At 61.6% G+C, this 57,279-nt stretch carries 56 protein-coding genes (2 of these 56 running past the window's edge); 41 read left to right on the forward strand and 15 right to left on the reverse strand.

Annotated features, from left to right (window positions below; all coding sequences use genetic code 11):
- The 11 genes from secY to truA all read left to right on the forward strand — a co-directional run.
- Positions 1-367 carry the end of a preprotein translocase subunit SecY gene (gene secY, locus MTX36_RS16750; RefSeq protein ID WP_243620850.1) on the forward strand. 953 nt of this gene lie to the left of the window's left edge, so the window shows 367 of its 1,320 coding nt (coding positions 954-1,320); its start codon lies off the left edge, out of view; it ends in the stop codon at positions 365-367.
- The gene (locus MTX36_RS16755) at positions 364-909 is read left to right on the forward strand and encodes an adenylate kinase (protein ID WP_094271921.1); all 546 of its coding nucleotides are present in this window, start codon (positions 364-366) and stop codon (positions 907-909) included. The genes secY and MTX36_RS16755 overlap by 4 nt, the downstream gene beginning before the upstream one ends.
- Positions 909-1,706: a type I methionyl aminopeptidase gene (map, locus tag MTX36_RS16760; RefSeq protein WP_243620851.1), complete on the forward strand. Its 798-nt coding sequence runs from the start codon at positions 909-911 to the stop codon at positions 1,704-1,706. The genes MTX36_RS16755 and map overlap by 1 nt, the downstream gene beginning before the upstream one ends.
- A gap of 341 nt (positions 1,707-2,047) precedes the next feature.
- Positions 2,048-2,269: a translation initiation factor IF-1 gene (infA, locus tag MTX36_RS16765; RefSeq protein WP_003418601.1), complete on the forward strand. Its 222-nt coding sequence runs from the start codon at positions 2,048-2,050 to the stop codon at positions 2,267-2,269.
- 90 nt (positions 2,270-2,359) lie between these two features.
- Entirely contained in the window at positions 2,360-2,473 is a 114-nt protein-coding gene (rpmJ, locus tag MTX36_RS16770) for a 50S ribosomal protein L36 (RefSeq protein WP_094271923.1), read from the forward strand.
- A gap of 249 nt (positions 2,474-2,722) precedes the next feature.
- Positions 2,723-3,097 (forward strand): 30S ribosomal protein S13, encoded by a 375-nt coding sequence (gene rpsM / locus MTX36_RS16775; RefSeq protein WP_033231363.1) that lies wholly within the window; start codon positions 2,723-2,725, stop codon positions 3,095-3,097.
- Positions 3,097-3,510, forward strand: a complete 414-nt coding sequence (rpsK, locus tag MTX36_RS16780) for a 30S ribosomal protein S11 (protein WP_094271924.1) — start codon at positions 3,097-3,099, stop codon at positions 3,508-3,510. Before rpsM ends, rpsK begins: the two co-directional genes overlap by 1 nt.
- Before the next feature lie 24 nt (positions 3,511-3,534).
- Positions 3,535-4,140 (forward strand): 30S ribosomal protein S4, encoded by a 606-nt coding sequence (gene rpsD / locus MTX36_RS16785; protein WP_094271925.1) that lies wholly within the window; start codon positions 3,535-3,537, stop codon positions 4,138-4,140.
- Positions 4,141-4,263: 123 nt separating this feature from the next.
- Positions 4,264-5,325 (forward strand): DNA-directed RNA polymerase subunit alpha, encoded by a 1,062-nt coding sequence (locus MTX36_RS16790; RefSeq protein WP_094271926.1) that lies wholly within the window; start codon positions 4,264-4,266, stop codon positions 5,323-5,325.
- A gap of 29 nt (positions 5,326-5,354) precedes the next feature.
- On the forward strand, positions 5,355-5,873 hold the full coding sequence (gene rplQ / locus MTX36_RS16795) for a 50S ribosomal protein L17 (RefSeq protein ID WP_094271927.1): 519 nt from the start codon (positions 5,355-5,357) through the stop codon (positions 5,871-5,873).
- 5 nt (positions 5,874-5,878) lie between these two features.
- Entirely contained in the window at positions 5,879-6,763 is an 885-nt protein-coding gene (gene truA, locus MTX36_RS16800; RefSeq protein ID WP_243620852.1) for a tRNA pseudouridine(38-40) synthase TruA, read from the forward strand.
- A gap of 91 nt (positions 6,764-6,854) precedes the next feature.
- On the opposite strand, the gene MTX36_RS16805 is transcribed toward truA, so the two are convergent.
- The gene (locus MTX36_RS16805; RefSeq protein ID WP_243620853.1) at positions 6,855-7,997 is read right to left on the reverse strand and encodes an acyl-CoA dehydrogenase family protein; all 1,143 of its coding nucleotides are present in this window, start codon (positions 7,995-7,997) and stop codon (positions 6,855-6,857) included.
- A 57-nt stretch (positions 7,998-8,054) separates the two neighbouring features.
- Between MTX36_RS16805 and MTX36_RS16810 the strand changes: the two genes are divergently transcribed.
- Together MTX36_RS16810 and MTX36_RS16815 are read left to right on the forward strand one after the other, a co-directional pair.
- Positions 8,055-8,633 carry a TetR/AcrR family transcriptional regulator gene (locus MTX36_RS16810; protein WP_243620854.1) on the forward strand — a complete coding sequence of 193 codons (579 nt, stop codon included), beginning with the start codon at positions 8,055-8,057 and terminating at the stop codon, positions 8,631-8,633.
- 10 nt (positions 8,634-8,643) lie between these two features.
- Complete coding sequence (locus MTX36_RS16815; RefSeq protein WP_243620855.1) at positions 8,644-9,201, forward strand: NADPH-dependent FMN reductase; 558 nt, start codon at positions 8,644-8,646, stop codon at positions 9,199-9,201.
- On the opposite strand, the gene eccE is transcribed toward MTX36_RS16815, so the two are convergent.
- Entirely contained in the window at positions 9,189-10,868 is a 1,680-nt protein-coding gene (gene eccE / locus MTX36_RS16820; protein WP_308198231.1) for a type VII secretion protein EccE, read from the reverse strand. The genes MTX36_RS16815 and eccE overlap by 13 nt on opposite strands.
- Positions 10,869-10,980: 112 nt before the next feature.
- Here eccE and eccB point away from each other — a divergent pair, with 112 nt between their 5' ends.
- On the forward strand, positions 10,981-12,444 hold the full coding sequence (eccB, locus tag MTX36_RS16825; RefSeq protein WP_243620857.1) for a type VII secretion protein EccB: 1,464 nt from the start codon (positions 10,981-10,983) through the stop codon (positions 12,442-12,444).
- A 29-nt stretch (positions 12,445-12,473) separates the two neighbouring features.
- Here the strand turns inward: eccB and mycP are convergent, their stop codons facing one another.
- Together mycP and eccD are read right to left on the reverse strand one after the other, a co-directional pair.
- Complete coding sequence (mycP, locus tag MTX36_RS16830; protein WP_374230496.1) at positions 12,474-13,865, reverse strand: type VII secretion-associated serine protease mycosin; 1,392 nt, start codon at positions 13,863-13,865, stop codon at positions 12,474-12,476.
- 17 nt (positions 13,866-13,882) lie between these two features.
- On the reverse strand, positions 13,883-15,340 hold the full coding sequence (gene eccD, locus MTX36_RS16835; protein ID WP_243620909.1) for a type VII secretion integral membrane protein EccD: 1,458 nt from the start codon (positions 15,338-15,340) through the stop codon (positions 13,883-13,885).
- Between the two features lie 260 nt (positions 15,341-15,600).
- On the opposite strand from eccD, the gene eccCa reads away from it, so the two are divergent.
- The 9 genes from eccCa to MTX36_RS16880 all read left to right on the forward strand — a co-directional run bounded on the left by eccCa (position 15,601) and on the right by MTX36_RS16880 (position 26,684).
- Positions 15,601-19,611, forward strand: coding sequence for a type VII secretion protein EccCa (gene eccCa, locus MTX36_RS16840; protein WP_243620859.1), 4,011 nt, complete (start codon positions 15,601-15,603; stop codon positions 19,609-19,611).
- A gap of 23 nt (positions 19,612-19,634) precedes the next feature.
- Positions 19,635-21,095: a type VII secretion-associated protein gene (locus tag MTX36_RS16845; protein ID WP_243620860.1), complete on the forward strand. Its 1,461-nt coding sequence runs from the start codon at positions 19,635-19,637 to the stop codon at positions 21,093-21,095.
- 240 nt (positions 21,096-21,335) lie between these two features.
- Positions 21,336-21,641 carry a WXG100 family type VII secretion target gene (locus MTX36_RS16850; RefSeq protein ID WP_243620861.1) on the forward strand — a complete coding sequence of 102 codons (306 nt, stop codon included), beginning with the start codon at positions 21,336-21,338 and terminating at the stop codon, positions 21,639-21,641.
- Positions 21,642-21,778: 137 nt separating this feature from the next.
- Positions 21,779-22,075 carry a WXG100 family type VII secretion target gene (locus tag MTX36_RS16855; RefSeq protein ID WP_243620862.1) on the forward strand — a complete coding sequence of 99 codons (297 nt, stop codon included), beginning with the start codon at positions 21,779-21,781 and terminating at the stop codon, positions 22,073-22,075.
- Positions 22,076-22,420: 345 nt separating this feature from the next.
- Positions 22,421-22,864: a 50S ribosomal protein L13 gene (rplM, locus tag MTX36_RS16860; RefSeq protein WP_243620863.1), complete on the forward strand. Its 444-nt coding sequence runs from the start codon at positions 22,421-22,423 to the stop codon at positions 22,862-22,864.
- Positions 22,861-23,373: a 30S ribosomal protein S9 gene (rpsI, locus tag MTX36_RS16865; RefSeq protein ID WP_243620864.1), complete on the forward strand. Its 513-nt coding sequence runs from the start codon at positions 22,861-22,863 to the stop codon at positions 23,371-23,373. Before rplM ends, rpsI begins: the two co-directional genes overlap by 4 nt.
- A 142-nt stretch (positions 23,374-23,515) precedes the next feature.
- Complete coding sequence (gene glmM / locus MTX36_RS16870; RefSeq protein ID WP_243620865.1) at positions 23,516-24,880, forward strand: phosphoglucosamine mutase; 1,365 nt, start codon at positions 23,516-23,518, stop codon at positions 24,878-24,880.
- A gap of 134 nt (positions 24,881-25,014) precedes the next feature.
- A complete protein-coding gene (locus MTX36_RS16875) occupies positions 25,015-25,332 on the forward strand; it encodes a hypothetical protein (RefSeq protein ID WP_243620866.1) in 318 nt (105 codons plus the stop codon).
- Positions 25,333-25,355: 23 nt separating this feature from the next.
- On the forward strand, positions 25,356-26,684 hold the full coding sequence (locus MTX36_RS16880; protein WP_243620867.1) for a hypothetical protein: 1,329 nt from the start codon (positions 25,356-25,358) through the stop codon (positions 26,682-26,684).
- A 265-nt stretch (positions 26,685-26,949) separates the two neighbouring features.
- On the opposite strand, the gene MTX36_RS16885 is transcribed toward MTX36_RS16880, so the two are convergent.
- Complete coding sequence (locus MTX36_RS16885; RefSeq protein WP_243620868.1) at positions 26,950-27,789, reverse strand: dienelactone hydrolase family protein; 840 nt, start codon at positions 27,787-27,789, stop codon at positions 26,950-26,952.
- Positions 27,790-27,922: 133 nt separating this feature from the next.
- Between MTX36_RS16885 and glmS the strand changes: the two genes are divergently transcribed.
- Entirely contained in the window at positions 27,923-29,785 is a 1,863-nt protein-coding gene (glmS, locus tag MTX36_RS16890) for a glutamine--fructose-6-phosphate transaminase (isomerizing) (RefSeq protein ID WP_243620869.1), read from the forward strand.
- A 59-nt stretch (positions 29,786-29,844) separates the two neighbouring features.
- Here glmS and MTX36_RS16895 read toward each other — a convergent pair whose 3' ends face one another.
- Positions 29,845-30,213, reverse strand: a complete 369-nt coding sequence (locus MTX36_RS16895) for a plastocyanin/azurin family copper-binding protein (protein ID WP_243620870.1) — start codon at positions 30,211-30,213, stop codon at positions 29,845-29,847.
- Positions 30,214-30,252: 39 nt separating this feature from the next.
- Here MTX36_RS16895 and MTX36_RS16900 point away from each other — a divergent pair, with 39 nt between their 5' ends.
- Genes MTX36_RS16900 through tsaD form a run of 7 tightly spaced genes read left to right on the forward strand, consistent with a single transcriptional unit; the run spans position 30,253 to position 36,723 of the window.
- Positions 30,253-31,692, forward strand: a complete 1,440-nt coding sequence (locus MTX36_RS16900) for an NAD(P)H-hydrate dehydratase (protein ID WP_243620871.1) — start codon at positions 30,253-30,255, stop codon at positions 31,690-31,692.
- Positions 31,693-31,747: 55 nt separating this feature from the next.
- Entirely contained in the window at positions 31,748-32,953 is a 1,206-nt protein-coding gene (alr, locus tag MTX36_RS16905; protein ID WP_243620872.1) for an alanine racemase, read from the forward strand.
- On the forward strand, positions 32,950-34,005 hold the full coding sequence (locus tag MTX36_RS16910; RefSeq protein ID WP_243620873.1) for an alpha/beta fold hydrolase: 1,056 nt from the start codon (positions 32,950-32,952) through the stop codon (positions 34,003-34,005). Before alr ends, MTX36_RS16910 begins: the two co-directional genes overlap by 4 nt.
- Entirely contained in the window at positions 33,995-34,477 is a 483-nt protein-coding gene (gene tsaE, locus MTX36_RS16915) for a tRNA (adenosine(37)-N6)-threonylcarbamoyltransferase complex ATPase subunit type 1 TsaE (protein WP_243620874.1), read from the forward strand. The genes MTX36_RS16910 and tsaE overlap by 11 nt, the downstream gene beginning before the upstream one ends.
- A 52-nt stretch (positions 34,478-34,529) precedes the next feature.
- Positions 34,530-35,201, forward strand: coding sequence for a tRNA (adenosine(37)-N6)-threonylcarbamoyltransferase complex dimerization subunit type 1 TsaB (gene tsaB, locus MTX36_RS16920; protein ID WP_243620875.1), 672 nt, complete (start codon positions 34,530-34,532; stop codon positions 35,199-35,201).
- A complete protein-coding gene (gene rimI, locus MTX36_RS16925; protein WP_243620876.1) occupies positions 35,198-35,689 on the forward strand; it encodes a ribosomal protein S18-alanine N-acetyltransferase in 492 nt (163 codons plus the stop codon). The genes tsaB and rimI overlap by 4 nt, the downstream gene beginning before the upstream one ends.
- Positions 35,686-36,723, forward strand: a complete 1,038-nt coding sequence (gene tsaD, locus MTX36_RS16930; RefSeq protein WP_243620877.1) for a tRNA (adenosine(37)-N6)-threonylcarbamoyltransferase complex transferase subunit TsaD — start codon at positions 35,686-35,688, stop codon at positions 36,721-36,723. Before rimI ends, tsaD begins: the two co-directional genes overlap by 4 nt.
- A gap of 2 nt (positions 36,724-36,725) precedes the next feature.
- Here tsaD and MTX36_RS16935 read toward each other — a convergent pair whose 3' ends face one another.
- The gene (locus MTX36_RS16935; protein ID WP_243620878.1) at positions 36,726-38,261 is read right to left on the reverse strand and encodes an Hsp70 family protein; all 1,536 of its coding nucleotides are present in this window, start codon (positions 38,259-38,261) and stop codon (positions 36,726-36,728) included.
- Between the two features lie 159 nt (positions 38,262-38,420).
- On the opposite strand from MTX36_RS16935, the gene MTX36_RS16940 reads away from it, so the two are divergent.
- The gene (locus MTX36_RS16940; RefSeq protein ID WP_243620879.1) at positions 38,421-38,987 is read left to right on the forward strand and encodes a potassium channel family protein; all 567 of its coding nucleotides are present in this window, start codon (positions 38,421-38,423) and stop codon (positions 38,985-38,987) included.
- Here the strand turns inward: MTX36_RS16940 and MTX36_RS16945 are convergent.
- Complete coding sequence (locus MTX36_RS16945; RefSeq protein WP_243620880.1) at positions 38,977-40,692, reverse strand: TIGR03767 family metallophosphoesterase; 1,716 nt, start codon at positions 40,690-40,692, stop codon at positions 38,977-38,979. The genes MTX36_RS16940 and MTX36_RS16945 overlap by 11 nt on opposite strands.
- A gap of 231 nt (positions 40,693-40,923) precedes the next feature.
- Between MTX36_RS16945 and groES the strand changes: the two genes are divergently transcribed.
- Positions 40,924-41,223 carry a co-chaperone GroES gene (gene groES / locus MTX36_RS16950; RefSeq protein WP_003940763.1) on the forward strand — a complete coding sequence of 100 codons (300 nt, stop codon included), beginning with the start codon at positions 40,924-40,926 and terminating at the stop codon, positions 41,221-41,223.
- Between the two features lie 93 nt (positions 41,224-41,316).
- Positions 41,317-42,927, forward strand: coding sequence for a chaperonin GroEL (groL, locus tag MTX36_RS16955; RefSeq protein ID WP_243620881.1), 1,611 nt, complete (start codon positions 41,317-41,319; stop codon positions 42,925-42,927).
- Positions 42,928-42,995: 68 nt separating this feature from the next.
- Here the strand turns inward: groL and MTX36_RS16960 are convergent, their stop codons facing one another.
- The 4 genes from MTX36_RS16960 to MTX36_RS16975 form a co-directional block, all read right to left on the reverse strand.
- A complete protein-coding gene (locus MTX36_RS16960; protein WP_243620882.1) occupies positions 42,996-43,727 on the reverse strand; it encodes an anti-sigma factor in 732 nt (243 codons plus the stop codon).
- Position 43,728: 1 nt separating this feature from the next.
- On the reverse strand, positions 43,729-44,352 hold the full coding sequence (locus MTX36_RS16965; protein ID WP_243620883.1) for a sigma-70 family RNA polymerase sigma factor: 624 nt from the start codon (positions 44,350-44,352) through the stop codon (positions 43,729-43,731).
- Between the two features lie 72 nt (positions 44,353-44,424).
- Complete coding sequence (locus MTX36_RS16970; RefSeq protein ID WP_243620884.1) at positions 44,425-45,087, reverse strand: fasciclin domain-containing protein; 663 nt, start codon at positions 45,085-45,087, stop codon at positions 44,425-44,427.
- Positions 45,088-45,278: 191 nt separating this feature from the next.
- A complete protein-coding gene (locus MTX36_RS16975; RefSeq protein ID WP_094271958.1) occupies positions 45,279-45,575 on the reverse strand; it encodes a WhiB family transcriptional regulator in 297 nt (98 codons plus the stop codon).
- Positions 45,576-46,203: 628 nt separating this feature from the next.
- Between MTX36_RS16975 and MTX36_RS16980 the strand changes: the two genes are divergently transcribed.
- The 3 genes from MTX36_RS16980 to MTX36_RS16990 all read left to right on the forward strand — a co-directional run bounded on the left by MTX36_RS16980 (position 46,204) and on the right by MTX36_RS16990 (position 48,681).
- On the forward strand, positions 46,204-47,016 hold the full coding sequence (locus MTX36_RS16980; protein WP_243620885.1) for a hypothetical protein: 813 nt from the start codon (positions 46,204-46,206) through the stop codon (positions 47,014-47,016).
- A gap of 170 nt (positions 47,017-47,186) precedes the next feature.
- Positions 47,187-47,765 (forward strand): sigma-70 family RNA polymerase sigma factor, encoded by a 579-nt coding sequence (locus MTX36_RS16985; protein WP_094271959.1) that lies wholly within the window; start codon positions 47,187-47,189, stop codon positions 47,763-47,765.
- Positions 47,758-48,681: an anti-sigma-D factor RsdA gene (locus MTX36_RS16990; protein WP_243620886.1), complete on the forward strand. Its 924-nt coding sequence runs from the start codon at positions 47,758-47,760 to the stop codon at positions 48,679-48,681. The genes MTX36_RS16985 and MTX36_RS16990 overlap by 8 nt, the downstream gene beginning before the upstream one ends.
- 98 nt (positions 48,682-48,779) lie before the next feature.
- Here MTX36_RS16990 and MTX36_RS16995 read toward each other — a convergent pair whose 3' ends face one another.
- A complete protein-coding gene (locus tag MTX36_RS16995) occupies positions 48,780-49,184 on the reverse strand; it encodes a DUF5319 domain-containing protein (RefSeq protein WP_243620887.1) in 405 nt (134 codons plus the stop codon).
- Between the two features lie 245 nt (positions 49,185-49,429).
- On the opposite strand from MTX36_RS16995, the gene guaB reads away from it, so the two are divergent.
- The 4 genes from guaB to guaA all read left to right on the forward strand — a co-directional run bounded on the left by guaB (position 49,430) and on the right by guaA (position 55,718).
- Positions 49,430-50,953 carry an IMP dehydrogenase gene (gene guaB / locus MTX36_RS17000; protein WP_243620888.1) on the forward strand — a complete coding sequence of 508 codons (1,524 nt, stop codon included), beginning with the start codon at positions 49,430-49,432 and terminating at the stop codon, positions 50,951-50,953.
- A 56-nt stretch (positions 50,954-51,009) separates the two neighbouring features.
- On the forward strand, positions 51,010-52,149 hold the full coding sequence (locus MTX36_RS17005; RefSeq protein WP_243620889.1) for a GuaB3 family IMP dehydrogenase-related protein: 1,140 nt from the start codon (positions 51,010-51,012) through the stop codon (positions 52,147-52,149).
- Positions 52,150-52,320: 171 nt separating this feature from the next.
- Positions 52,321-54,063, forward strand: a complete 1,743-nt coding sequence (locus tag MTX36_RS17010) for a GMC oxidoreductase (RefSeq protein ID WP_243620890.1) — start codon at positions 52,321-52,323, stop codon at positions 54,061-54,063.
- 83 nt (positions 54,064-54,146) lie between these two features.
- Positions 54,147-55,718 carry a glutamine-hydrolyzing GMP synthase gene (gene guaA, locus MTX36_RS17015; protein ID WP_243620891.1) on the forward strand — a complete coding sequence of 524 codons (1,572 nt, stop codon included), beginning with the start codon at positions 54,147-54,149 and terminating at the stop codon, positions 55,716-55,718.
- A 72-nt stretch (positions 55,719-55,790) separates the two neighbouring features.
- On the opposite strand, the gene MTX36_RS17020 is transcribed toward guaA, so the two are convergent.
- Complete coding sequence (locus tag MTX36_RS17020; RefSeq protein ID WP_243620892.1) at positions 55,791-56,018, reverse strand: hypothetical protein; 228 nt, start codon at positions 56,016-56,018, stop codon at positions 55,791-55,793.
- A protein-coding gene (locus tag MTX36_RS17025; protein WP_243620893.1) for a PspC domain-containing protein crosses the window boundary here: on the reverse strand, positions 56,015-57,279 show its 3' portion. 79 nt of this gene lie beyond the right edge of the window; only the last 1,265 of its 1,344 coding nucleotides appear in the window; the start codon falls outside the window, past its right edge; its stop codon occupies positions 56,015-56,017. The genes MTX36_RS17020 and MTX36_RS17025 overlap by 4 nt, the downstream gene beginning before the upstream one ends.

Raw genomic sequence — 57,279 nt, forward strand, 5'->3', positions numbered from 1 at the left:
CATCCTGATCTACTTCGGTTTGATCGTGTTCTTCACTTACTTCTACGTCGCCATCACCTTCAATCCTGAAGAGCGTGCCGACGAGATGAAGAAGTTCGGCGGATTCATCCCAGGTATTCGTCCGGGTCAGCCGACCGCGGATTATCTCAACTACGTGCTGAGTCGCATCACCCTGCCAGGTGCGATCTACCTTGGCACCATTGCTGTTCTGCCCAACCTGTTCCTCGATATGGGGAGCGGCGGTGGCGCGCAGAACCTACCGTTCGGTGGCACCGCGGTGCTGATTATGGTCAGCGTCGGCCTCGACACGGTCAAGCAGATCGAGAGTCAGCTAATGCAGCGTAACTATGAAGGGTTCCTCAAGTGAGACTTGTCCTCCTTGGTCCTCCCGGTGCCGGCAAGGGCACCCAGGCCGCGATCCTGTCCGAGAAGTTCGGAGTTCCCCACATCTCCACGGGTGATCTGTTCCGCGCGAATATCGGCCAGGCCACCGCTCTCGGCGTGGAAGCAAAAAAGTACATCGATGCCGGCGAACTCGTTCCCAGCTCGATCACGAATGACATGGTGAAGGCTCGTGTGTCCGAACCGGACGCTGCCAACGGTTTCCTGCTCGACGGGTTCCCGCGTTCGGTCGAGCAGGCAGAGGCACTCGAAGGCATCTTGAAGGATCTCGATGCCAAGCTCGACGGTGTTCTTTCCTTTGTGGTCGACGAAGATGTCGTGGTCGAGCGCATGCTCGCCCGCGGTCGTGCCGACGACACCGAAGACGTCATCCGCAATCGACTTCGGGTGTACCGCGACGAGACATCACCGCTGTTCGACTATTACAAAGACAGCGTCGTCTCCGTTGACGCCATCGGCGAGGTCGAAGAAGTCAATGCACGCGCACTGGCAGCGTTGGCCAAGTAATGGTCTTCGGGCGTAAACGCAAGGTTGTTCCGTTCCGCTCCGCGGGCGAACTCGATGCGATGGCTGCGGCCGGCGCGATCGTAGGTTCGGCATTGGTGGCGGTACGCGCTGCGGCAAAGCCCGGTGTCAGCACCCTCGAGCTGGATGCGGTGGCAGAATCTGTGATCCGCGATGCCGGCGCAGTTCCTTCGTTCCTCGGGTACCACGGTTTTACCGGTTCGATTTGTTCCTCGGTCAACGACCGCGTCGTTCATGGAATCCCGACGGCCGCGGACATCCTGGCCGAAGGGGATCTGGTGTCGATCGACTGTGGCGCAATTCTCGACGGCTGGCATGGTGACTCGGCGTGGACCTTCGGCGTCGGCAAGCTGAGCGAAGCCGACGAACAGTTGAGTGAAGCAACACGGTTGTCGATGGATGCCGGTATTGCCGCGATGATCGCCGGCAACCGACTCACGGATGTGTCGCACGCAATCGAACTGGGCACGCGTGCAGCTGAGAAGTTGCACGGCCGAACCTACGGAATTGTCGACGGCTACGGTGGGCACGGTATCGGGCGCGAGATGCATATGGATCCGTTCCTCGCCAACGAAGGGGCCCCGGGAAAGGGTCCTGAGTTGGTCATCGGTTCCTGCCTCGCTATCGAACCGATGCTGACGTTGGGAACCACGGATACGGTGATTCTCGACGACGACTGGACTGTGGTTACGGCTGACGGTTCACGTGCCGCTCATTGGGAGCACACAGTTGCCGTCACCGAGGACGGTCCGAGAATCTTGACACTTCGACCGGAGTAATTCGGATCGGATGCTCGACAAGTGTTGGTGGCGAGAGTAATTCGCTTGCAGAAAGTCCCGGCCCCGCAGGGGGTCGGGACTTTTTTCTTGCTCTCGGCTTCGGTGTGAAGGTCGACACGACGAGGCGAGTGGGGGAGGCGCATTTGGCCTGGTCGTTCTTCTCGCGTAGCATAGCTAGGCGGTGCGCCATGCGTGTCGACAGCTTGTGTGTGTAGGACTGCCGCTACGGGGAATCACCGCACCAGTCGATGTAAAAATCATGTCGATGAAGAAACCATTGCGTGCCAATGTAACGGAAGCCGATGCACGAAGCATGCCAAACCAAACGGATCGCGGAGGATATGGCTAAGAAAGACGGGGCCATCGAGGTCGAAGGACGAGTAGTCGAGCCGCTGCCCAATGCAATGTTCCGCATTGAGCTCGAGAATGGCCACAAGGTCCTCGCCCACATCAGCGGAAAGATGCGTCAGCACTACATTCGCATCCTCCCGGAAGATCGCGTTGTCGTAGAGCTTTCGCCCTACGATTTGTCGCGCGGACGCATCGTTTACCGCTACAAGTAACGAACTTCCCGGACCTGACCTGGGTCAGGGAGAAGTACGTCTGCCGTGGTTCGTCCTGGCAGGCTGCGACAAAACAGGAGATCAGAAGACGTGAAGGTTCATCCGAGCGTCAAGAAGATCTGCGAAAAGTGCAAAGTTATCCGTCGTAACGGTCGGGTCATGGTGATCTGCGAGAACCTGCGTCACAAGCAGCGTCAGGGCTAGATCGAACTTTTCGAAGATCTGCTTGGCAACAAGCAAAGAAGACCTCCCAGTACCAGCCATTGTTGACGAGACCCCACGCGATCGTTCACCGATCGACAAGGTCGGACAATGGTTCACCCCCGGCACGGAGGCCGGGGCCCCACTGAGTTAGTTGATGAGATCACCTACGCCTTACGGCGTCGGTACTCGGCAAGAGGCACAGGGGATGGGCCGGGAGCAGACCTCCGCACACCGATAGGAAATGCCGACATGGCACGTCTCTCTGGTGTTGATCTTCCTCGCGAAAAGCGTATGGAGATCGCACTGACATACATCTACGGCATCGGCCGTACCCGCTCCAAGGAAATCCTTGACGCCACCGGCGTCAACCCGGATCTCCGGAGCAAGGACCTCTCGGACGAGGACCTGGCAAAGCTCCGCGAGTACATCGAGGAGTCGCTCAAGGTTGAGGGTGACCTTCGCCGCGAGGTTCAGGCCGACATCCGTCGCAAGATCGAGATCGGCTGCTACCAGGGCCTGCGCCACCGTCGTGGTCTGCCCGTGCGTGGTCAGCGCACCAAGACCAACGCCCGTACCCGTAAGGGTCCGAAGCGCACCATTGCCGGCAAGAAGAAGGCGAAGTAATGCCCCCGAAGTCACGTAGCACCGGTCCGAAGAAGACCCAGAAGGCGCGTCGCAGGGATAAGAAGAACATCCCGCACGGCGCTGCTCACATCAAGAGCACCTTCAACAACACCATCGTGTCCATCACGGACCCCGCCGGAAATGTCATTTCCTGGGCGTCCTCGGGACACGTCGGCTTCAAGGGTTCGCGTAAGTCGACTCCCTTCGCCGCTCAGCTCGCTGCTGAGAGCGCTGCCCGCAAGGCGCAGGAGCACGGTGTCAAGAAGGTTGACGTCTTCGTCAAGGGACCGGGTTCGGGTCGCGAGACCGCGATTCGTTCACTCCAGGCTGCAGGCCTCGAGGTCGGCACCATTTCCGATGTAACTCCCCAGCCGCACAACGGCTGCCGTCCGCCCAAGCGGCGTCGGGTATAAGCGGGAAGGAATAGGTAGAAAATCATGGCACGTTATACCGGACCCATCACCCGCAAGTCGCGTCGTCTGCGCGTCGACCTCGTTGGAGGCGACCAGGCATTCGAGCGTCGCCCGTACCCGCCCGGACAGCACGGCCGCGCGCGTATCAAGGAGAGCGAATACCTGCTCCAGCTGCAGGAGAAGCAGAAGGCTCGCTTCACCTACGGCGTCATGGAGAAGCAGTTCCGTCTGTACTACAAGGAGGCGAACAACCGCCCCGGTAAGACCGGCGAGAACCTGCTTCGCATCCTTGAGTCGCGTCTCGACAACGTCGTGTACCGCGCAGGCCTCGCTCGCACTCGCCGTCAGGCACGTCAGCTGGTCACGCACGGTCACCTTCTCGTGAACAACAAGAAGGTCGACATTCCCAGCTACCGCGTTTCGCAGTACGACATCATCGATGTCAAGGAAAAGTCGCTCACCACGCTTCCGTTCCAGGTTGCACGTGAGACCGTCGGCGACCGCCCGGTTCCCGCATGGTTGCAGGTTGTCGGCTCGCGTCTGCGGATCCTGGTTCACCAGCTTCCCGAGCGCGCGCAGATCGATATTGCTCTGCAGGAACAGCTCATCGTCGAGTACTACTCGAAGTAAGGCGTTTCGCTCTCTGTGAGTGGTTGCGGAGTCTTCGGACTTCGCAACCGCTCGCAGGGCGCAAGCCCTTTCTGCCCCATCGTGGGCGTCAAATAGTGGACGCCCGTACAGGAGGAAATACCAATGCTCATTTCTCAGCGACCCACGCTGACCGAAGAGGTCATCGCTGATAACCGCTCGAAGTTCGTCATCGAGCCCCTGGAGCCAGGTTTCGGGTACACGCTCGGCAATTCGCTGCGCCGCACGCTGCTCTCGTCGATCCCCGGCGCTGCTGTCACCAGCATCCGTATCGACGGAGTTCTCCACGAGTTCACCACGGTCCCCGGAGTCAAGGAAGATGTCACTGACATCATCCTGAACCTCAAGGGCCTGGTCGTGAGCTCCGAAGAGGACGAGCCGGTCACCATGTACGTCCGTAAGCAGGGCCCCGGCGCTGTTACTGCAGGCGACATCGTGCCCCCGGCTGGCGTCATCGTGAACAACCCTGATCTGCACATCGCCACCCTGAACGACAAGGGAAAGCTGGAGATCGAGCTCGTAGTCGAGCGCGGTCGCGGCTATGTCCCCGCCGTCCAGAACAAGGCGTCCGGCGCAGAGATCGGCCGTATTCCGGTCGACTCGATTTACTCGCCGGTGCTCAAGGTCACCTACAAGGTGGAGGCCACTCGCGTCGAACAGCGCACCGACTTCGATCGGCTCGTTCTCGACGTGGAAACGAAGAATTCCATCACTGCACGGGACGCGCTCGCTTCTGCGGGCAAGACCCTGGTGGAGCTCTTCGGCCTGGCCCGTGAGCTGAACGTCGAAGCAGAAGGCATTGAGATCGGACCCTCGCCTGCCGAGGCCGATCACATCGCTTCCTTCGGACTCCCCATCGAGGATCTGGACCTCACCGTCCGTTCCTACAACTGCCTCAAGCGCGAAGGTGTTCACACCGTCGGTGAGCTTGTCGGCCGTACCGAGTCCGATCTGCTCGACATCCGCAACTTCGGACAGAAGTCCATCGACGAGGTCAAGGTCAAGCTGCATTCGCTCGGCCTGTCCCTCAAGGACAGCCCCGCATCCTTCGATCCCACCACCGTTGCCGGCTACGACGCCGCCACCGGAACGTGGAGTGACACCGATGCCGGTTCCTTCGGCGATGCCGAGGGTACCGAGGACTACGCCGAGACCGAACAGCTGTAGCAGCTCAGGTCCTTTACTAGGAGATCATCATGCCCAAGCCCAAGAAGGGTGCCCGCTTCGGCGGGTCGGCTTCGCACCAGAAGGCGATTTTCGCCAATCTGGCTACCGCGCTCTTCGAGCACGGTCGCATCACCACCACCGAGTCCAAGGCCAAGGCACTGCGCCCCTACGCCGAGAAGCTCGTCACGCACGCTAAGGCCGGCACGCTGGCTCACCGTCGTGAGGTTCTGAAGGTCATCCGTAACAAGGATGTCGTTCACACCCTGTTCGCCGAGATCGGCCCGTTCTACGCGGACCGTCCCGGTGGATACACCCGCATCACCAAGACGGTCCCCCGCAAGGGCGACAACGCTCCGATGGCAATCATCGAGCTCGTCAAGGAAAAGACCGTCACCTCCGAGGCTGACCGCGCACGTCGCGTCCAGGCTTCGCAGGACGCACCGGTAGAAGCAGCTGTTGAAGCTGAGTCTGCTGCTGTCGAGGCTGACGTCACCGAGGTTGTGGAGGCCGACGAGGCCCCCGCAGCCGAAGAGGCCAAGAAGGACTAGTTCCCTTGGTTTCAGCACACGCTGAATCGAATGAGCCCGCCGCCCCCCTCGGGGACGGCGGGCTCGTTCGATTGCGTCTCGACATCTCCTACGACGGAACCGATTTCTCCGGCTGGGCCAGGCAGACCGATCTACGCACAGTGTGCGGCGAGATCGAGGATCGGCTTGGAACTGTGCTGCGGCTTCCGGTTCAGTTGACCGTCGCGGGCCGGACAGACGCCGGAGTACATGCGAGCGGCCAGGTCGCGCACGTCGACGTACCGGCAGACCTGTTGCCCGAGGATCCGTCCCGGTTGGTCCGTCGACTGGCTCGATTCCTTCCGAAGGACGTTCGGGTCCGAGAGATTACTGTTGTGCCCGCCGATTTCGACGCTCGGTTCTCTGCGATGCGACGTTATTACGAGTACCGGGTGTCCAATGCTGCGTTCGGAGTTGAACCGCTCAGATCCCGCGATATCGTTTCCTACCCGAAGCAGTTGGATCTCGCTGCTATGCAGGAAGCGTCGCAGCGACTGCTGGGACTCCACAATTTTGCCGCGTTCTGTAAGCGTCGCGAGGGTGCGACCACGGTACGCGAGCTTCAGCGTTTCGACTGGGCACAGGACGGCACGGTGTTCACGGCATACGTGAACGCAGATGCGTTCTGCTGGTCGATGGTTCGGAGCTTGGTCGGCGCGGTCCTGTCCGTCGGCGAAGGGCGTCGAACCTCCGATTGGTTGGCCGGACTGCTCGACGAAACCTCGCGGTCGAGTTCGATTCTGGTAGCGCCGGCACATGGTTTGTCGTTGGTGCGGGTCGACTATCCCGATTACTCGGAACTGGCTGCTCGCAACGCGATTACGCGCGAGACGCGTGAGCTGCCCTCGGCCGGCGGTTGCTGCGGCGACTGAATCCTGATGTACGACGCCCAAGCTCGGAGCGATATCTCAGTACGATGCCTTCCCACTTCTCTGAAGTGGGAAGGCATCGTCATATCCAGGTCTATCCTGCGAGCTGGCGCGCAATCACCAGTCTCTGAATCTGATTGGTGCCCTCGAAGATCTGCGTGATCTTGGCTTCACGCATGTAGCGTTCGACCGGGAAGTCCTGGGTGTAGCCATACCCGCCGAATACCTGAACCGCGTCGGTCGTGACCTTCATCGCGGCGTCGGTGGCAATGAGCTTGGCAACGCTGGCGTTGCGGGAGTACGGAACTCCGGCGTCTCGGCGGCGTGCGGCATCGAGATAGGTAGCGCGGGCCGAGTCGACGGCAGCAGCCATATCTGCAAGAACAAATCCGAGGCCTTGATGATCGATGATTCGCTTGCCGAAGGCCTTGCGCTCCTTGGCGTAGGCAACGGCATCGTCAAGGGCGCCCTGGGCAATGCCGACAGCGACGGCAGCGATTCCCAAGCGGCCGGAATCGAGGGCACTGAAAGCGATGGGGAGTCCTTGGCCGCGTTGTCCGATGAGGCGCTCGTCCGGGATGAAGGCGTCGTCGTAATTCGCGGAGGCGGTCGGGACGGCGCGCAGCCCCATCTTTTCTTCAGGCTTTCCGAAGCTGAGGCCTTGGGTGTCCTTGTCGACCAGCAGGCAAGAGATGCCGCGGGATCCGTCGTCGCTGGTTCGGGCGAACAAGTTGTAGAAGTCAGCCTTGCCGCCGTTGGTGATCCACGCTTTACTGCCGTTGACGAGGTATCCGCCGTCGACGGGAGCAGCCTTGCAGGACAGTGCTGCGGCGTCGGATCCTGCCTGAGCCTCGGAGAGGCTGTACGCGCCGATAGTGTTGCCGCCCAGCATGTCCGGTAGCCATCGGTTCTTCTGTTCATCGGTCCCGAAGGTGAACAGTGGGAAGCAGGAGAGGCTGTGCACGCTGACAGCGACAGCAACTGCAGCCCAACGCGAGGCGATCTCTTCGAGAACCTGGAGATAGACCTCGTAGGGTTGATCTCCGCCGCCGAATTCTTCGGGGTAGGGCAGACTCAGGAGCCCGGCTTGGCCGAGGGCGGGAAAGACCCCCTCCGGGAACTTTTCGGCTTTCTCGTACTCGCTGACCTTGGGTGCAAGAACCTTGTCGGCTACATCTCGGGTCAGCTCGATGAGATCGCGTGCTTCTTGGCTGGGCATCAGACGTTCGACCGGCACTGTCGACTCCTGTTTCTGTAGTAGTACTGCAGACGATACTGCAGTACTCTTTTGAGTATGGCAAGGGTGACGGCACGCAGGGCACAACTATTCGATCAGTTGGTAGCACTCTTTCTGGACGAAGGATTTGCGCACCTGACGCTCGACGAAATCGCTTCGCGCCTGCACTGCTCCAAGAGCACGCTGTACACGGTTGCGGCTGGCAAAGACGACCTGGTCCGGGCAGTCACGGTTTATTTCTTTCGCGCTGCGACCGACGCGGTCGAAGAGGCAGTCGCGGCCCAGGTGGATCCACTGGCGCAGGTCACCGCGTACCTCGAAGCCGTGGGTGACCAGCTTTCCAAGGCCTCTCATCAGTACATGGAGGACCTTGCCGGGTCCTCGCCCGGGCGTCAGGTGTACGAGAAGAATACGTCGATTGCGGCGGATCGGGTCCGCGAACTAATTGTTCGTGGCGTTGCAGTCGGGGCATTTCGCGAGGTGCATGCATCGTTTGTCGCCGACGCCGCAGCGACGACTATGGTTCGGATTCAGCAGCGTGAGGTGTACCTTGCAACGGGCCTCGACGATGCGCAGGCATATCGGGAACTCGCGGGACTCATCACGACCGGGATCTCCGCAACAGTCCACCGATAGCATCAACGTCATGACCGATCTGAATGTCGAGGTAATTGTCGGTTCTGTACGCGTAGGTCGTATCGCTCCCGCAGTGACCGAATGGTTTGTCGAGCAAGCGCGAGCAGTGCCGGGTTGGAAGGTCTCGGTCATCGATCTCGCAGACTTGTCACTTCCAACTGATTTTTCGCAGTCAACAGCGACGGAGACGTTGCGTCGACGCATCGGCGGCGCGGACGTCGTCGTTGCTGTCACGTCCGAGTACAACCATGGATACCCCGCCGCACTGAAGACGGCACTCGACTCGGTCAAGCATGAGTGGCGTGCGAAACCGATCGGATTTGTTTCTTACGGGGGACAGTCGGGAGGGCTCCGCGCGAGCGAACAATTGCGACAGGTAGTTGCAGAGTTGCACATGGTTTCTGTGCGCCAAAGTGTGAGTATTCATCAGGTGCGCAAGCAGTTTCGTGACGGAGCCCGGAACGTGGACGCTGCCGCCGTCGATGCTGCCGGCCGAATGATCGATCAATTGGATTGGTGGGGAAGGGGTTTGCGCGATCGCCGTGCAGTCGAACCTTATCCCTGCTGATTCGTGGATGGAGACACCCGGAAGTCTTCGCCCGACCGGGGACGGCCGATGAACGCCGTTTCGGCTGCAATCGTGACAAGCGTGAGCGTGACGCGCGTCTTGTTTGTGTGAACGGTAATTCTGTCACCCAACGCATCTGGCTGGATGATCATGAGATCAGGTTCGAGATCCGGCCATTGGCGGGGGTCGCTGTAGACGTAGATCGCCGTGACGCCCGCGCGTGGTGGTAGTGCTTGAACGCCGTCGAAGACAACAGCATTGAAGTTTCCTTCCAAGCCGTGTCTGTGTCCCTGCCCGTGTTCCTGCCCCGACACGCGGAGGCGATCGGGAACTCCCATCGAGTCGACCAGAGATGCCCAAGTCTCGGGGCGGTCGGTGTGGATCAGGACGCGTGTTCCGGTTGCGATGGCGCGAAAGATCAATTGTTGTGCCACATAGAGTTCCCCGGCTACGAACACTCTGGTTACACCGGTGCCTGCCACCAGGGCGGTAACGCCCTGACCTCTCTCGTCCGAGCCGAGGAGTTGTCCGCAACCGGCGAGGGGCAGTGCCAGTGATGCCAACATCGACGCATCCATTGTGCGGGCGGGGGAGATGGTGTCGAGTGCGGCGATGACGGTCGGCAGATTGGTGATCAGTGCATCCCGCTGGCGGCCGCGCATCGAGATCAGTCCGGCGACCGGAGCTGCCTCGGGCGGATTCCTGGTTGTGAAACGGCACGTTGCGCTGACTGTCGTCAGCCCTGGTTCCTGCCTCGGGCGTAGTCGAACAGTCACCGATGTACCCATGGTCGGCATCGCCCATACTTGCGCGAGAGTTTCAGTGGTGATCGACTTGGGATCGATGCCGTATCCGAAGTTCGAGACACCGGGAAGCGTTGTCGATCGCCAGGTTTGGGCTACTTCGCCGATTTCGATGCCACGACTTACCTGGGCTGTCGCCGAGGAAACTTCGGGGGCGGTCAAAATGCGGGCCCGGGCCCCGGTCGCTTCGAGTACCCGAACTACCCGACTCGTCGCGACGGAGATGCTCCTCGCTGCGCCTTGTTCTCCACCGCCGCGCCGCTCCACGGCATCTACGCCCTCGACGCCGTCGAAACGTAGTGCGAGCCAGACTGTTCTGGTTGCAGTTGCAGGCAAGGGACCGATCAAACGGTCATACACCTCGGTTGCCGGAGTGCCGGCGGCCACCCGATTTCCGTGACTGACAATATCGATACCGGTGAGCGAAATGTCGTGCTGGTGGAGACAATCGGCTAGCGCCGCCGTCGGGAGCACATGGGAGGCGTGAAACGACAATCGTCCGATTCGCGTCAAATAGTCTCGTGGTGGAGTGATTTCGACGACGGTGACCAACGATGAACCATCGATGCGGAGACCGATGGATTGTTCACTCGGAGTCTGGAAACTCACGATTGTTCCGTCTGAGGTCGACTGGCCGCGCACATACCGAATACAAGTTCTCGCCCAGGTAATGATCGACCATCCGCCGACATGCAGGAGTAGTGCAGCGGCTACGCCGCAAGCGATTCCGAGCACCCACCAACGGTTGAGTCCCGCGAACGCGGCGACGCACGCTGCGCCGACGCCACAGGCCTGTGCGAACACGACCTCGTGCGTCGAGATCCTGTGTGACGACGGCCATTTTTTCAGGCGCGATCGATCCACGGTTTCACCCCCGAATACCTGACCTTGTCGTGGACCGGACGTGGACCACAGTTTCAACCCCGGGGGGAACTGTACTGTGTCATCTCAGGGGACGTCTGGCACGGGGGGAAACATGGCTGCGACACCGACCACGAAGTGGCAGGTCAACGGATACCGATTTTTGGTCCGGCGTATGGAACACGCACTGGTGCGTCGAGATGTACGGATGCTGCATGATCCGATGCGATCTCAGTCGCGTGCACTGATTGTCGGTATTGTGCTCGCTTCTCTGGGGCTCGCAGGTTGTGGGGTACTCGCACTCTTCCGGCCGCAAGACAAGATTGCCGACGCAAATATCGTCGTCGGAAAAGATTCCGGCGCAATGTTTGTCGCGATGGAAGGGACTTTTCACCCCGTGCTCAACCTGGCGTCGGCGAGGTTGATCATCGGATCGCCGGATAGGCCGGCGCTGGTGAAGGACTCGGAGATCAGTGGGAAGCCACGAGGAGCGCTTGTCGGTATCCCGGGAGGGCCGTCTGCACTGCCGGAAGCCGCTGATCCGACACATGCGCAGTGGGCGGTGTGTGACACGGTCGGGGCAGACGGAAAACGGTCGCTGTCGACGACGGTACTGGTCGGGGAGTCGGAACTCGGGGGCGGCGCGTCGTACCTGCCCGATGACCGGGCCTTGCTGGTTCGCTCGGGCGGAGATTATTTCCTGGTATACGACGGAAAACGAGCAGCAATCGATGCCGGCGATCCGGCGATCACCCGCGCACTCGGGTTGGAAGATGTTGAATCCCGGCCCATCAGTGCCGGAATGCTCAATGCAATTCCCGAAGTTCCGAGAATTGCGGCTCCACCGATTCCCGGTGTGGGAACAGTTCCGCGATACCCGTTGCAGGGCAAGACTGTCGGTTCTGTCGTTCAGGTGTCGACGGGTTCGGAGACCACGTACTACGTCGTTCTGGAGAACGGAATCCAGAAGGTAAGTTCGGCAGTCGCACAACTGATCTACTTCGCCGATTCGCAGGGAGATTCAGGAATGACCGCCGTGACGCCTGACGCGATCAATCGCATTCCTTCGGTGAACCAGCTGACTCTGACAGCGTTCCCAGTGGTCGTGCCCTCTGTGGTGACTGAGCGGGACGCACCGGTGAGTTGTCTTGCCTGGAAGCCGGATCGAGCTTCGATTGCAGCCGAACGTAGTTCCGCGACGATGAGCATGATTGTCGGCAGCGACCTTCCAATCGCGTCCGATGCCAAAGTGGTTGCACTGGCGCAGGCGGACGGGCCGGGGGATCGGCTGGACTACGCCTATATCGCGCCGGGTGCCGGAGGATTTGTGCAAGCAACCGGTATCGATGTCGACAGTGCCCGACGAGACGGAGTTTTCTATATCGCCGACACCGGCGTGAAATTCGGTGTACCGGACGAAGATTCGGCCAAGGCGCTCGGTCTCGTGCGGACTCCGGACCGCGCTCCTTGGCAAATGCTCGAGTTGCTTGCATCAGGGCCGGCGCTGGATAAGGCGAATGCCCTTGTCGCGCACGACGGAATGACACCAGACCCGTATCCCGCAGCGCCGGCTAACTGAAGACAACTGTCGAACGCGGGCAGGCCATGTCAGCTATTTGCGCGTTCGGAATACTTTCGTCGTATCGGAAATGACGCAAGTAGAGCCAGTATGCCCAAGATCCCGACGCCGGCAACACCGAGAAGTGCCGCGTCGCGTGCCCGGTTGTCTGCCGACGGAGGTACCGGAAGTGGAGCAATCGCCGTCGAATAGGCTGGGAATGGGTAGTTTTCGCTGTCAGTAGGGATGGCGGTGACAGCGGCAAGCGGATCGATTACCCCGTGCCCGACGTAGGGATTCCAGCCTTCGGCAGGGGCATGAGCGGTGGACTCCAGGCGGTGAACTACTTGGGTTGCTGTGAGTTCCGGATATCGAGATCGAACGAGCGCAGCTGTTGCCGCAACGTACGGCGCCGCAAAACTGGTTCCGTTGATCGCTTGAAGTGCCCCGTCGGGCCCGAAGGTTCCGTTGGTCAGGCCGGATTCGGACGGGTGCAACGAGACGATCCCGGTACCGGGCGCTGCCACGTCCACCCAGGGCCCTCCGAGGCTGAAGGGGCTTGCTGCGCCGTTGGGGTCGACAGATCCGACAGTGAGGACATAGTCGTCGTACCACGCTGGGCTGGCGATCGTACTGATCGAGTTCCAAGGATCTGCATCAGGTCTCAGTGGATTCGGGGGTGGATTCTGCGTTTTGCAGCCACCCGATCCCACATTTCCGGCAGCTGCGACGATGACGACGTCCTTGTCGACCGCGGCGTATCGGATTGCTGCGCCGAGTCGTTGATCGTTGATGCCGTCGGACGCAGACTTGCAGGCAACTTCCGAAATATTGATGACCGTGGCACCCAGGTCAGCAGCGTGACGAACAGCCATGGCCATGGTGTCGACGTTTCCATAGCCGGACGAGTTTTCGGCGACATTCTGATCGCCTTGCCTCCCTGCAACGGAGTACGCGGAGCTTGACTGTCGGATAGAGATGACAACCGCACCCGGCGCTGCACCGGAAAAGCCCGATCCGTTCTGCGGCTGTGCGCCGATCAGTCCGGCGACGACAGTCCCGTGCGCGTCGCAGTCCTCGGTTCCGTCGGACGTTCCGACGTAGTCGCCACCGGCCTCCACATTGGGGAGCCTGGGATGAGGGTTCACGCCGGTATCGATAACTGCAATTCGCTGACCGATGCCAGTGGTGAGAGGCCAGACGGCACCGAACGCCAGGTCGTGTTGGCCGGGGGGAATATCGGGACCGTCTCCGCCAGGTGCCGCGGGGATGCACAGCGTGCGCTGCTGCGTGGCTTGCGGAGGTGCGGGAGGGCCGTCTTCCGGGAGCATCGACGGCTCGATGGGCATCGGAATCGTGCCGGAAGCTAGGCCGTGGCCTCCGAGGAGCACCACGGCTGCAACGGCGGCAAGTATTGAGGTATCGCGCATCCGTCGGGTCATCCGAGTGCGTCGGCTGCTCAGAGTCCGCGCATGACGGAGAACAGGTCAGTCACCCAGCAGATCAGGGGCACGATCAAAGCGATCGCGGCTAGGTCGACAAGCTCCGCAGCCCGTCGCATGACCGGACTGAAGACTCGACGTGGGGCGATGATGCCCACGACAAGTGCCACGACGAGAACAATCATGGAGAGGGCAAAAATGACCAGGCCGTCGTCGCGACGAGCCCACATCAGTGAACTCAGAACGAACAGGACGACGGAGGCACCGGACGCGATGAGAGGAACTGCCTGATTGCTGCCGGCGAAGGTGCGTCCGCGGAGCATCAGAACGGCGGCGGTCACGCCGGCAAGCGCGGTACCGGACCAGACGAATCCGCCGTCAGAATCGATCGCTGCGACCCTGACTGCCCCGATCAACGTCACAATAGATGTCGCCACTACCAGGCCGGTCAGGTAGCTGCGGGCGCGTCCGGTTCTTTCGGTCAGTTCCTGGAAATCCGGCAGTTCGGGTTCGGTTGCCGGATCCCGTGCTTCATCGAGCGGATTCCCGGGAACGGGAACCGGCGGCAAAGGAAGCTTGGCGAACAACATGGAAAGGCGCGCCGTGTTCGCCAGAATGATCAGTGAAACTGCGATGCTGACGGCACTGAGCGTCTCGAGCGGAACGTCAGGAAGCGTAGTTGCGACTCCCGCTGTAATAGCTGCGGCGATCGAGATACCGAAAAGTGCCGTGAATGCGGCTATTCCGACACCGCACAAGCGGAGGCACATTAGTGTCACCGACGCGACGAGCACCGACCCCAGAAGGATATGCGGAGCGTGTATCGGGCCCGGAACGAAGAGAATCCCGGCGGTGAACGCGGGCGACACCGAGGCGCATCCGAGGACGACTGCACTTCTGCTGTCGCAGTAGACGCGGGCTGTCACGATCGCGGCGATAGTCAACAGTGCCGCAGCCGTCAAAGCGCAAGTGGCGCCGGGTAATCCGGTTGATCCCAGGATCAGAGCGGACGTGCCGACGATCGTAGCAGCGACGGCGATCACCGAACCGGTGGTGCGTGCAATGTCCGGAGTCCAACGACGGTATGTCTGCGCGTCCGTAGCCGCGACGGTGTACATGATGTCGTCGAACAGCGGCGATGGAGCCGCGGTGTTCGCGGTTTCCAGGACGAGCAACTCGCCGTCGCGGATTCCGAGTTCGTGAAGAGTGAGTGTGGGCGAAAGAGGTTCGCGACCGACCTTGGCCAAGGACCAGTCGGTTGGTTCGAATTGTTCGGCGGTGGTGTCGAAATCGTTGGAGCCGCTGTGGTTGCGAATTGTGTCGACAATGCCGGGAATGACCAATGTGAGCGGAATGCGAAGTGGCACTGCGAGATCCACCTGTGTGTGTGCCGAAAGTATGGTCAGGCGACACAGCTCGGCCGCCGGCGCCGTTCGGCGATCACTCGCCGTCGCTCCTGCGTCGGTTGTGGACATGCTCACGATCAACCCCTCCGAAGTGACACCTCATTCGCGAATCCCCATTCGCGTCACCCCTGTTCATCGGAACCATACGACATCGGGCTCACAAATGTTGCTGCGAGGACGCAATCGAATGGTTGCCCCGGCTGACTGTGTCGGTCGGATGAGCTAATGTCTGTCGTTGCGTGATCTTTGCCATGGGGGGCAGTTCGGCAAATGGCGGACGAGTCGATCGTAGAAGTGCGCGCCAATATCACTGTTGGGGGTGGGGTGAATTGAGCACAGTCAGGTTTCCGCGTCGACCTCGACGTGAAGCGCCGCGGGCGCCGGGTGGTGAGGTGACGCTGCAGGCGCCGCCTGAGATACCGCGCGCTACGCCGGGGAATCTGCTGACCAAGTTGTTGCCGGTTGTCATGGTGGTGGCCATGATCGGAATGGTCGCATTGATGTTCACATCGGGGATGGCACGAAATCCGATGTCTCTGTTGTTTCCGGTGATGATGATGGTGTCGATGCTTGGAATGCTGGCCGGCGGCAGACGCAGTGGTGGTGCGCGCGCATCCGAGGTCAACGAGGACCGCAAGGATTACTTGCGGTATCTCGATCAGTTGCGTCGCGATGTCGATGAAACGGGCCAAGCGCAGCGCCGAGCACTGGCGTGGAGTAATCCGGAACCGGCGTTGCTGTGGACGTTGGTCGGAACGTCGCGAATGTGGGAACGTCAAGCCGTAGACGCAGATTACTGTCACGTTCGAGTCGGCCTCGGAAGTCAACGCTTGGCAACTCGATTGATCCCGCCGGAGACCGGTCCAGTGGAGGATCTCGAACCCGTTGCATCCGTATCGCTTCGGAGATTTGTCCGTTCTCATTCTGTAGTCGAGGACCTTCCGACGGCTGTGTCACTGCGGGGCTTTCCGTCGGTATCCGTCGCGGGTCATCGTGAATCCGCCCGGGCCCTGGTCCGGGCGATGGTGATGCAACTGTGTACTTTTCACGGTCCGGACGTCCTGCAAGTTGCGGTGGTCTGCGGGTCGGATACTGCATCGGAATGGGAATGGGTCAAATGGTTGCCGCATACGCAGCATCCAGATGCGTCCGACGGCGCCGGTGCTGCGCGGATGGTGTACGGCTCGTACCTCGAGTTGGAAGGATCGCTGGGGGACCAACTGGCGATGAGGGGTCGGTTCGCTCGGAATGCGCCTGCAGCAGCGGGTGTGCCCCATGTGATCGTCGTTGTGGACGGTGGACTGCTGGAGGGTGATTCGGGACTGTTGACCGCCACGGGGTTGGATTCGGTGACGGTGGTCGACCTGTGTGGTTTCTGCCCGGCGCTATCTGCCAGTCGAGGTCTCAGGTTGGTGGTGAGCGCCGATCAGGTGGGTGCGGTCAGTAGCGTCGGCGTGGAGAAGTTTGCGAGTCCGGATGCCTGCACGACAACTACTGCGCAGTCATTCGGGAGGAGGATGGCGCCATACCGTGCGTCTACTCAGAACGCGGTCGATTCAGGCGACGACGATGCAACGGCGCGTTCGTGGAGTCAGATGCTGGGAATCGGAAATGCGGCGCGGTTCAATCCGGATCATGCGTGGCTGCCACGCCAAGGGCGCGATCGATTGAGAGTGCCGATCGGTGTCGGAGCAGACGGGCAGCCAGTCGAACTGGACCTCAAAGAATCTGCCGAGAATGGAATGGGTCCCCATGGTTTATGTATCGGTGCAACGGGTTCGGGCAAATCGGAGTTTCTCCGGACGCTCGTTCTCGGCTTGATCGCGACGCACTCACCGACTGCCCTGAATCTGGTCCTGGTTGATTTCAAAGGCGGTGCGACGTTTCTCGGTCTCGAGGATTCGCCCCATGTTGCTGCAGTGATCACGAACCTTGCCGAGGAACTCGCCATGGTGGATCGAATGAAAGATGCGCTTGCGGGCGAAATGAATCGGCGTCAAGAACTTCTCCGATCGGCCGGAAACTTCGCAAATGTGTCGGACTACGAAAAGGCGAGAGTTGCGGGGGCCGCTCTCGACCCCTTGCCGGCATTGTTCGTGGTGGTGGACGAATTCTCCGAATTGCTCAGTCAGCAACCGGAATTTGCAGACCTGTTCGTGGCGATCGGTCGACTGGGACGATCACTGCACATCCACCTTTTGCTGGCGAGCCAACGCTTGGATGAAGGAAAACTGCGTGGCCTCGACAGTCACCTCTCGTATCGTATTGGCTTGAAGACGTTCTCCGCCAACGAGTCACGAACTGTTTTGGGAGTTCCCGACGCGTATTACCTGCCAGGAACTCCAGGCGCGGGATATTTGAAGGCGGATTCTGCAGAAATCGTGCGGTTTCAAGGCGCATACGTGTCCGGGCCTTACGAAGGTGCTCGGATCGCTCCGGCGCGACTCGCGACGGAACAGTCTGTTGCGCTCGCTCCGGTCCTATTCACTGCTGCGGCCGTCCTGGGTGATCAATTGGATGATGCCATGGTGGAACCGGACTTCGTGGATATGGGTGAGGCCGGAGACGAATCACGAACTCTCATGGGAGTTCTAGTGGACAGAATCAGAGGGCACGGTCCACGTGCCCATGAAGTGTGGCTTCCGCCGCTCGATGCATCACCGACACTCGACCAGTTGTTACCGCGTGCTGCGGCGGGTGAATCGAATGTTATTCGCGGCAACCTGACCGCGCCCTTCGGGATTGTGGACAGACCGTTCGATCAGCGGCGTGAACTGCTGGTAGCCGACCTCAACGGATCGACTGGTAACCTCGCGATCGTCGGTGGCCCACAGTCGGGAAAATCGACTGCCCTGCGCACACTGATCATGTCGTTCGCGATGACACATACAGCCGAGCAGGTTCAGTTCTACTGCCTCGATTTCGGCGGTGGAACTCTGCTGGGGTTGCGCGATCTCCCTCACGTCGGTTCGGTTGCAAATAGATTGGACGGCGACAGAGTTCGGCGAACCGTTGCCGAGGTGTCGGGGGTAGTCCAGCAGCGTGAGCGATTGTTCCGTGATCACGGTATCGATTCGATGGTCGAGTTTCGTCGGCTACGAAGCAGCGATCCAACCGGTGAGAACGTCGCAGCCGGCTTCGCACACGATCAGTTCGGTGACGTGTTTCTGGTGATCGACGGTTGGCCAAGCGTTCGTTCGGACTTCGAATCTCTCGAGGCGCCGATCAATACGCTTGCCGCGCAAGGTTTGTCCTTCGGTGTTCACGTTATCGTCACGGCGTCGAGGTGGGCGGACATCAGGCCGGCACTGAAGGATCAGTTGGGAACCCGCATCGAACTGCGACTGGGAGATCCGGGTGATTCCGATGCTGGGCGGCAGAAGGCCAGCATGGTTCCCGAGAGTCACGCGGGGCGGGGCATCACCCGCGAGGGTTTGCACCTCTTGACAGGGCTGCCTCGGATGGATGGAATTGCGAGCAGCGTGGAGTTGAGCGCCGCTGTGTCGGCCACCGTTGCGCGGATTACGGCGATGTCGACCGGACGCGTTGCGCCGGCTCTGCGTATGCTTCCCGATTCGTACACTCGGACAGAGCTTTTGAACGTCGTCGGCGACAGCTGGCCGAGTGCAACTGCGGCAGACGGTAGGTGCCTGCGTATACCGATCGGACTCGGCGAAACCGATCTCGCGCCGGTCTACATGGACTTTGCCGAGCATCCGCATCTCCTCGTGTTCGGCGACACCGCCTGCGGAAAGACGTCATTGCTCCGTGGAATCGCGGAAGGCATCATGGCTTCGAACACGCCGGCGCAGGCAAAACTGATAATCGGTGACTATCGTCATTCGATGCTCGGGGTTGTCGAGGGCAATCACCTCGGCGGGTATTCGGCCTCGGCAGTGACATTCGGTGAACTGATGGTGGACCTTTCACGCATTGTTGCAGCGCGGCTGCCGAGCGGGGACACGACGCAGCAACAGTTGCGGGAACGTTCGTGGTGGTCAGGCCCCGAGATTTACGTGATTATCGACGACTACGACTTGGTGGCGACGTCGACCGGCAACCCGGTTGCGGCACTTCTCGAACACATTCCGCATTCGAAAGACATCGGCTTGCACTTGGTGATCGCGCGACGTTCCGGCGGTGCGGGTCGCGCACTGTTCGAGCCGGTGATCGCTCGAATCCGCGACATGGGTACGGCAGGCGTAGTGATGAGTGGCAATCGTGACGAAGGGAACCTGGTCGGAGCAATACGCGGTTCGGCGATGCCGGAAGGCCGGGGGACCTATGTGTCGCGGTCGCAGACACAACTTGTGCAACTTCCTTGGATGCCACCACTGTGAGACCAGGGGCGAACGCTACTGCTGTGATTCCGGGCGCGACGTTGTCGGTGTCCGTCCATATCGGGACGTCCAATGCGTGGTCGGCCACAGCCCAACGTGAATTTTGTTGTCGCGCAGACATCGGAGGAAATTCTCGGGATCACTCGCGTTCCGGCGGTGTCAATCCGCTCGACTACATCGGTGATGACTACATCGAGTTCGGGGGACGAATCACGTCCACCGTTCTCGAATTGGTGACGTTGATTTCTCATGCCGTTCAAGGCTGCGGTCTGTCCGACGCCGATGTGCTGTATCTGAGTTATCCGTCGGAGTGGGGGAATGCTCGTAAGGGTCGACTGTTGGTGGCCGCGCGGCAAGTCGGCCACGACGTCGTTCTCGTCCCGTCTGCGATTGCGATCGCTCGTTCGATGCGTAGCGTCTGGCGATCGAGGTGCATCGTGGTCGAGATTCGCTCCGGCGACGCTGTCGTGTCGTGCTTGCGGGACTTCGACGGGGATGTGACGGTCATGAGTACGCGGCGTGGGCGTCTTGCCGAATTGCCTGATTTGTTTGCAGAATTCGAAGAGTTGACCGGCCGCGACACAGTGGTAGTTGTCGGGCGACAGTCGCATTCGGTTGCATCGTCCTTGGAACGGGGCTCGAGAAGCATCCACGGCTATGCCAGCGTTCGTGTTCTCGACGAGAGCCGTATCGTCCGCTCGATCGTAGATCCACGGGTCCGCCTCGACGCGGTCACCGCTGAGAATTCGGCCGGGCGGGCAGTCGATAACTCGGCCTTCGGGGATCGGTGGGTGCCGCCGTCGCACGTCGTTGCGCCAACAGGTGCTGCGCGTCGTTCGCGTCGTTGGTGGCCAGTGGTGACGGCCTGCGCGGTGGTCATCTGCGTGCTTGCGGCGGGTGTAGTGATCGCGAGCGATGATGGTGGCATCGAAGGCGCATCCACCGAAGGCGGTATCGAAGGCACAGTCGTACAAGGACTGACGGCCGACGCATCCCCAGTGGATTCGCCTGCAACCACTTCCGGTCTTTCGCGCACGTCGGAGGCGCCGCCGACCAGTGTGCCCCTGGAAATGGGGCGGGTTCGACTGGATTTGCCGGCGGGATGGTCACGCGAGTCGGGCCGTTCGACGGCGGGTCGGACTGACATCGTGCCGCCGTCCGGAGCGGATCGGAAAATCGTCGTTGTCGAGAAGGAACTCCGCGAGGGAGTGGAATTCGATGACGTCGAGGTTGCGCTGCGTGCCCAGTTCGCGACCCTCGAGGACCCGTCCCGGTTTCAGGACTTCGAGTCCGTCGTGACAGCTGAAGGGCGAAAGACAGTGTTGTACATGGAGTTTCCGGACGGGTATTCAGAAGTTCGATGGAAGGTGTACGTCGAACGTGGCCTGCAGGTGAGTATCGGTTGTCAGTACCTGGTCGGAGAGTGGGACATGTTCGAGTCCGAATGCGGTCGAGTTACGGGGAGTCTGGCTTACGTGAACTGACCGGTGCTGTCGGCAAAATTTCTTTCGAAGTGCCGGAACCGACAGCGAACGGGCGGCGTCCAAGTATGTGTAGCGAACATTCGGCCTTTGTTCGGGAGCATTTGATCGACAGATCTAGTTCGAAACGAGGCCTACCGATGTGACCGAACGCCGCCACCAGACCGGTGTACGCCAAATGGCCGGTGCACATCGCAAGCAGTGCATGTCACAAGCAGTGCACGTCACCAGCAGGGGGAAGACATGGGCTTTACCGCAACAACCGCAGAATTGATCAGTTCGGCGAATACCATCGATGGTCATTTGGGGGACATCAAAGGTTTGGTGAACGCAGTTCGTTCCGAAGCCGAGGCGTCGAGCAGTTCATGGAAGGGCAGCGCTCACACCGAATATGCCGACATCATGGTGCGATACAACAATGCCGCAATGAAGTTGGACGCAGCGCTTACTGACATCTGCGACCAGATCAAGCAATCTGCAGGCACATTCGACGCCGCCGAAGGCGACAACGTGAATGCTCTGCGCGGCGCAACCGTCAATATGGGCTGACCATATCGGACCGCCGCGCAAGCGGTAATCCATTTCAGCACAAGAGTATTCGACCGCATTTGCAGTCACAGAAACTGCAGTGTCTCAGAAACTGCAGTGTTATCTAACTCGGCACGGCCATCGGAATGGGAGTAACTATGAGCGAGAACATGATCAGGTACGACTTCGGCGGACTCGCCATGCTGTCCGACGAAATGAAGAGGCAAGCGCAGTCGATCAACGACAAGCAGGGCGACATCAAGGTTGTCGTTGACAACTTGCAAGCCGGATGGGAAGGCGCAGGTTCGGAGGCGTGGAACGACGCTCAGCGTCGTTGGGGTCAGGCGTCGGAGGAATTGAACATTGTGTTGGCCCAGATCGCCGGGGCCACCGCAAACGGTTCGGAGTCGATGCGCAATGCCGACAGTGCGGCAGCGCGAGGCTTCGGAGGCTGACCGCGACGCTCGAAGCGCCGTAAAATCTTAGGCTCCAGCGTCGACCCCAACGGACATGGGCCGTTGGGGTCGACGGTTGCCGGCGTCAACCAGTTCCTGCGCCTGCAGGATTGTGACGGGTGGTAGCACTTGCGATCGGGTGCTCTCTTTGACCTGAGGGGGGGTGCCCGGTATCGTCTATCGGTGGCGTGCCGTAGGTCTCTGCATATTGCCATCCTGGGTGAGTGATCTCCGGGATGACGATGCGCAGGGTTCAGCGGTTCTCGGGTCTCAACTGGCCGCCGAGAATTGTTTTTGCGATACGCACATGGTCAGCAGTGGAATGAAATAAGACGAGGAAGTTCTGTGTCTACGTACACCCCGAAGGCCGGAGATGTGACCCACGCGTGGCACGTCATCGACGCCACCGACGTGGTGCTCGGCCGTCTTGCCGTTCAGGCAGCGACCCTGCTGCGCGGTAAGCACAAGCCCACCTATGCACCCCACATCGATGGTGGCGACTTCGTCGTCGTCATCAATGCCGAGAAGGTTGCCATCAGCGGCAACAAGCTCGAGGGCAAGAAGCTCTACCACCACTCCGGATTCCCGGGTGGCCTGAAGTCCCGCACCGTCGGAGAGGTCCTTGACCGTAACCCCGACCGTCTCGTGGAAAAGGCCATCGTCGGCATGCTCCCGAAGACCAAGCTGGGTCGCGCGATGAGCAGCAAGCTGAAGGTCTACGCGGGCCCGAATCACCCCCACACCGCGCAGCAGCCGGTGCCGTTCGAGATCAAGCAGGTCGCACAGTGACATCGCCGGAAGAGCAGAACGTGACCGAAGAGAACATTGAAGCAGTGGAAGAGTTCATCGCCGCTGAAGCAGTCGAGGTTGTAGAAGAGGTTGCAGCGGCACCGCTGGCACCGATCGTCTTCGATCGCCCGATCCAGACCGTTGGTCGCCGTAAGGAAGCGGTCGTTCGCGTCCGCATGGTCCCCGGCACCGGCGAGTTCAAGCTCAACGGCCGCACCATGGAAGATTACTTCCCCAACAAGGTGCACCAGCAGCTGATCAAGGCTCCGCTGGTTCTCGTCGAGCGTCCCGAGTCTTTCGACATCGTTGCACTGCTCCACGGTGGCGGCCCGTCCGGTCAGGCAGGCGCATTGCGTCTGGCTATCGCGCGCGCACTCCTCGAGGTCACCCCCGATGATCGTCCGGCACTCAAGAAGGCCGGCTTCCTGACGCGCGACGCCCGTAAGGTCGAGCGTAAGAAGTACGGACTGAAGAAGGCCCGTAAGGCATCGCAGTACTCGAAGCGCTGATGCTTCGCCGAGGTTGACCGAACTGGTCCGCTTCGGCACCTGTTCACCACAAGAGCGGGCGTCCATTGTTACCGGACGCCCGCTCTTGTGGTGTCAGGGACGACTTTTCACAGAACGCGGAAGAAATCCAGGGAGTTGTTCGATGGGTCGGTTGTTCGGAACTGATGGTGTGCGTGGATTGGCCAATGCCGATCTGACTGCGGATCTCGCCCTGCGATTGTCGGTCGCTGCCGCGCACGTACTGGCCCTCGATTCCGAGAGAACCGACGCGAAAAGTACGAGCGTGGGCACCCGGCCGATTGCCGTAGTCGGACGTGATCCACGTGCGAGTGGTGAGATGCTGCAGGCGGCTGTTACCGCTGGACTGAGTTCGGCTGGGGTCGACGTTCTCGATGTCGGAGTTCTGCCGACTCCGGCGGTTGCGTATCTGACCGGTCTTTTCGACGCGAGTCTCGGCGTGATGATTTCCGCCTCACACAACCCTATGCCGGACAACGGAATCAAGATATTTGCCGCCGGCGGCCACAAACTTGGTGACGACGCGGAGGCTGCGATCGAGTCTGTGCTGGGCGGCGGGGCAATGCCGACTCTCCCGACAGGTTCGGGCATCGGGCGCGTGCGTAGCGTCGATGACGCGGCCACCTTGTATTTGAAGCATCTCGATACTGCTCTCCACGAGTCGCTCGAAGGGCTGACAGTGGTGGTGGACTGTGCCAACGGGGCAGCGTCGGAGGTCGGGCCCGCAGCGTATCGCGCGGCCGGAGCAACGGTGATCGCGATCAGTGCCGAGCCTGACGGTCTCAACATCAACGACGGCTGCGGTTCCACCCACCTCGAGAACCTTCAGCGGGCGGTTGTCGAACACGGTGCAGATCTGGGGCTTGCTCACGACGGCGATGCTGATCGATGCCTGGCGGTGGACGAGACGGGTGCAGTGATCGACGGTGACGTGATCATGGCGGTGCTTGCCGTAGCCATGAGCGAAGCTGGAGAGTTGGTCGACAACACGCTGGTTGCGACGGTGATGAGCAACTTGGGTCTGCATCTGGCGATGCGAGCGGCTGGTATCGACGTCGTCACGGCGGCAGTCGGTGACCGCTACGTGCTCGAGGAGCTTCGCGCCGGTGGATACAGCCTGGGCGGCGAGCAGTCCGGACATGTCGTGTTTCCCGGGTTCGGAACTACCGGTGACGGCGTTCTCACCGGGCTGCGACTGCTGGCCAGGATGGCACAGACGCGCAGGCTCTCCTCGGATCTGGCCGCCACGATGACAACACTTCCGCAGGTATTGATCAACGTGAAGGTCGACGACAAAGCGGCGGTTGCGGCAGCTACGTCGGTGGTGGTGGCAGTTGCCGATGCCGAGCGCCTTCTCGGCGAAGCCGGCCGGGTGTTGCTCCGGCCGTCGGGTACCGAGCAATTGGTCCGTGTCATGGTCGAAGCTGCAGACTTGAGTTTGGCGCGCAAGCTCGCGGACGAGCTGGCGGCGACTGTCGCCGCGGTGTAGTCGCGGTAGCTTTTCCCGTCTGTGGACACTCGGTTCAGACTCGTAGCATTTCGCGGGAACGCCGGGCGGCTCCGGTGCGTCCAAGTAGTCATGGACCGCCGGATTCTTGTGCGGTCGGGCGAATGGAGTGCGGCATGGAGATCGATCACAGTGCCACGGACGAGTTGGAGCGTCGAACCATGGCCGCTGCTCATCAGTTGAGTGTCGCGGCAGGCATGCTGGCGTCTCCAGCGTTCTCGGGTTCGTGTGCGGGTCGCGATTATGTCGAGTACGGCCGTGCGCTCGCCGAAGCGCTGGACGGTCTCCAAGTGCGGATAACGGAACGTGCTCTGTTTCTCGAAGATCTCGGTACCAGAATCGGCGATTCGTCCCGAACGGTTGTCGAGATCGATCGGGATTTCGCTGCTCGACTGCGCTCGGTAGGCAGTGGACGCCTGGACTCGATGTCGTAATGTTCATTCGAGACGCTGCCGCTGTGAGCTCCGAAATGAATGTGCCGGAATCGGTTATTTCACAAAGGAACTCGTTCTGCGATCCCGAAGACGTTATCGAAAGCGGTGCGGTGGGACTGTCGTTCTTCGATCGATTTCACGGCGCTGCCGCGCGGATGGGACTGGATCACCGTACGCGCAGTAGCTATGACGAGATGTATCGTGCGGAATCCGGAATCGATCTGACAGCTTTGTCGAATGACATATCGCGTATGTCTGCTGCCATGGATGTCGTGTCGCCTGACTCCAGATTTTGTGTCACGTTATCGGATTCGTTGGCGGACATCTGGAATGTCGAGGGCGTGGATTACGTGTCTGCACAAGTGCGGGAAGAAGGTCGACGAGCGGAATCGGACGTCGAATCCATGCCGATTCTCATCTCGGTATCCGATGAATTTTCCAGAATAGTTCGAACTGCATTGGTGGACAAAGCATTCAAAGTTTCATCGTTGGATCGGGAGACGGTCGGCGGTATCGATGCGAAGGGTGTCGGCCAGTTGGCAGCCGTGTGTCGAGACGGTGGAGTTGACGCGGTCGAGAAGGCGGCAACCTGGTTTGTGCCGTTGTCGGACATGCGGTTTCGTGGAGTGCGGAACGCGCATCCATTTACCCAGGTTGAAACCTCTAGAGCAGCAGTTGATCTCGTTCGTCCATGGTTCGATCAGGTCTTCCGGAAAGTGTATCTGGATACGCGAGACGAGTTCGATCGAGCGTGCGAGGACTGCCGCCTCGCGCTCACTGAAGCCTTCGGTGTTGTCACCGCGGTAGCGACCCAGTTGTTTCCGATCGAGAGTGAATCCGTCGGAAAATATTCGTGCTCGGACCCTTCCGTGCTGCCGAAAGAATCGGCGGCACTGCCGAAAGAGTCGTCCTTGGACCTGGTCGTGGGCACTGACACTTGGGGATTCTCTGTCGCCCCGGACGGTCGTGGTGTGAGCCTCGAAGTTCGTGATCGTAGTGGTGGGTCACTCACTGTGACAGTGGAATTGGATGGGAATGGTTGGCCGAGAATCGTTGTCGACGCGGATACGGACTCGGACGTAGGTGCTGGCCGAATCCCAGAGTCAGAGCCAGAGCCGGAATCGGTGCCGGATCCGGAATCGGCACCCACAGTCTCCGAGGTGCCGGAACAACAGACTGAGCCGGTCACGGTTTCAGTTCCTGGCGAGATTCCTGAATCGAACGAATTTCAGTATCAGCTACCGGATCCTGTACCGCTGGATTCCGTTCCCATCGACTCCGGACCGATCGCGGAAGAGGCACCAAGCCTAGTCGAGACCGGAGCCGAGTTGGCTGGAGCGGGGCCGATATGAGCGGGGCAGAGTTCGATGCGATCCGCCGGGTCATGGATTCGCAGCTCGCCGAGTTTCGGGCACGACGGGCTGTTGCCGAGCGAGGCTACGAAAAACAGTGCCGAGAATTCGGTGACGTCGTCAGGTCGCGGGTGGTCCACGAAATTGACGATCCAACTCTTTCGATAGCGGAACCGGACCAGACCCGGTTTCTCCGGTCGGCGTCGGAACCTATGCCGGGTGATCGGAGCAGTGCGATTCCCAACCCTGGAGGATCGAGCGTTGACTACCGCGGAAGTGCTTGGTTGCGGCGCGCGTCCGACTGAGTGTGTGCGTCGAACATCGCTGATGTGTGCGGGATTTCGGTATCCTGATCGGCGAAGGCTTCGTAGCGTTTGTCGCCGGTCAGGTGGAAGAGTAGGAATCCCGTCAGGACACAGCGGGCGGTGAGCTGAGTTTTGCGCTCCGACCCACCGAGACCCAAGGCTCCGAGGAGTCGACGACCTTCGATGAGACCGGCGTCCTGCGCGTCGTCGATGGTTCGTCCGACGACGGGGCCACCCCATTCGCGGGCGAGGGCCCGGGCGTTGCTGGTGAGTGAATCGACGTCGTCTTCTCCGGCGAGGATGAGACCCGGTGCTGTGATCTTGGACGCGTAGTTTTCGGCTTTGGGAGCTGTCGGGGCGGGGAACAGTGCAGCTACAGCGGCGACATTGCCGTGCTGTGCGGCGGCGAGTACCGCGGCTCCGGCGCCCATTCCGTGTCCGGCGAACGCAACGTGGTCGGGATGAACACTGATCTTTCCGGGGCCCAGGCGCACGCCGACGCAGATGTCCAGTGTTGAGCGCAGATCGGCGGCCAAACCGAGGTGCGAGGGGATCGGTCCGCGTTCACTCTCGGGTGCTGCGGCCACGATTCCCCAGGAAGCAAGGTGTTGGAGTGTCTGTTCGTACTTGTGTGCACCCACCATCCACCCGTGCGCGAAGGCTACGGCGGGCAGGTTGAAACCAGCTTCCGGGGTGTATACGACGCCTGGCTGACCGGCGAGGGCGAGATTGCCGCGCAGTACTCGGTGCGGTCCGCGCTTGGACAGCTCGCGGGTCAGTGTCTTCAGTTTCGGTGCCACGGGTCAAGACGTTATCCGATGTGGCGTCTGCTCGACGCGTGGACGGTCGCCACGTCGGCGGAGACCGTCGTGGGGCGTCGTCGGGTAACCGCAGAATGCACTGACCGTCGCCGTCCAAGTACCCTGAGTCACCATGTGCGGAATCGTGGGATACGTCGGCCACCGCCCGGCTCTGGGTGTTGTGGTGGAGGCTTTGCGGCGAATGGAGTATCGCGGCTATGACTCTGCGGGAATCGCGATTCTCGATGGAGTCGGTGGGGTCGAGATCGAGCGTAAGGCCGGGAAGCTGGCCAACCTCGAAGCTCGGTTGGAGGAGGTCGGTACCGACAGTTTTGTCGGGACCGCGGGAATCGGTCATACGAGATGGGCGACGCACGGTCGACCGACGGATCGCAATGCTCACCCGCATCGTGATGCGAGCGGGAAACTTGCGGTTGTCCACAACGGCATCATCGAGAACTTTGCGCCGTTGCGCGCTGAACTCGAAGCCGCGGGCGTCGAGTTGCTCAGTGACACCGACTCCGAGGTAGCTGTCCACTTGGTGGCGCGTGCGTACGCGGAGGGCCCGTCGTCGGGTGATTTCGTGGAGAGCGCGTTGTCGGTGGTTCGCCGTCTCGAGGGTGCGTTCACGTTGGTGTTCACTCACGCAGATCATGCGGACACGATTGTTGCTGCGCGTCGTTCGACGCCGTTGGTGGTCGGTGTCGGTGAGGGCGAGATGTTCCTCGGCTCCGATGTCGCGGCGTTCATCGAGCACACTCGTGATGCGGTGGAACTCGGCCAGGATCAGGCCGTCGTGATCACGGCGGACGGTTACACGATCTCCGACTTCTCCGGCAACGAGGCGCAGGGGCGCCCGTTCCGGATCGATTGGGATCTTGCGGCTGCCGAAAAGGGCGGTCACGACTACTTCATGCTCAAGGAGATCGAGGAGCAGCCGACCGCGGTTGCGGATACGCTTATCGGTCACTTCGAGAACGGCAAGATCGTCCTCGACGAGCAGCGTTTGTCGGATCAGGAACTGCGGGACGTCGACAAGGTTTTTGTCGTGGCCTGCGGTAGTGCCTACCACTCCGGATTGTTGGCGAAGTACGCAATCGAGCATTGGACGCGGCTTCCCGTCGAGGTCGAGTTGGCCAGCGAATTCCGTTATCGGGATCCGGTTCTGGATCGTTCGACGCTCGTCGTCGCGATCTCGCAGTCCGGAGAGACGGCGGACACGCTCGAAGCTGTGAAGCACGCCAAGGACCAGAAGGCTCGGGTTCTCGCGATCTGCAACACCAATGGTGCGCAAATCCCGCGTGAGGCCGACGCTGTTCTCTACACCCGGGCAGGACCGGAAATCGCGGTCGCGTCGACCAAGGCTTTCCTCGCGCAGGTCACGGCGAACTACCTTGTCGGCTTGGCGTTGGCGCAGGCACGCGGTACCAAGTATCCCGACGAGGTTGCGCGTGAATTCGCCGATCTCGAGGCGATGCCGGCGTTGGTCCGCAAGGTCATCGAGAATGCAGAACCGGTACGTGAGTTGGCGCGCAAGTTCGCGACAGCGTCGACAATTCTGTTCCTGGGGCGCCATGTTGGTTATCCCGTTGCGCTCGAGGGTGCGCTCAAGCTCAAGGAGCTTGCGTACATTCACGCCGAAGGTTTCGCGGCCGGTGAGCTCAAGCACGGGCCGATCGCGTTGATCGAGGAGGGCCTTCCGGTCATTATCGTCATGCCGTCGCCGCAGGGTCGTGCGGTGTTGCATTCGAAGTTGGTCTCCAACATTCAGGAGATCAAGGCTCGTGGCGCCACGACCATCGTGATCGCGGAGGAAGGCGACAGTGTTGCCGCCGCCCACGCCGATCACCTGATCGAGATTCCGGCGTCGCCGACGCTGTTGCAGCCGTTGCTGTCGACGGTTCCGTTGCAGATCTTTGCGGCGGAGGTGGCTGCAGCGCGCGGCTACGACGTCGACAAGCCGCGTAACCTGGCGAAATCGGTTACGGTCGAATAACTTTCGATCGAAGATGTGGCGATGCCCGCAGTCCTGAGGACTGCGGGCATCGCTGTTCTCTAGGCTTGGACGACGACGGTCCCGCGCATGTCGGGGTGCGGTGTGCACGTGTAGTCGTAGGTTCCGGGTTCGGTGAAGGTGACCTCGTAGGTTCCCGACTTCTTGAGTGGGCTGCGGAGCAGGCTTCGGGCTGATCCGAGGCCGCGGACGTCGTGAGCCATTCCGTTGTCGTCGAACACCCAGGTGACGGTGTCGCCGACGTTCACGGTGATCGAAGCGGGGGAGTAGGCCATTCCGGTGACGGTGACTACTGGTCCGCTCACCGTGGTTTCGGGGGTGGTCGGAGTGGAATCCGTGGTGGAACTGCACCCGACGAGACCGAGGGCGAGGGCAAGTCCTGCGATCATCGGGCGAAAACGTGATTTCATGATTTCGAGGGTAGCGACTGACGAGTGAGGGGTTCCGGCATGCGTGGGTACTACACGGTTGATCAGGTGCGAGATGCCGAGGCTCCGCTACTGGCGACGTTGCCCGACGGTGTGTTGATGCGCCGCGCCGCATTTGGACTGGCGCGAGTCATTGCCGACGAATTGCGTGTGCACACAGGCTCACTCGCGTATCGGTCGGTGACACTCCTGGTCGGTAGTGGCGACAACGGGGGTGATGCTCTCTGGGCGGGCGTATACCTGCGTAAGCGCGGAGTTGTTGTTCGAGCAAACCTGTTGGACCCGGCGCGAGCCCACAAGAAGGGCCTCGACGCTTTTCTTCGGGCCGGTGGGCGGGTGGCCGCCGACCTCGGTGAGCCGGATCTGGTCGTCGACGGAATCGTGGGCATCTCGGGCCGCGGTGCACTGCGGCCGGATGCAGCCGCGGTGGTGGAGCAGGTTCGCTGCCCGATCGTGGCGGTAGATCTGCCCAGCGGTGTTGATGCAAACACCGGTGCTACCTGTGGCCCTTCAGTAACTGCCGCGGTGACGGTGACGTTCGGCGCGCTCAAGCCGGTGCATGTGTTGGCGTCGCCGCGCTGTGGGCGAGTGGAGTTGATCGATATCGGACTGGATCTCGGGGAGTCGGATTTCCAGTCGCTGGAGCCTTCGGAAGTTGGGGCACTCTGGCCAGTGCCAGGGCCAGGCGACGACAAGTATTCGCAAGGCGTTGTGGGCGTCATCGCGGGTAGCGACAGGTATCCGGGGGCCGGGGTGTTGTGCACAGGGGCGGCTGTTACTGCGACTTCCGGTTTGGTGCGCTTTGCCGGTCCCGGGGCTTCCGAGGTGTTGTCACGATTTCCCGAGGTGGTTGCAACCAACACCTTCGCGGAGGCGGGCCGGGTGCAGGCCTGGGTGGTCGGACCCGGGATGGGAACCGAGGCCGGCGCGGCGGGCTTGCTCGATTTGGTGCTCGCGACGGATGTTCCGGTGGTTATTGATGCTGACGGGCTGACGCTGCTGGCCCAGGATCCGGATCTGGTCCGCCGGCGCACCGCGCCGACGCTGTTGACTCCGCATGCGGGTGAGTTCGCGCGGTTGGCGGGTCGAGACGTCGGAGTGGATCGGGTGAGCGCCACGAGGGAATTGGCGTCGGATCTCGGTGTGAGTGTGCTGCTCAAGGGACATGTGACGGTGATGGCAGATCCAGGTGGTCGGGTTCTGGTCAGTGATGCGGGCGGTTCGTGGGCATCGACGGCCGGTTCGGGTGACGTTTTGTCCGGAGTGATCGGTGCGCTGCTTGCTTCCGGACTCACGCCGCTCGAGGCTGCTGCCGGGGGTGCGAGGGCTCACGCGCTCGCCGCGAATCTGGCGGCAGCCGGCGGAATGGCGGACGTCGCGGGCGCCCCGATTTCTGCATCGTCGCTGCTCGGAAGGGTGCGGGACGCGGTGCGGGCGCTTCGAAGTTTTGCCCGAGATTGAGTGATCTCAAACCCGAATTGGCGTCCGAATTTGTGAGGGTGGCAGGATTGCTGCCATGAAGCTTGCCGAGGGAAGAGCGCCGAAAGACCCATCTGACGGGGAATCGGCAAGCGCCGGAGCGTCGGTGAGCCCTCAGACCGAAGCGGTTGTAGATCTCGATGCCATTGCCCACAACGTGCGCGTTCTTTGTGAGTTCGCGGGCGATGCGGCGCTTATGGCGGTCATCAAAGCGGACGGCTACAACCACGGTGCCGTCGCTGTTGCGCGCACGGCGCTCGCTGCCGGTGCACGCGAACTCGGTGTCACCACAATCCCGGAGGCATTGGTTCTCCGGAAAGCGGGAATCACTGCGCCGATTCTGGCGTGGTTGCACGGCGTCGACGCCGATTTTGCTGCCGCAATCGCTGCGGATGTGGAGATCGGTGTGTCGTCACCCCGGCATCTTGCTGCGGTTGTGAGCGCCGCCCGTGGTCTCGGACGGACTGCCACGGTGACGTTGAAGGTCGACACCGGCCTTAATCGCAATGGTGTGTCACAGACGGATTGGCCGCAGATGCTCACGGATCTGGTGGTAGCCCGCAACGAAGGAACGATCTCCTTGCGCGGTGTGTTTTCGCATCTGGCGCATTCGGATGAGCCGCACCACGATGTCATCGACCACCAGAAGCAACGTTTGATCGATGCCGTCGCTGAAGTTCGGGCTCACGGATTCGAGCCCGAGGTTGTGCATCTTTCCAACTCGGCAGCCACGGTTACCCGCCCTGACCTGCAATTTGACATGGTTCGGCCGGGAATTGCGATATATGGATTGTCGCCAGTGCCTGAGCTGGGCGATTTCGGTCTTAGACCGGCTATGACGTTGCGAGCGAAGGTGATCTTGGTGAAGAAGGTGGCCGCCGGTGAGGGGGTTTCCTACGGACACCTCTGGACGGCACCGCACGACACCACTCTGGCGCTCCTGCCCGTCGGATACGCGGACGGGCTTCCGCGTTCGTTGAGCGGGCGTTTCGAGGTGCAGCTCGGCGGGAAGCGTCGGCGTGCTGTCGGACGGATCTGCATGGATCAGGTGATGGTCGACATCGGACCCGACGGAGACGGCGTTCGGGAAGGCGATACCGCGATCTTCTTCGGAAACGGAGACCAGGGCGAGCCCAATGCACAGGCGTGGGCGGAAGCCTTGGACACCATTCACTACGAGGTCGTGACCGGCCTACGCGGGCGAACTGTGCGTACCTACATCGGTGGGGAGAGTTCATCATGAAGACTGCAGGGCGAATGAGCATTCTCGGCGGGCTCCTCAGCGCGGTGGCGCTGGGTTCGATGGCCGGTCTCAATGCACTCAAGACAGCGACGCGGCCCGGTCGGGAGATTTACGCCGACGAAGACTTCGATTTGATGACCCGCGATCGTTCGAGCGTCGTACGCACCGAGGACGGGGTTGACCTGGCCGTACGTGAGGTCGGTCCGGATGACGCGCCACTCACGGTCGTCTTTGTTCACGGATATTGCCTCAGTGCCTTGTCGTGGCATTTTCAGCGCCGACAGCTTGCCGAGCGGTGGGGCGACGACGTCCGCATGGTGTTCTACGACCAGCGTGGACATGGCGATTCGGGTAAGTCGAAGGCTACGAACTGTACGGTCTCGCAGCTCGGTCGCGACCTCGCCACCGTCGTCGAAGCCACAGTGCCGACGGGGCCGGTTGTGCTTGTCGGGCATTCGATGGGCGGCATGACCATCCTCGCTCTTGCCGGCCAACGCCCGGAATGGTTCGAAGGCGGCCGTGTGGTCGGCGTCGGATTGGTATCCACGACGGCAGCAGGTCTCGCGGAAACCGGACTTACTCGCAATCTGCAGAACCCGGTCATCGACGGTTTCCGGTTGGCTGTCCGGACGTCCCCGGGCGTCGTACAGCATGCGCGGGGCGCCGCTCGGGTGCTCATCACACCGATCCTGCGGGCAGCGTCGTACGGCACCGATGTCAGTCCGCGTCTGCACGAACTGTCCGACGGAATGCTCGATCGCACGTCGGTCGTGACCATCGTCAACTTCCTGCGGACATTGGAATTGCACGACGAGAGCAGTTCTCTCCCCGTCCTGGCGCACACGCCGGCCGTGGTGATCTGCGGTGATCAGGACATGATGATCCCGTTCTCCAGTTCCCAACGATTGGCCGCCGACCTCCCGGACTCCGAACTGGTCCGTGTCCGCGGCGCGGGGCACCTTGTTCAACTCGAGTTCCCCGCCATCGTCACCGACGCGATCGAGAATCTCGTCTCGCGTACCCGTACCGAAGTGAGGTCCGATGTCGGCTGAGACTCTGCCTGAATCGGGAACAGTGACCTTGGAGACGACGGAAGACACGGAGGCATTCGGACGTCTGATCGCCTCCGGACTCGTCGCCGGTGATCTTGTGGTTCTCGACGGTCCGCTCGGTGCCGGGAAGACCGCTCTGACCCGCGGTATCGGGGCTGGACTGGGAGTACAAGGTCGGGTGACGTCGCCGACGTTCGTGATTGCGCGTGAGCATCGCCCGGGGGTTCGCCCCGGCGGCGCACAACCGGTCGGGATGATTCACGTCGACGCCTACCGCCTCGGCGACAGTGGCCCGCATGCCCTCGACGAACTCGATGCCCTCGATCTGGACACCGACCTCACCGACGCCGTGGTCGTGGTCGAGTGGGGCGGCGACGTCGTGGAGAGACTGGTCGAGCGTCACTTACGGGTGCAACTTCACCGTGAACCCGAGTCGGATGTGCGGACGGCCAGTTGGTTGTGGACGTCGTGACACTCCTCCCGGCCCGAAAGTAGTTCCTTACGTGCGAGTACTCTGAGATATCGTGCTTGTTCTCGCGATTGATACTTCTACTCCGGCTGTGACTGCTGGAGTTGTTCTGCTGTCGGCGTCCGGCGAATCTTCGCCTTCGGTGTCCGACGAGGTGGAGACACTTGCAGTTCGAGTGACTGTGAACCCCCGCGCTCATGCCGAGGTGCTCACCCCGCATGTCCTCGAATGCTTGGCCGAGGCTTCGATCACACCGGCTGACCTGGGTGCAGTTGTGGTGGGCGTCGGTCCGGGCCCGTATACGGGCTTGCGGGTCGGGATGGCGACCGGTGCCGCGTTCGGTGACGCCTTGGGCATTCCCGTTTACGGTGTGTGCAGCCTGGACGCTATTGCCGCGGCCGTCGAGACTGCGGAAAACCTACTGGTCGTGACCGATGCGCGTCGACGCGAAATCTATTGGGCGCGTTACGACAAGGGCGTGCGCGTCGAGGGGCCTGACGTGAGTTCCCCGGGCGATGTGGAGGCGTCGCCGTCGACGCGCGTCGCCGGATCCGCTTCGCACGTAGACCTTTTCGATTTGCGAGTGGTGCCGGCGGAGACGCCGTCGCCGGCAGGATTGGTCACCGCCGCGGCCGCAGAGATTCTGGCTGGTTCGATTCCGGAACCGCTCGAGCCTTTGTACCTACGGCGCCCCGACGCCAAAACGTTGGCGGAACGCGGACTATGAGTTTCACCATCGCGTCGATGACAGTTGACGACGCCGAGCGGTGTGCGGAGTTGGAACGTGCTCTCTTTGCGGGGGACGGGCCGTGGAGTGCGCAGGCATTTGTCTCCGAATTGGCAGGATCCCACAATCACTACTTCGTGGCCCGTGAGCCGAGTGGCCATGTCCTCGGGTATGCCGGAATCGCCTTGCTGGGCGCACCGCCCGACGTCGAGGCCGAAGTCCACACCATCGGAACCGATCCGGGGGCGCAGCGCCGCGGTATCGGCGGCGCGCTACTTGATGCACTGTTGACTCTGGCGGACGAGCACGGAGCAGCGGTGTTCCTGGAAGTGCGTACGGACAACGAACCGGCAATCGCGCTGTATAGGCGAGAGGGATTCGAGATCGTCGGAACCCGAAAGAAGTACTACCAGCCCAGTGGGGCAGATGCGTACACGATGCGGCGCTCTGCCGCGGGTGTCCGCGAGAATGAGGAGCAGCAAGCATGATCGTCATGGGTGTCGAAAGCTCTTGCGACGAAACAGGAGTCGGTATCGTTCGGTGGAACGGTGATGGAACCTGCACGTTGTTGGCGGACGAAGTGGCATCGAGTGTGGATCAGCACGCCCGCTACGGCGGTGTGGTGCCGGAGGTGGCGTCGCGCGCACATCTCGAGGCCATTGTCCCGACCATGCGACGCGCTCTGGCAGTCGCGGGTATCGACAAGCCCGACGCGTTGGCTGTGACGATCGGGCCCGGCCTGGCCGGAGCACTGTTGGTGGGTGTGGCCGCAGCCAAAGCGTATGCGGCAGCATGGAACATCCCGTTCTACGCGGTCAACCACCTCGGTGGACACGTTTCGGTCGATACTCTGGAACACGGACCGCTGCCGTCCTGTGTGGCACTGCTGGTCTCCGGTGGGCATACGCATCTACTTCACGTCGAGGATCTGGGTAAGCCGATCGTCGAACTCGGAACAACCGTCGATGACGCTGCCGGTGAGGCGTTCGACAAGGTTGCGCGGCTCCTCGGTCTCGGATTCCCCGGTGGTCCGGCGTTGGATGCGGCTGCGCAGCAGGGTGATCCGAAGGCGATTGCGTTCCCTCGCGGCATGACCGGCTCCCGTGACTCCCGGCACGACTTTTCGTTCTCCGGGCTCAAGACGTCAGTTGCGCGGTATGTCGAGTCCAAGCAGCGTGCAGACGAAGCTATTTCGATTCCGGACATCGCGGCGTCCTTCCAGGAGGCTGTCGCTGACGTCCTGACGATGAAGGCGGTTCGCGCAGCCAAGGACGTAGGAGTAGACACTCTCGTTCTCGGCGGCGGCGCTACCGCGAACTCTCGGATTCGCAGCCTCGCCGAAGAGCGTTGCGCCGAAGCTGGTCTGACGTTGCGTATCCCGAAGCCGCGACTCTGCACCGACAACGGCGTGATGATTGCTTCCCTGGCAGCGCACCTGATCGGTGCCGGGGCCGGGCCGTCCGAACTGAGCGTGGCAACCGACCCAGGCTTGTCTGTCTCGGTCAGCCAAGTCCTGCGCTGAGATCAGCCGGCCGGGGTCAGTTCCAGGTCGGTGCCGGACGGCGGCGCAGCGGCGGGAGTGGTTGCCGGAGCCGGTGCGGTGGTGTCCTCGTCTGCCGGAGTCTTGTCGTTTCCGGGGCCTTGCTCGGGCGGGGCGATTGGTGCATTCGCGCCGGGTTGTGGCCACCAGGCCGGTGGATCGGGCAGCGTGATGCCGGGGATTGTCGGCCAGGTCGGCGGTGTTGTCGTGGGCACGGTAGTGGTGGGCACGGTAGTGGTGGGCGCCGTAGTGGTCGGATCGGTTGTGGCCGTCGACGTATCGGGTAACGCAGTGGTGGGCAGCGAAGTGTCGGGCAGCGGCGCCGGCGGCAACGTGTACTGGTGCGTCGGGTAGCGCTGTGTCAGCGGGTAGCGATGTGTCGGGTCGGCTTGTACCGCAGCCGAAGGCAATGGATCGTTGGACGGAATCAATGTCGAACCGACGCTCGGATTCATTTCGGTGGTCGTGCGAGACGTGGTGGACCCGGTACCGGCGGGTGAAATCGGAGTATCGTCCGTCGGCACCAATTCCTTGGCGCCGTAACCGAATACGAGGCCGCCGACCACCAGGGCGCCGATCAGAGCGCCGGACGCCCGCACTGCCGTTCCTGCCCGTTCGGTACTGTCGGGTACGGACAATGCGTAGCGCAACGAGGTCACTGAATCTGCAAGTAGCGCAGCACCTTTGGCGGCTGTGGCTTCGGGCTCGTCGAGTTCGACGATGGGGAGATTCACGGCGTCGGCAACTGCCGATGTGACGACTGGGATGTGAGCACCGCCGCCGATGAGGACTACCGCCTCGACGGTTCGGGGTGCGGCGGCCAGCACGCCGCTGATGAAGGCGACGGCGCGGGCGATGTCCGGGGCGATTATGTCCTCGAACTGGGTGCGTGTAACCATTATCGGTTTCAGTGGCAGGTCGACGGTGACGCTGCGCGCGGTGGACAACTGTTCCTTGGCGACGTGGCAGCGGGACACGAGAAGTGCGGCGTCGGCGTACCGGCCGAGGTGCTGAGCAGCTGTGTCGGTGACAAAATCGACGAGGGCGCGATCAATACCGGCGCCGGTGAGAACGTCGGTCCGTTCGGCCGCGAGAACCTCGCCGCTGTGGTCGACGATGGAGACAACCAGTCCGTGATCACCGAGGTCGATCTGGGCAGTTGTGCTGTACCGCTCGATCTTTCCGGTTTCGGCGAGATAGGCGTGCACTGCGGCAGGTTCGGGGATGAGCCGAACATGATCTGACGTGCGAGAGAGTGCGGAACGGATGCTCGCGAGCTGTTCGTCCGTGCGGAATGTGACTCCGATGGACCGCGGCGCCGCGGCTCGATCCGAGACCTGAGTAGTCATCAGTTTGATCGATGCGCGCACGAGGTCGCCGACACTGGTGTGAACCTGATCGGCAGAGACGAACCGTACTTCAGCTGTCAACCTGCCCGATACGGCAGAAGTGGAATCGGTATCGACGAGTGCGGAGTAGACGCCCGACGACCCGGTGGAGATTCCCAGTGAACAACTCATCTTGCACCTCCTCGCAGGTGTTCCTGTGACAGCATTTCGGCCGCCGTTACATGAACGTTACAGAACGATCGTGACGATTGCTCAGTGCTTTCTTGCAAGAAGGTGAGATTTTCGGACCGAAAGGGTGGTTTTACCAGCAGGATTGTCGATTATTGATCTATGCCAAAAAAAGTCGAATCCAGGGCGATAGATACGCGTCGGCGGCGTAAGTTGATCGCCGGTGCCCTCCTGCGTCCCACGTTGACGGTGTTCGCCCTGGGAAGCGGGTACTTCCTGTTGCCGTGGCCTGATGCCCATACCGGCGGGGCATTTGCCCTCTTGATCTTCGGCGGGATCGCGGTGCTGGGTGTCACCGCCTGGCAGGTCAAACGAATCCTGGACTCCGATGTTCCGGCGTTGCAGGCCGTCGAGATGGCGTCGGTCGTGGTTCCGACTTACCTTTTGGTCGTCGCGATGACCTACTTTGCGGTCGAGCGTGCCGACCCGACCAGTTTCACCGAGCCGCTTTCGAGAATGGCGGCGCTGTACTTCTCGCTAACGGTCTTCTCGACGGTGGGTTTCGGAGATATCGCAGCACAAACCGATCTGGCCCGGGCATTGGTATCCCTCCAGATCGTGTGCAATCTGGTGCTGATCGGCTTCGGCGTCCGGTTTGTCGTCGCTGCTGTGTCCTGGTCCAAGCAGCACAGGACACAGCAGGAGGTGACGGACGAACCTAGCGAATGACGGGCACGAGCAATTCGACGTTCTGATCGACGCCCGCGCCGGTCAACGCGGGATCGCGGTGAATGTCGTTGAAGGACAGTTCGCGGTACAGCGATGCCAGGCCCTCGGGCGACTTGTTGCTGTGATCGACGGAGTACGGGCTCTCCGCTTCGAACAGGGTCGCAAGGAGCGAGACCGTGCCATCGTGGTTGTCCGCGATCTCGATGATTCGGCCGAGTTGCGGGAAGTCGATGTGAGAGGCCGTGTTGATCTCCCAGAACCCCTGCTCGGGCGTGGTGCCGGGCTGTGGGGTGATCTTGTTCTCGTGGGTGTGGCCGTTGACCCAGGCGAGCACGTTGGGGAAGCGGTGCAGGAGGTCGAGAAGTTGTGAACCACCGAATCGCGGTTCCAGGATGTTCTCGGGGTCGGGGATGAGATTGTCCATCGTGTCGCTCGTGTGGTGGCTGAACAGAACGAAGTACGTATCGTCCCGGGCTTGGGTGACACGCGAACCGGAAGGGTCGTAGAAAGTGCTGCTGCCGCCGCGAAGGGTGTCTTCGATCCAACGGAACTGAGCGGCGCCCAGAGATCCTTCGACGAGTCCGGCGCGGTTCGTGGAATCCATGCTGATTCCGACGACACCGGGAGCGACTTCGAACGAGTAGTAGCCGATGCCGGTGTGACCGGCATCGGGCGCAAATCCGTGCCCGACCGGTCCGGGACCGGTGTGTTTCGGTTCGAGATGGGCCGCGATGAACTGCTTCGGGGTGAACGGGGTGCGAGCCGGGTCGGGCGTGACCTGACGCGGCGGCGTCGTGAAGGCCGACAGGATCCCGGGAATCGCGCTCGGATCGAACTTGGTCGCGATGTCGATCTGCTTAGCCTGCTCCGGAGTGCCGGGCACCTCGAACTTCAGTGAACCGGTGTACATCGACTCGAGTGGCGGGATGCCGCTGGGCACAGTGCCGGACACCGAATCGTCGTGGTTGCCGAACACGCAGTACCAGGGTGTGTTGAGGCCGGGGCTGGTGATCGGGGTGAAGGCGGCACCGAAGAAATTGGGGATCTCCGGGAAACCGGCCTTCTTGTACATGTCGAGCATCGGAGATTCGGGGTTCCAGTACAGGGCTGCCCCCGAGTTCTGGACGCCTTCGTAGCGGTCCTTGGCTCCGGTGTTCGCAACCACGGTGCCGCCGTTAAGTGCAGTCAGGAACCAGTCGAGTTCGGCGTGTTCCTTGTTGTCCGTGTTGTCGCCCGTGGTGACAACGGCGTCGAACGGACGTGCCGTATGCGGACCACACGCGAGGGAATTGACGCGTCGGACGAGGGAAATCAGACCGTGCGCGGTCAGTGTCTCCTGCGGGCGAAACGCCGAACCGGTGAACTGGTGCACGTACTCGAACCGCATCGGCGACTGAGCGTCGACGATATGGACGTCCGTCAGCTGCACGATCGAAGCCAGAGGAGTGCGGCGGTCTTCGCGCCCGGACTTGGGTTCTGCAAGTTCTCCGCGGACGATGTTCGCCCAGGCCGGGCCCGCTTCGAGCTTGCGGTAGCCGCTGCTGCCGATCGGGGTGGAAACGGCTTCGAGGGTGGTTCCTGCGCCCGAGGTGGGAAGAGGTGCCGCACCGGCATACTGCAGTCCGAAGGGCTTGCCCAGGCTGACGGCGCCTACGGCACCGAGTCCGGCGAAGGTCAGAAAACTACGGCGATTGATGTTCGTCACGCATGAACAATAGGTGAACGAACAGTGCGGGCGTCCGATTTCGCCCAGGACGTAACACAAAAAGTGTGCCCAGTCCTTGAGGGTTGGCACTCTCACGTATAGAGTGCCAATTGGCGCTGATCGAGTTCCGGCTCCCGCGACGACGGAACTCAGGACGTGCCGTAAACGGTAAATCAAACAGCGGTTCGAGGATTGCCTCGGACGCACATACCCCAAAGTGGAGGGCTCATCGTGGCGAGCGTCAACATCAAGCCGCTCGAGGACAAGATCCTCGTCCAGGCCAACGAGGCTGAAACGACGACGGCTTCCGGCCTGGTCATTCCTGACACAGCCAAGGAAAAGCCCCAGGAGGGCACCGTCGTTGCAGTCGGCGAAGGCCGCGTCAACGAGCAGGGCAACCGCATCCCGGTCGACGTCAAGGAGGGTGACACGGTCATCTACTCCAAGTACGGCGGAACCGAGATCAAGTACGCCGGCCAGGAGTACCTGATTCTGTCGGCACGCGACGTGCTGGCTGTCGTCTCCAAGTAAGACATACGTGATCCGCCCCGGAGTCCACACAGGATCCCGGGGCGGAGTGCGTTCACGCGCAGCGTCCCTAAGATTCAGGAGCAGGCAGAACAGATGGCAAAGCAAATTGCGTTCAACGAGACCGCACGGCGCGCTCTCGAAGCTGGTGTCGACAAGCTCGCCGACGCCGTCAAGGTCACCTTGGGCCCGCGTGGACGCCACGTTGTGCTCGCCAAGGCTTTCGGCGGACCGACCGTCACCAATGACGGTGTGAGCATCGCCCGTGAGATCGACCTCGAAGATCCCTTCGAGAACCTCGGTGCGCAGCTCGTGAAGAGCGTCGCCACCAAGACCAACGATGTTGCCGGCGACGGCACCACCACCGCTACGGTCCTCGCTCAGGCGATCGTCCGCGGCGGCCTCAAGAACATTGCCGCCGGTGCAAACCCGATGGCACTCGGCGTCGGAATCAACGCCGCCGCCGACAAGGTCGTCGAGGCACTCATTGCCGCTGCGACCCCCGTCGAAGGCAAGAAGTCGATCGCTCAGGTCGCCACCGTTTCTTCGCGTGACGAAGAAATCGGCGACATGGTCGGCGAAGCACTCACCCGCGTCGGCACCGACGGCGTCGTGACGGTCGAGGAATCCTCCACTGTTGCAACCGAACTCGTTGTCACCGAAGGTGTGCAGTTCGACAAGGGCTACCTTTCGCCCTACTTCGTCACCGACATGGACTCACAGAAGGCCGTGTACGAAGACGTACTCATCCTCCTGTTCCGCGAGAAGATTGCATCGCTTCCCGACTTCCTCCCGCTACTCGAGAAGGTTGCCGAATCCGGCAAGCCGCTCTTGATCATCGCCGAAGACGTCGAAGGTGAAGTTCTCTCCACCCTCGTGGTGAACTCCATCCGCAAGACGATCAAGGCCGTCGCCGTCAAGGCGCCGTTCTTCGGTGACCGTCGCAAGGCGTTCCTCGACGACCTCGCCGTCGTCACCGCCGGCACGGTCATCAACACCGACGTGGGTCTCTCCCTCAAGGAAGCCGGGCTCGAATTGCTCGGTGGCGCACGCCGCGTCGTCGTCACCAAGGACGAGACCATCATCGTCGACGGTGCCGGCACCGACGAGGATATCGCTACCCGCGTCGCACAGTTGCGTCGCGAGATCGAGAACACCGATTCGGATTGGGATCGCGAGAAGCTCGAAGAGCGTCTGGCGAAGCTGTCCGGCGGCGTCGCGGTCATCAAGGTCGGCGCAGCCACCGAGACCGAGCTCAAGGAACGTAAGTTCCGCGTCGAGGATGCGGTCAACGCAGCCAAGGCAGCTGTCGCCGAGGGCATCGTCCCCGGCGGTGGATCGGCACTGGTTCAGGCCGGCACCGAGCTCATCGGCAACCTCGGCTTCACCGGCGACGAGGCCACCGGCGTTGCCGTTGTCCGCGCAGCCCTGAACGCTCCGTTGTTCTGGATCTCCACCAACGCCGGCGTCGACGGTTCCGTCGTCGTCCACAAGGTTGCCGATCTGCCCAAGGGCCACGGCTTCAACGCTGCGACCCTCACGTACGGCGACCTCCTCGCCGACGGCGTCATCGACCCCGTCAAGGTCACCCGTTCGGCAGTGGTCAACGCCGCTTCCGTCGCTCGGATGATCCTGACCACCGAGAGCGCAATCGTCGAGAAGCCTGTCGACGCAGTAGCTGACACCGGACACGGTCACAGCCACTAGTTTCACAGCTTCACGAAAAAGGGATCCCCCGCCGAATATCGGTGGGGGATCCTTTCTTTCGGTCTTCGTCAGATGAGCGGGATCATCGCGAACGGTTGACCTGTCGGCTGCGGCGATCCACCGGGCGGTTCTACCGTGAACGCCAACTTAGTATTGGAACCGATGCCGTCGAGAACAACCTGAGTGGTGGGTTTGACGTCGGTAGGAGACATGGTGCCGGCGGGTGTCATGGTGTCGTCCTCGACGAGCCACATCTGGTAAACCGTGTCCGGGCTCGGGGGAGTCACGTTGTTCATCGTCAACACCGCAGCGTCTTCGGACGGGGAATACACGGTGGTTGCGGTGCCGCCGCCGGGGACATCGAGAGTGGTGGAGTGCACGTCGGGCGCGGCCATGATCTCCGATGCCGTGTTCGGAGACGGTGTGTTGTCACTGACCTTAACTCCGATACCGATCCCGCCCACCACGACGACCACTGCTGCTGCCGCGGCGAGTGCCATGACCCACGGATTGCGGCGCTTACGGCGCTCTGCCAGTGATATCGGGGGGGCTTGCTCGGACGTTCGGGGCGTCACTGCGACGGCATCGAGAACTCGATTGCGAAGTGCAGGGGGCGGTTCGAGCGCGTCGACCGTGCTCAGTTCCGCCATGGTCTCGGCCGTGAGGCGCATCTGGTTCTCGAATTCGGCGCGGGTGGCCGCGTCGGTGCCGGCCAGGAGAACGTCGACGGCTCGGCGCTCGTCGGGATCGAGGGCGTCTATCGCATAGGTGTACGCCCAGGCGATCAGCTCTTCGTCCATTTCAGTTCACCCCCAGGCATCCGCGTAACCGGATGAGTCCGTCGCGAATTCGTGACTTTATCGTGGGTATCGCCACGCCGAGGTCTTCGGCCACCTCGCGGTACGTTCGCCCGCCGTAATAGGCGAGGGTTACCGATTCCCGTTGTGTCGGCGTCAGCGTGTCCAAGCATGCGGTGATGGCACGATGTTCGTCTCGGCGGGTGACTTCTTCACTGACGACGTCGAACTCCGGTGTCGTGTTTGTTGTGTCGTACAGGGCCTGGCGGTCTGAACTCGACTGCTCGGATCGAACCCGGTCCACTGCTCGCCGGTGCGCGAGGGTAAGTAGCCACGCGAGCGCCGACCCGCGAGCGGGGTCAAATTGCTCTGCAGCGCTCCATGCTTGGAGATACACCTCTTGAACGGCTTCCTCGGAGAAACCCGGATCGCGAAGAACACGGAGAACCATTCCGTACACGCGCGAGCTGGTCCGGTCGTAGAACTCGGCGAACGCCGATTGATCGCCGCGAGCTACCTGCTCGAGAATGAGCGCGAGCTCACGAGATTCCGTGACTCGTGCGGTGCGTGCGGCAGAATTTTCCGTCGGGCAGCTATCAGCCTCATCCGGTGCCTCGTCTGACTTCATCGAGTACAACCGTAGCCTGCTGTGCGCCTTTGTTAACCGCGGGCAGGTAATAAAGGCGCACAGCAGTGAGGATTACTTGGGCATCAAAACCGAGTCGATGAGGTAAACGGTGGCATTGGCAGTCTTGACTCCGCCGCAGACAACTGTTGCGTCATTGACCTTGATGTTGTCGCCCGAACCGGTAACGGTGACTGTTCCGCCCTCGGCAGTCGCGTGTGTTCCGTCGATCGCGTCGGGAGCGATCTGTCCGGGAACTACGTGGTAGGTGAGGATCTTCGTCAGCGTCGCGCTATCCGTCTTGAGGCTGTCGATGGTGGCCGGGTCGATCTTGGCGAACGCCGAGTCGATGGGAGCGAAGACGGTGAACTGGCCACCGTTGAGGGTGTCGACGAGGTTGACGTCAGGATTGAGCTGGCCGGATACTGCGGCAGTCAGCGTGGTCAGCAAGGGGTTGTTCGATGCTGCTGTCGCGACGGGGTCCTGAGCCATTCCGCTTACCGAGCCGGCGCCGGTGGGTACGGATGCCGCGTATTCGGCGCAACCCGCGCCGACCAGATCCGAGGCGGGTGCCATCGCGCTGCTCGGAGTCATCGCCATGTTCGAGCTGGTCATTGCGGCGCTGGACGTGGCGTTCGATGAATCTTCGTTGTCGGAGGAACAACCGACGATGCCGACGAGTGCAAATGATGCTGCTGCCGTGACTGCCAGAACTCGAGTCGAGGTAGATGCGTTCATGGGTCTGCCTTCCGTAAATGAAGTGCTGGTGTGCACGTCTGTACAAGGCATTCGGAGTCGGCGCCGCGATGGATGGGTGGAGTTCTCGAGCAAATGAGAAAGCCCCCGAGTTCATCGGGGGCGTTCTGGTCTCGGTGTGCAGATCGTGCTGTGTGAGCTGACCTTGCTGTGCCGCGGGGCGCGCCGCGTCTTCAGGAGGCGAGGCGTCCGTTCCGGCGGTGACGCGCGAGAAGTTCACGTTCGGTCTCCGACATCCCGCCCCAGATGCCGTACGGCTCGGAAACGGTCAACGCGTGACTACGGCACTGAATGAGAACCGGGCACTGACGGCACATCTCTTTGGCGCGGGTTTCTCGTTGAGTTCGGGCTCGACCGCGTTCGCCATCCGGGTGAAAGAACATCGAGGAGTCGACTCCGCGGCAAAGTCCGTGCATCTGCCAGTCCCAGATGTCTGCGTTCGGCCCGGGAAGATGATTCGGTGCAGGCATGTTGACTCCTTACTGCAAGCTCGTCTTGTTCGACGAGCGGATCAAGTCGCCCGAAGATTATCCGGGCCTTCTACATGTTCGCGCTCGCTAACCGTAAGGGTGCTGAGTAAATCGCGTCAATAGGCTCGCGAGTGGGAATCGGCATATTTTGCGAAGCAAGAGTTAACGAGAAAAATATTTACATTTCGGGCACTTCGTGCGTAAGTGAGAATCTGGACAATGTTTTACAGTGCGATGTGATGTGTAAAGTATTTATGAGGATGGCTTATAAAATAGCAGGTCAAGTGCTGCATTCTTGTGATGGTTCATCTCAAGATTCGATTTGGGGACCTACCGCTTGGGGCGACGGAACCACGTTCAGTGGGCATTATTCGGACTAACGTCCCAAATCGACAGTTGAGCAAGCGTCCGGTAAGTAATGTGTAGTTAACGTAACAGATATGCATCTGTTAAATATCGTTGCAACCAGAATTCTGAATTTAGTTGAATATTTGGTGAACGCCGTCGAAAATCGGCTGATTCTTCATCTCACCTTGTGGAACGCGCTTTTTGTGGTGCCTGCTCACTGCGTGCCTTGGGGTGCAGCGCCCGCAGCGGGCCCGATAGCGGCGACTGCGATGATCTGACGGTGTCGACAACTTTGCAGTCCGTGGCCTTTGGTGCGGAACCCCAACTCGTCCTGCTCCCAGTTCCCGTCTTAGTCGAGAGCTGGTGGTTGACCGCAGTAGCGCTCGGCGGACAAGGGCGCTACGCGCAGGCCCGGGCCGCGCTGGACGTGGTGGACCGGAGAACTGTCGGCCGAGTCACGGACCACGAACGGACGTATGCGTCATTGGCGGCGAGTACACGGGCATCGTTTCGGCGGCAAACGGGCTGGCACGCACAGGCTGCGCTTGACGACGGTCGGGCGCTCGCGATAGTCACGGGACTCGACTCATCGCCATCGGTGGACGCCGCTGTCTGTGACGCGCTCACCGGCCTCGCTGCCGACGCACTCGGCATCGGACGACTTTCGCTGGGTTGGCGCCTTCTCGCGGAATGCGGGGAGCGTATCGGGAGCGGATCTCCGGAAGGCCTGTGGCGCCAGTCGATCAGGCTCGAATGGGTCTCGGCGGAGCTTGCGCTGGCGTCCGGGGACTTCACCCGCGCACTTCGACACGCTGATACTGCCGTCGAACTGTCCGGCGATTGCGGCTCTGCCAGGCACAAGGTGAAATCGGACCTCTTGTGTTGTGCCGCGATGACGGGTTTCGACGCGAGTGAGGCGGCGCAGCGTGCCGGTGCGGTGTTCGATCAGTGCATGGCGTTCGGGTTGTTGCCCTTGGCCTGGGCTTCCTCGATGCTGATCGAGGGCGTGAGCGGCGTCGCGACGACGCCGAATTCTAGTGTCCTTGATGCTGCGATCGCCGTCCGTGGAGGAGTTTTTCGTATCCCGGCGTAGTGCGGTGTGCCACGAAGTAGCGGGCGAGTCTCGAACAGAGAAACGATGCCGCAGCGGGCCGGGGATGCGCGGACCAGTCGGTCTGGATGGTTACTCTTAGAGGGTTCCGCTGAGAGTGGAAGCACACCCACTCGGGAAGTGCCACTGTAACGCCAGGATTTTCGCTGACGATGACTAATACGAGCGATGAGTTGGACTCCGCGGTCGCCGCTGCAGCGCAGGGCGACCGTACAGCTCTAGCTTTGGTTTTGGAAAACATTCGACCGATGGTGGTTCGTTACTGCCGTGGTCGGGTGGGTGCGGCGGAGAGAGGCCACCTGTCTGCTGATGACGTCGCGCAGGAGGTGTGTCTGGCTGTGATGACGGCATTGCCGCGTTATCAGGATCAGGGACGACCTTTCATGGCTTTTGTGTACGGCATCGCTGCACACAAGGTTGCTGACGCGCATCGAAGCTCCGCCCGTAACAAGTCGGAGCCCGTAGCCGAAGTACCGGATGTAATCGCACTTGACGACGGACCCGAGCAACGAGCGCTCGATTCGGAATCCAGTAGACAAATGCAAGAACTGCTCGGCACTTTGCCGGAGAAGCATCGAGAAATCTTGATTCTCCGGTTGGTCGTCGGGCTGTCGGCCGAAGAAACGGCCGCCGCCGTCGGGAGTACCGCCGGAGCTGTACGAGTCGCCCAGCATCGGGCGATTGCGAAACTGAAAAAAGTAGTAACGAAAGCGGGTGAGAGCTATGGCTAGAGACGAGAAACGTGATCCTTCCGATCTCGACGACCTCGCAGCCGGTCTCACCGATGACGGGGCACCGGTAGATCTTGCTGCGGTTCGGCGTGACGACGCGCTGATCGAAGCGATTTCGAGTGGTGGGCCGGTAACGACCGATAGCACTGAGCAATACGAGTTGGCATTGATTCTGTCGAAGTGGCGAGACGACGTCGTGTCGACTCCGATGCCGGAAGGCCCACTTCTCGAAGACGTGATCGCGGCTATCGAATCGGCTCCTCCGAGTATCGCCGACAGAGAACGTTCACGTTCACGGCTGCGCCTGGTGCGTCCGATAGCGGCTGCGGCAGCTGTGGCGGCAGTGGTGTTCGGTGGCGGTTCGATGCTTGCTTACGACGCGCAGCCCGGCGACGCACTGTGGGGTGTGAAGCAGGTTGTCTTTGCGGACGAAGCAAATTCGACCGTGGCAAAGATTGATACGACGTCCGAACTCGAGAAGGCTGAGCGGTTGTTGGCCGCCGGTGACATTCCCGAAGCGAAGAAGGTCCTCGACAGCGCTGCGCAGCGCGCCGGTGATGTGAAGGATTCGCAGGAGAAGACGGACCTCGTCGAACGATGGGGCAAGTTGATGACCCAGGCGCAGGAAACCGGGACACCGAGTGTGCCGCCGTCGACCACCACAGACGGCGGATCGATTGTGCCGCCGCCGTTGGTAACGTCCATTCCCGTGGTGCCGATCCAGCCTACGATCGTGCAGTCGCCAGGCACTGGTTCGGTGACGACAACTCCCAAGCCGGAGGTTCCGCAGTCTTCGTCGATCAACCCGAGCCCGTCGACGAGTGCTCCGACAACGACGAGCACAACGTCTCCGACAACGACAACTCCGTCGTCGTCGACGACAACCACGTCATCGAATGTGAACACGCCGTCCTGATAGCAGTGAAACCTGTTCAGTAGCAATAGATTCAGCACGCATAAAAGAGTGGGCCGACAAGCATCAGCTTGTCGGCCCACTCTTTTGCGTACTAGGGGTCAGGAGTCGAATCCGTCGCCGTGCATCGCTTCGTTCATGGATGCGTCGGCGTACCCACGGCAGTAATCCCACGTGACATATGCCTCAGGCATGGGGTCGTAGGCGGGTTCGTGGGGGCGAACGGTTCCGTCGACGAGGAGTTGGAGCAGGTTTGCCCGCAACATATCCCAATCGTGGTAGTGGTCTTGTTGGCAGTCTTCGCAGCACACCACGAGTCCGCGGATGCCACGATGAGCGAGGAGGGCCTCGTAAACTGCGAGGTCAGCGAGGTCTTCCTCGACGGCCTGCCGTTCTTGAGGGTCGAGTGGTTGACCCGGCTCGATGGCATCGAGAGCCGCGGACGGGTCAGCGGGGTCGCCGGCAAAAGGATCTGGCGGCAGACCGGGGGGCAGTTGATCACGCACAGCACCACGGTACGCAGGTCAGGGGGGTTGGCGCCACTTGTTACGCGTACCCGCAGCGTGGGTGGGATGGTTCGGACCAATGCGGGAGCCGATACCATGGTGTGCAACGCCGGGAAAAGGTGCCAGGAATATCTTTCTGTGCAGGTGCCTTCTATCCGATATCCAGCTTTCGTAATCCGCTTCAAGGTAGCTGCCACAGCGGCTGCCGACCAGGCGAATCTAGGTCCATGGAGGGTCCTGACCGCATGACTAGTTCTGCAGGGCATGTACACACCGGAGGAGACGACCCCAACAAGGTCGCAATGCTCGGGCTGACCTATGACGACGTACTGCTGTTGCCTGCAGCGTCCGATGTCATTCCGAGCCAGGTCGACACGTCGAGTCAGCTGACCCGCGAGATCCGTCTGCGTATCCCGTTGGTCAGCTCCGCGATGGATACGGTCACCGAGGCGCGGATGGCAATTGCCATGGCGCGCGCCGGCGGTATGGGTGTTCTGCACCGCAACTCGTCGGTAGAGGTCCAGGCCGGGCAGGTCGAGACCGTCAAGCGCTCGGAAGCCGGCATGGTCACCGATCCCGTCACGTGTAAGCCGACCGACACGATGGGCGAGGTCGACGCGAAGTGCGCTCGCTTCCGCATCTCGGGTCTCCCGGTCACGGACGACGCCGGCCAGTTGGTGGGCATCGTCACGAACCGCGACATGCGCTTCGAGGTCGACCAGAACCGTCCGGTCGTCGAGATCATGACCAAGATGCCGCTGATCACCGCTCAGGAAGGCGTCACTGCAGATGTTGCACTGGGTCTTCTTCGTCGTCACAAGATCGAGAAGCTTCCGATCATCGACGGCAACGGCAAGCTCACCGGACTGATCACGGTCAAGGACTTCGTCAAGACCGAGCAGCATCCGTTTGCCACCAAGGATCGTGACGGTCGTCTGCTCGTCGGTGCCGCGGTCGGTGCCGGCGACGATGCCTTCCAGCGTGCGATGGCACTGACCGACGCTGGTGTGGATGTACTGGTGGTGGACAGCGCGCACGGGCATTCGTCCAACGTTCTCGACATGATCGTCAAGCTCAAGCGTGAATTGGGCGAGCGGGTTCAGATCATCGGTGGCAACGTCGCTACGCGCGCGGGTGCATTGGCACTTGTCAACGCGGGCGTCGATGCCGTCAAGGTCGGCGTCGGTCCCGGTTCCATCTGCACCACCCGTGTCATTGCCGGTGTCGGTGCTCCCCAGGTCACGGCCATCCTCGAAGCGGCCGCGGCATGCAAGCCTCTCGGCATTCCCGTAATCGCCGATGGCGGACTGCAGTTCTCCGGTGACATCGCCAAGGCGCTTGCTGCCGGTGCGTCGACGGCCATGCTCGGCTCGCTCCTGGCCGGTACTGCCGAGTCGCCGGGTGAGCTGATCCTGGTCGGCGGCAAGCAGTTCAAGAGCTACCGCGGCATGGGTTCGCTCGGTGCGATGCAGTCGCGCGGCGAGGCCAAGTCGTACTCCAAGGACCGTTACTTCCAGGACGACGTGCTCTCCGAGGACAAGTTGGTTCCGGAGGGCATCGAAGGACGGGTTCCGTTCCGCGGCCCGCTGTCACAGGTGACGCATCAGCTCACCGGTGGTCTGCGTGCTGCCATGGGTTACACGGGCAGCGCCACGATCGAGCATCTGCAGGGCGCTCAGTTCGTCCAGATCACGGCGGCCGGGTTGAAGGAAAGTCACCCGCACGACATCACCATGACTGTCGAAGCTCCCAACTATGCGGCCCGGTAATTCGGCCGCTCGTTAGTTCAGTTCGCTAGTTCATCTGTCACGAGAAAGGGGCGCGCGTGCGCGACCTCGTTGAAATCGGAATGGGCCGTACGGCCCGACGTACCTACGAACTGGACGATGTGAACATCGTTCCCTCCCGGCGAACCCGTTCGTCCAAGGAGGTGTCGACCGCTTGGCAGATCGACGCGTACAGGTTCGACATTCCAGTCCTCGCTCATCCGACCGACGCCTTGGTCTCGCCGACCTTCGCAATCGAATTGGGTAAGCGCGGCGGACTCGGCGTCATCAACGGTGAAGGTCTGTGGGGTCGTCACGCGGATGTCGAGGCCAAGCTGGCTCGCCTGGTCGAGATCGCGGAAGCAGACGGTGGCGTCGACGCGGCCATCCGTTACCTGCAGGAGTTGCATGCTGCTCCGCTGCAGGCGGAGTTGTTGGCTGCTGCGGTTGCTCAGGTCAATGCTTCCGGTGTGACGACGGCGGTTCGAGTGAGCCCGCAGAACGCACGTGCACTGACGCCGGCATTGGTGAAGGCGGGAATCGACCTGTTGGTCGTTCACGGCACGATCATTTCGGCCGAGCACGTTGATCACAACGAGCAGGAACCGCTCAACCTCAAGACCTTCATCTCGGAACTCGACGTTCCGGTGATCGCCGGTGGCGTGAGTGATCACCGCACGGCGCTTCACCTGATGCGTACCGGTGCAGCCGGCGTCATCGTCGGTTACGGCTCCACCGAGGGCGCAACCACGACGGGTGAGGTTCTGGGTATCGGAGTGCCGATGGCGACAGCTATTGCCGACGCTGCTGCTGCTCGTCGCGACTACATGGACGAGACGGGTGGACGGTACGTCCACGTCATCGCGGACGGCGACATCGTGACGTCGGGTCACCTCGCGAAGGCCATCGCGTGCGGTGCGGACGCTGCTGTCCTCGGTGCGCCGCTGGCTGTGTCTGCGGAAGCTCCCGGCGGCGGTTGGTACTGGCCGTCGGCTGCGGCGCATCCGTCGATGCCTCGTGGTGCGCTCCTGCCGGTGTCGTACGGCGATCGTCCGAGCCTGGATCAGGTTCTCAGCGGTCCTTCTGATGATCCGTACGGTTCACTGAACTTCGTCGGCGGCCTGCGTCGGTCGATGGCGAAGTCCGGATATTCGGATCTCAAGGAGTTCCAGCGCGTCGGACTCACTGTTCGCGGGTAATTTGTACGTTTCTGTGGCCTCGGTTCCTCTGGACCGGGGCCACAGTTCGTTGTGCAGGACTTTCATCCGTTTCTGCTACCTGCGGTTACGCTTAGAGGCACCCTTGTGGTGGCAGTCACAGCAAGTGGGTGCATACTGGCCAGTAACTACGGTTCACGGTGGAGGTTCCTGATGGGCAAACAACGGGCGACGGATTACGACGTACTGATCGTCGGGTCCGGGTTCGGCGGAAGCGTCAGCGCGCTTCGTCTCGTGGAAAAAGGCTACAAAGTCGGTGTCATCGAAGCTGGTCGACGGTTCGCCGATGCCGATTTCGCGAAGAACAGCTGGGATCTGAAGAAGTTCCTCTGGGCGCCCAAACTGGGATGCTTCGGTATTCAGCGAGTTCACCTGCTGCGCGACTGCCTGATTCTGGCGGGTGCCGGCGTCGGCGGCGGTTCGTTGAACTACGCGAACACGCTGTACCAGCCGCCGGAACCGTTTTTTCAGGACAAGCAGTGGGCGCACATCACCGATTGGCGCGATGAGCTCACGCCGTTCTACGAGCAGGCGCAGAAGATGCTCGGCGTCGTCCGGAACCCGCACATGACGCCGGCTGACGAGATCATGAAATCGGTCGCAGACGACATGGGCGTCGGCGACACGTTCATTCAGACTCCCGTCGGAGTCTATTTCGGAGAACCAGGCAAGAAGGCTGCCGATCCGTACTTCGGTGGTGTCGGACCGGAACGCACCGGCTGCATCGAATGCGGTGAGTGCATGACCGGCTGCCGTCACGGTGCCAAGAACACTCTCCTCAAGAACTACCTCGGCCTCGCCGAGACTGCTGGTGCCGACATCATCCCGATGACCACGGTGTCCGGACTCCGTGAGTCGCGCGACGGTACATGGGACGTGTTCACCGAGCGGACGGGCGCTTTCAAGCGCAAGAACCGTCGTACTTACACCGCCGCCAACGTGATTCTGGCCGCCGGTACGTGGGGAACACAGCACCTGTTGTTCGACATGAAGGACACGGGCGCGCTGCCCAAGCTGTCCGACAAGCTCGGTGAGCTGACGCGTACGAACTCCGAGTCCATCGTCGGCGCCGGCAAGTACAAGGTAGACCCCGCGCTCGACCTCACTCGCGGTGTGGCGATCACGTCGTCGTTCCATCCCAGCAAGGACACGCATATCGAGCCGGTTCGCTACGGCAAGGGTTCCAATGCGATGGGCCTGCTGCAGACGTTGATGACCGACGGCGGCGGAACCAAGCCGCGGTGGGTGACGTTCTTGGGCACTGTCGCGAGGAATCCGTTCCAGATGCTGCGCATGCTCACCGTCAAGGACTGGAGCGAGCGGACCATCATCGCGCTGGTCATGCAGAATCTCGACAACTCCATCACGACATACACGAAGAAGGGGCTCTTCGGGCGTCGTAAGGTCACCAGCAAGCAGGGCCACGGCGAGCCGAATCCCACGTGGATTCCCGAGGGCAACGACGCCACTCGCCGCGTGGCGGAAAAGATCGACGGCGTTGCCGGTGGCACGTGGGGAGAGATCTTCAACGTTCCGCTCACCGCGCACTTCCTCGGTGGCTGCGCTATCGCGTCCGATCCGGAACACGGTGTGATCGATCCGTATCAGCGCGTCTACGGATACCCGACGCTCAGCGTCGTCGACGGTGCTGCGGTGTCTGCCAATCTCGGTGTGAACCCGTCGTTGACCATTGCGGCGCAGGCTGAGCGCGCGGCGTCGTTGTGGCCGAACAAGGGGGAGCAGGACCTCCGTCCGGCCCAGGGTGGTGACTACGAGCGGTTGTCGCCGATTGCACCCAACTCGCCCGTCGTTCCCGCGTCGGCTCCGGCGGCTCTGGTTCTTCCGATCGTGAAGATCACGGGTGGAAAGAAGCCGGTATCGCCTGAAGTGGCGTGATCTTCGTCGCCCCCGGACCCTCGTATGCTGCGTAGAGTCCGGGGGAGCGCAGGTTCACTAGCTGGGCATATTAGACTGCATGTGTGGCGGATATCGAGCAGCAGAGACCAGTTCTTGTCGTCGACTTCGGTGCGCAGTACGCGCAGTTGATCGCACGGCGGGTTCGTGAGGCCAAGGTCTACTCGGAGGTGATTCCACATACAATGACCGTCGATGAAATCGTGGCCAAGAACCCCTTGGCTGTTGTGCTCTCCGGCGGCCCTTCCAGCGTGTATGCCGACGGCGCCCCGAAGCTTGATCCGGCGCTCTTCGATCACGACATCCCGGTGTTCGGAATCTGCTACGGGTTCCAGGCCATGGCCGGTGCCCTCGGTGGCACCGTCGCCGAGACTGGAACCCGTGAGTACGGCCGCACCGACATCTCGGTGTCCGGTGGACTACTGCACGACGGACTTCCCGCGACGCAGCCTGTGTGGATGAGCCACGGTGACGCTGTCACCGAAGCGCCGGCAGGTTTCGAGGTCACCGCAACCAGTGACGGCGCTCCCGTCGCTGCTTTCGAGGACCGCGCTCGCAAGTTGGCCGGCGTCCAGTACCACCCCGAGGTTCTGCATTCCCCGCACGGCCAGCAGGTTCTGAGCCGCTTCCTGCACGAGATCGCCGGTATCCCGGCAGCGTGGACGGCGTCCAACATCGCCGAGTCGCTCATCGAGCAGGTTCGCGAGCAGGTCGGCGACGGCCATGCCATCTGTGGTCTGTCCGGTGGCGTCGACTCCGCTGTTGCTGCTGCGTTGGTTCAGCGTGCGATCGGCGACCGGTTGACGTGTGTGTTCGTCGATCACGGTTTGATGCGTGCCGGTGAGCGTACGCAGGTCGAGAACGACTTCGTTGCTGCTACGGGTGCTCGTCTCATCACGGTTGATGCAGCCGACACCTTCATCGGTGAACTGGCCGGCGTCACCGACCCCGAGACCAAGCGCAAGATCATCGGCCGCGAGTTCATTCGCAGCTTCGAAGGCGCAGTCAGTGATGTTCTGGGCGAGAACGCTTCTCAGGGTGCGACTGTCGACTTCCTCGTTCAGGGCACGCTGTACCCGGACGTCGTGGAATCCGGTGGCGGCACCGGAACCGCAAACATCAAGAGCCACCACAACGTTGGCGGACTGCCGGAAGATCTGCAGTTCAAGTTGGTCGAACCGCTGCGCTTGCTGTTCAAGGACGAGGTCCGCGCAGTCGGCCGCGAACTTGGCTTGCCGGAAGAGATCGTCGGACGCCAGCCGTTCCCCGGACCGGGTCTCGGTATCCGCATCATCGGTGAGGTCACCCAGGAGCGTCTCGAAATTCTCCGTCACGCAGATTCCATTGCGCGCGAAGAACTTACGTCCGCCGGTCTCGACGGTGTGATCTGGCAGTGCCCCGTTGTCCTCCTCGCCGACGTGCGCAGCGTGGGTGTCCAGGGCGACGGCCGCACCTACGGTCACCCGATCGTGCTGCGCCCCGTCTCGAGTGAAGACGCGATGACCGCAGACTGGACACGTTTGCCCTACGAAACCCTCGAGCGTATTTCCACGCGCATCACCAACGAGGTTCCGGACGTCAACCGCGTTGTTCTCGACGTGACGAGCAAGCCGCCGGGAACCATCGAGTGGGAGTGATCCCCAACTGAACGAAAACTGCTGTGCGCCTTTATTAACCTTCCGCGGTTAACAAAGGCGCACAGCAGTTCTTTATTTCTTGCGATTCGGCAGGATTACCAGCAGTAGCCCCGCGACGACGGCGGCGCCGACGAAGATCCACCGGAATTGAACGTCGGCCGCCGGTGCGAGAGAGAACGGCCCGATCAGAGCCCACACGCTGACCAGCATCGCCAGAACTCCGGCGATCAGCAGAAGTACGGATGGGCGCTTGGTCTTTCGGATTTCTTCAGAGTTCGTGGTGTCGTCGTAGTCGCTCATGATTGTGCTACCTCCAGGCTGCCGAATGTTGCCTTGGCGTTGACAGTGACGACCGGAGAATCAGCGTTCGCCTGCGTTCCCGAGTGAACCCCGCCGTCGAGGCAACGGGATCCGTCACCCATCACAACTGTGCAGTCGTTCTGCACCTTGACGGTCTCCGGCAGCAGAACCTTGAATTCGCCGAAGGCTGCCGAGACGTCGACGGTTTTGTCCTCGGTGAACGTGACGCCGCGCATGTCCAGTGTGAAGCTACCGAATCCGCCGGAGTAGGACGGTTGGATCTCGGAAATGCTTGTCGGTGTCCACAGTTGTTCGCCGTAGACATCGAACTCGACCGGGTAGATCAGCGATGTGACAATCACACCGCCGGCCAGTGGCGCCGTCACGATCAGCAGTCCATACCCCTTGCGGAAGAATGCGCCCAGAATCAAACCGGCGGCGACGACGGCGAGTCCGACGGCACCGACGCGGCCCGGCGTGAACCAGTCGTTGCCGGTTGCCGCCCCGGCCGCGCCGGTGACGGATGTGGCGATGATCGCGAGTCCGAGGACGGTCAGTGTCCAGCGGGAGCGTCGGCGCTTCGGTGGAAGGGGCAGCAGGGGAGTGTTCTTGACTGCCGGATCGGGAAGATCCCAGGCGAACGGTGCAACTCCCAGGGGATCCCAGGACGGCGGCGTGACGGTTCGCTCCTGCTCGTCGACGGAACCGCTCGGGCTCTTGGAAAGATCGACAGCCGGCTCGGGGGCGATGTAGCTGTCCGGGAGTTTGGTGTACGGCGTGTAGACCGGCGGTTGGTCCGGGGTGAATTGTCCCGGGGCAAAGTATCCGGGAGTGAACGGGCCGGGCGTGAATCCTGTTCCGGGATAGACCGTTCCGGTGCCAACGTACTGAGGGGTGCTCGGGGGCAACGCCGGTGGAACGGGCTGTCGTTGATAGAGAAGCCACAATCCGCCGAGCATCAGCATCAACCCGATCAGTCCAGCGCCGCCCTTTCCGGCCCCGATGGGCCCGATCGTGGTTGCGGCGATGGCAAGTGCCACCAACAGGACGATCGTCTTGGTGCTGGCTTCGCTCCGTCGCCGACGATGGAACATCGACTCGGCCGAGGAAGGCCCGGTATCGGCGCGGGCGAGAACCAGCCATCCCGCGAGATACAGGAGGATGCCCGAACCCCCGAAGATGGTCGAGACGACAAAGGCGACGCGCACGAGGATCGGGTCGACGCCGTAGCGGTATCCGATTCCGGCGCACACGCCGGCAA

The sequence above is a fragment of the Rhodococcus sp. ARC_M6 genome (genome assembly GCF_022810305.1).
In the GTDB taxonomy this organism is placed as follows: domain Bacteria; phylum Actinomycetota; class Actinomycetes; order Mycobacteriales; family Mycobacteriaceae; genus Rhodococcus_F.

Coding starts and splice junctions, on each gene's coding strand:
- MTX36_RS16965 (WP_243620883.1), bottom strand. CDS start 44,352: ATGAAGTCAGACGAGGCACCGGATGAGGCTGATAGCTGCCCGACGGAA.
- rpsK (WP_094271924.1), top strand. CDS start 3,097: ATGCCCCCGAAGTCACGTAGCACCGGTCCGAAGAAGACCCAGAAGGCG.
- tsaE (WP_243620874.1), top strand. CDS start 33,995: ATGTCGGCTGAGACTCTGCCTGAATCGGGAACAGTGACCTTGGAGACG.
- MTX36_RS16790 (WP_094271926.1), top strand. CDS start 4,264: ATGCTCATTTCTCAGCGACCCACGCTGACCGAAGAGGTCATCGCTGAT.
- MTX36_RS16940 (WP_243620879.1), top strand. CDS start 38,421: ATGCCAAAAAAAGTCGAATCCAGGGCGATAGATACGCGTCGGCGGCGT.
- rpsM (WP_033231363.1), top strand. CDS start 2,723: ATGGCACGTCTCTCTGGTGTTGATCTTCCTCGCGAAAAGCGTATGGAG.
- MTX36_RS16900 (WP_243620871.1), top strand. CDS start 30,253: ATGCGTGGGTACTACACGGTTGATCAGGTGCGAGATGCCGAGGCTCCG.
- eccB (WP_243620857.1), top strand. CDS start 10,981: ATGGCTGCGACACCGACCACGAAGTGGCAGGTCAACGGATACCGATTT.
- MTX36_RS16910 (WP_243620873.1), top strand. CDS start 32,950: ATGAAGACTGCAGGGCGAATGAGCATTCTCGGCGGGCTCCTCAGCGCG.
- MTX36_RS16855 (WP_243620862.1), top strand. CDS start 21,779: ATGAGCGAGAACATGATCAGGTACGACTTCGGCGGACTCGCCATGCTG.
- MTX36_RS17020 (WP_243620892.1), bottom strand. CDS start 56,018: ATGAGCGACTACGACGACACCACGAACTCTGAAGAAATCCGAAAGACC.
- MTX36_RS16985 (WP_094271959.1), top strand. CDS start 47,187: ATGACTAATACGAGCGATGAGTTGGACTCCGCGGTCGCCGCTGCAGCG.
- MTX36_RS16970 (WP_243620884.1), bottom strand. CDS start 45,087: ATGAACGCATCTACCTCGACTCGAGTTCTGGCAGTCACGGCAGCAGCA.
- glmS (WP_243620869.1), top strand. CDS start 27,923: ATGTGCGGAATCGTGGGATACGTCGGCCACCGCCCGGCTCTGGGTGTT.
- tsaD (WP_243620877.1), top strand. CDS start 35,686: ATGATCGTCATGGGTGTCGAAAGCTCTTGCGACGAAACAGGAGTCGGT.
- MTX36_RS16850 (WP_243620861.1), top strand. CDS start 21,336: ATGGGCTTTACCGCAACAACCGCAGAATTGATCAGTTCGGCGAATACC.
- MTX36_RS16960 (WP_243620882.1), bottom strand. CDS start 43,727: ATGGACGAAGAGCTGATCGCCTGGGCGTACACCTATGCGATAGACGCC.
- glmM (WP_243620865.1), top strand. CDS start 23,516: ATGGGTCGGTTGTTCGGAACTGATGGTGTGCGTGGATTGGCCAATGCC.
- map (WP_243620851.1), top strand. CDS start 909: ATGGTCTTCGGGCGTAAACGCAAGGTTGTTCCGTTCCGCTCCGCGGGC.
- groL (WP_243620881.1), top strand. CDS start 41,317: ATGGCAAAGCAAATTGCGTTCAACGAGACCGCACGGCGCGCTCTCGAA.
- MTX36_RS16815 (WP_243620855.1), top strand. CDS start 8,644: ATGACCGATCTGAATGTCGAGGTAATTGTCGGTTCTGTACGCGTAGGT.
- MTX36_RS16935 (WP_243620878.1), bottom strand. CDS start 38,261: ATGAGTTGTTCACTGGGAATCTCCACCGGGTCGTCGGGCGTCTACTCC.
- rplQ (WP_094271927.1), top strand. CDS start 5,355: ATGCCCAAGCCCAAGAAGGGTGCCCGCTTCGGCGGGTCGGCTTCGCAC.
- rimI (WP_243620876.1), top strand. CDS start 35,198: ATGAGTTTCACCATCGCGTCGATGACAGTTGACGACGCCGAGCGGTGT.
- eccD (WP_243620909.1), bottom strand. CDS start 15,340: ATGTCCACAACCGACGCAGGAGCGACGGCGAGTGATCGCCGAACGGCG.
- MTX36_RS16975 (WP_094271958.1), bottom strand. CDS start 45,575: ATGCCTGCACCGAATCATCTTCCCGGGCCGAACGCAGACATCTGGGAC.
- rpsD (WP_094271925.1), top strand. CDS start 3,535: ATGGCACGTTATACCGGACCCATCACCCGCAAGTCGCGTCGTCTGCGC.
- alr (WP_243620872.1), top strand. CDS start 31,748: ATGAAGCTTGCCGAGGGAAGAGCGCCGAAAGACCCATCTGACGGGGAA.
- MTX36_RS16875 (WP_243620866.1), top strand. CDS start 25,015: ATGGAGATCGATCACAGTGCCACGGACGAGTTGGAGCGTCGAACCATG.
- guaB (WP_243620888.1), top strand. CDS start 49,430: ATGACTAGTTCTGCAGGGCATGTACACACCGGAGGAGACGACCCCAAC.
- MTX36_RS17010 (WP_243620890.1), top strand. CDS start 52,321: ATGGGCAAACAACGGGCGACGGATTACGACGTACTGATCGTCGGGTCC.
- MTX36_RS16810 (WP_243620854.1), top strand. CDS start 8,055: ATGGCAAGGGTGACGGCACGCAGGGCACAACTATTCGATCAGTTGGTA.
- MTX36_RS16990 (WP_243620886.1), top strand. CDS start 47,758: ATGGCTAGAGACGAGAAACGTGATCCTTCCGATCTCGACGACCTCGCA.
- MTX36_RS16895 (WP_243620870.1), bottom strand. CDS start 30,213: ATGAAATCACGTTTTCGCCCGATGATCGCAGGACTTGCCCTCGCCCTC.
- infA (WP_003418601.1), top strand. CDS start 2,048: ATGGCTAAGAAAGACGGGGCCATCGAGGTCGAAGGACGAGTAGTCGAG.
- mycP (WP_374230496.1), bottom strand. CDS start 13,865: ATGACCCGACGGATGCGCGATACCTCAATACTTGCCGCCGTTGCAGCC.